At 74.0% G+C, this 57,671-nt stretch carries 47 protein-coding genes (1 of these 47 running past the window's edge); 9 read left to right on the top strand and 38 right to left on the bottom strand.

Annotated elements, in window-relative coordinates; genetic code table 11:
* On the bottom strand, positions 1–162 hold the start of the coding sequence (locus tag ACFY3L_RS37180; protein WP_389335258.1) for an LGFP repeat-containing protein. Its footprint begins 549 nt before the window's first position; the window shows 162 of its 711 coding nt (coding positions 1–162); the start codon lies at positions 160–162; its stop codon lies off the left edge, out of view.
* Between the two features lie 191 nt (positions 163–353).
* On the opposite strand from ACFY3L_RS37180, the gene ACFY3L_RS37175 reads away from it, so the two are divergent.
* Positions 354–635, top strand: a complete 282-nt coding sequence (locus tag ACFY3L_RS37175) for a LysR family transcriptional regulator (RefSeq protein WP_389335255.1) — start codon at positions 354–356, stop codon at positions 633–635.
* Positions 636–665: 30 nt separating this feature from the next.
* Here the strand turns inward: ACFY3L_RS37175 and ACFY3L_RS37170 are convergent, their stop codons facing one another.
* The 4 genes from ACFY3L_RS37170 to ACFY3L_RS37155 form a co-directional block, all read right to left on the bottom strand.
* The gene (locus tag ACFY3L_RS37170; RefSeq protein ID WP_389335253.1) at positions 666–1,784 is read right to left on the bottom strand and encodes an XdhC family protein; all 1,119 of its coding nucleotides are present in this window, start codon (positions 1,782–1,784) and stop codon (positions 666–668) included.
* Positions 1,777–2,841: a VWA domain-containing protein gene (locus ACFY3L_RS37165; protein ID WP_389335250.1), complete on the bottom strand. Its 1,065-nt coding sequence runs from the start codon at positions 2,839–2,841 to the stop codon at positions 1,777–1,779. Before ACFY3L_RS37165 ends, ACFY3L_RS37170 begins: the two co-directional genes overlap by 8 nt.
* Positions 2,831–3,700 carry an AAA family ATPase gene (locus tag ACFY3L_RS37160; protein ID WP_389335248.1) on the bottom strand — a complete coding sequence of 290 codons (870 nt, stop codon included), beginning with the start codon at positions 3,698–3,700 and terminating at the stop codon, positions 2,831–2,833. Before ACFY3L_RS37160 ends, ACFY3L_RS37165 begins: the two co-directional genes overlap by 11 nt.
* Before the next feature lie 259 nt (positions 3,701–3,959).
* Complete coding sequence (locus tag ACFY3L_RS37155) at positions 3,960–4,532, bottom strand: NTP transferase domain-containing protein (protein WP_389335474.1); 573 nt, start codon at positions 4,530–4,532, stop codon at positions 3,960–3,962.
* A gap of 95 nt (positions 4,533–4,627) precedes the next feature.
* Between ACFY3L_RS37155 and ACFY3L_RS37150 the strand changes: the two genes are divergently transcribed.
* Positions 4,628–5,131: an NUDIX domain-containing protein gene (locus tag ACFY3L_RS37150; protein WP_389335246.1), complete on the top strand. Its 504-nt coding sequence runs from the start codon at positions 4,628–4,630 to the stop codon at positions 5,129–5,131.
* An 88-nt stretch (positions 5,132–5,219) separates the two neighbouring features.
* Here the strand turns inward: ACFY3L_RS37150 and ACFY3L_RS37145 are convergent, their stop codons facing one another.
* The 6 genes from ACFY3L_RS37145 to ACFY3L_RS37120 form a co-directional block, all read right to left on the bottom strand.
* Positions 5,220–6,875: a bifunctional 3'-5' exonuclease/DNA polymerase gene (locus tag ACFY3L_RS37145; protein ID WP_389335471.1), complete on the bottom strand. Its 1,656-nt coding sequence runs from the start codon at positions 6,873–6,875 to the stop codon at positions 5,220–5,222.
* An 84-nt stretch (positions 6,876–6,959) separates the two neighbouring features.
* Positions 6,960–7,877, bottom strand: a complete 918-nt coding sequence (locus tag ACFY3L_RS37140) for a carbohydrate ABC transporter permease (protein ID WP_389335244.1) — start codon at positions 7,875–7,877, stop codon at positions 6,960–6,962.
* 11 nt (positions 7,878–7,888) lie between these two features.
* On the bottom strand, positions 7,889–8,797 hold the full coding sequence (locus ACFY3L_RS37135; protein ID WP_389335242.1) for a carbohydrate ABC transporter permease: 909 nt from the start codon (positions 8,795–8,797) through the stop codon (positions 7,889–7,891).
* 13 nt (positions 8,798–8,810) lie between these two features.
* A complete protein-coding gene (ngcE, locus tag ACFY3L_RS37130) occupies positions 8,811–10,259 on the bottom strand; it encodes an N-acetylglucosamine/diacetylchitobiose ABC transporter substrate-binding protein (RefSeq protein WP_389335240.1) in 1,449 nt (482 codons plus the stop codon).
* A 21-nt stretch (positions 10,260–10,280) separates the two neighbouring features.
* Entirely contained in the window at positions 10,281–11,033 is a 753-nt protein-coding gene (locus ACFY3L_RS37125) for a sugar isomerase domain-containing protein (protein WP_389335237.1), read from the bottom strand.
* A complete protein-coding gene (locus ACFY3L_RS37120; protein ID WP_389335234.1) occupies positions 11,030–12,049 on the bottom strand; it encodes a MurR/RpiR family transcriptional regulator in 1,020 nt (339 codons plus the stop codon). Before ACFY3L_RS37120 ends, ACFY3L_RS37125 begins: the two co-directional genes overlap by 4 nt.
* A 674-nt stretch (positions 12,050–12,723) precedes the next feature.
* Here ACFY3L_RS37120 and ACFY3L_RS37115 point away from each other — a divergent pair.
* On the top strand, positions 12,724–13,728 hold the full coding sequence (locus tag ACFY3L_RS37115; protein ID WP_389335231.1) for a coiled-coil domain-containing protein: 1,005 nt from the start codon (positions 12,724–12,726) through the stop codon (positions 13,726–13,728).
* An 11-nt stretch (positions 13,729–13,739) separates the two neighbouring features.
* Here ACFY3L_RS37115 and ACFY3L_RS37110 read toward each other — a convergent pair whose 3' ends face one another.
* From ACFY3L_RS37110 to ACFY3L_RS37070, 9 genes are all read right to left on the bottom strand, one after another.
* Entirely contained in the window at positions 13,740–15,305 is a 1,566-nt protein-coding gene (locus ACFY3L_RS37110; RefSeq protein ID WP_389335228.1) for a PucR family transcriptional regulator, read from the bottom strand.
* Positions 15,306–15,722: 417 nt separating this feature from the next.
* Positions 15,723–17,675, bottom strand: coding sequence for a N,N-dimethylformamidase beta subunit family domain-containing protein (locus ACFY3L_RS37105; protein ID WP_389335225.1), 1,953 nt, complete (start codon positions 17,673–17,675; stop codon positions 15,723–15,725).
* Complete coding sequence (locus ACFY3L_RS37100; RefSeq protein ID WP_389335222.1) at positions 17,672–19,033, bottom strand: condensation domain-containing protein; 1,362 nt, start codon at positions 19,031–19,033, stop codon at positions 17,672–17,674. Before ACFY3L_RS37100 ends, ACFY3L_RS37105 begins: the two co-directional genes overlap by 4 nt.
* The gene (locus ACFY3L_RS37095) at positions 19,026–19,415 is read right to left on the bottom strand and encodes a hypothetical protein (RefSeq protein WP_389335219.1); all 390 of its coding nucleotides are present in this window, start codon (positions 19,413–19,415) and stop codon (positions 19,026–19,028) included. The genes ACFY3L_RS37100 and ACFY3L_RS37095 overlap by 8 nt, the downstream gene beginning before the upstream one ends.
* Positions 19,412–19,603: an MbtH family NRPS accessory protein gene (locus tag ACFY3L_RS37090; protein ID WP_344502904.1), complete on the bottom strand. Its 192-nt coding sequence runs from the start codon at positions 19,601–19,603 to the stop codon at positions 19,412–19,414. The genes ACFY3L_RS37095 and ACFY3L_RS37090 overlap by 4 nt, the downstream gene beginning before the upstream one ends.
* Positions 19,600–22,545, bottom strand: coding sequence for an amino acid adenylation domain-containing protein (locus tag ACFY3L_RS37085; RefSeq protein WP_389335216.1), 2,946 nt, complete (start codon positions 22,543–22,545; stop codon positions 19,600–19,602). Before ACFY3L_RS37085 ends, ACFY3L_RS37090 begins: the two co-directional genes overlap by 4 nt.
* On the bottom strand, positions 22,542–24,083 hold the full coding sequence (locus ACFY3L_RS37080) for a class I adenylate-forming enzyme family protein (RefSeq protein WP_389335213.1): 1,542 nt from the start codon (positions 24,081–24,083) through the stop codon (positions 22,542–22,544). Before ACFY3L_RS37080 ends, ACFY3L_RS37085 begins: the two co-directional genes overlap by 4 nt.
* Entirely contained in the window at positions 24,080–29,593 is a 5,514-nt protein-coding gene (locus tag ACFY3L_RS37075; RefSeq protein ID WP_389335210.1) for an amino acid adenylation domain-containing protein, read from the bottom strand. The genes ACFY3L_RS37080 and ACFY3L_RS37075 overlap by 4 nt, the downstream gene beginning before the upstream one ends.
* Positions 29,594–29,678: 85 nt before the next feature.
* Entirely contained in the window at positions 29,679–32,723 is a 3,045-nt protein-coding gene (locus ACFY3L_RS37070) for an amino acid adenylation domain-containing protein (RefSeq protein ID WP_389335207.1), read from the bottom strand.
* 270 nt (positions 32,724–32,993) lie between these two features.
* On the opposite strand from ACFY3L_RS37070, the gene ACFY3L_RS37065 reads away from it, so the two are divergent.
* The 4 genes from ACFY3L_RS37065 to ACFY3L_RS37050 all read left to right on the top strand — a co-directional run bounded on the left by ACFY3L_RS37065 (position 32,994) and on the right by ACFY3L_RS37050 (position 36,539).
* A complete protein-coding gene (locus tag ACFY3L_RS37065; protein WP_389335204.1) occupies positions 32,994–33,338 on the top strand; it encodes a hypothetical protein in 345 nt (114 codons plus the stop codon).
* Positions 33,339–33,468: 130 nt separating this feature from the next.
* Positions 33,469–33,669: a hypothetical protein gene (locus ACFY3L_RS37060; protein ID WP_389335201.1), complete on the top strand. Its 201-nt coding sequence runs from the start codon at positions 33,469–33,471 to the stop codon at positions 33,667–33,669.
* A 5-nt stretch (positions 33,670–33,674) separates the two neighbouring features.
* Positions 33,675–34,553 carry a chemotaxis protein CheB gene (locus tag ACFY3L_RS37055; RefSeq protein ID WP_389335198.1) on the top strand — a complete coding sequence of 293 codons (879 nt, stop codon included), beginning with the start codon at positions 33,675–33,677 and terminating at the stop codon, positions 34,551–34,553.
* A gap of 84 nt (positions 34,554–34,637) precedes the next feature.
* The gene (locus ACFY3L_RS37050; protein WP_389335195.1) at positions 34,638–36,539 is read left to right on the top strand and encodes a CheR family methyltransferase; all 1,902 of its coding nucleotides are present in this window, start codon (positions 34,638–34,640) and stop codon (positions 36,537–36,539) included.
* Here the strand turns inward: ACFY3L_RS37050 and ACFY3L_RS37045 are convergent.
* From ACFY3L_RS37045 to ACFY3L_RS37000, 10 genes are all read right to left on the bottom strand, one after another.
* The gene (locus ACFY3L_RS37045) at positions 36,508–36,699 is read right to left on the bottom strand and encodes a hypothetical protein (protein WP_389335192.1); all 192 of its coding nucleotides are present in this window, start codon (positions 36,697–36,699) and stop codon (positions 36,508–36,510) included. The genes ACFY3L_RS37050 and ACFY3L_RS37045 overlap by 32 nt on opposite strands.
* Positions 36,700–36,768: 69 nt before the next feature.
* Positions 36,769–37,749, bottom strand: a complete 981-nt coding sequence (locus ACFY3L_RS37040) for a glycosyltransferase family 9 protein (protein WP_389335189.1) — start codon at positions 37,747–37,749, stop codon at positions 36,769–36,771.
* Entirely contained in the window at positions 37,746–38,435 is a 690-nt protein-coding gene (locus ACFY3L_RS37035; RefSeq protein ID WP_389335187.1) for an SDR family oxidoreductase, read from the bottom strand. Before ACFY3L_RS37035 ends, ACFY3L_RS37040 begins: the two co-directional genes overlap by 4 nt.
* Complete coding sequence (locus ACFY3L_RS37030) at positions 38,432–39,919, bottom strand: PfkB family carbohydrate kinase (RefSeq protein ID WP_389335184.1); 1,488 nt, start codon at positions 39,917–39,919, stop codon at positions 38,432–38,434. Before ACFY3L_RS37030 ends, ACFY3L_RS37035 begins: the two co-directional genes overlap by 4 nt.
* Positions 39,912–40,592 (bottom strand): SIS domain-containing protein, encoded by a 681-nt coding sequence (locus ACFY3L_RS37025; protein ID WP_389335181.1) that lies wholly within the window; start codon positions 40,590–40,592, stop codon positions 39,912–39,914. Before ACFY3L_RS37025 ends, ACFY3L_RS37030 begins: the two co-directional genes overlap by 8 nt.
* Entirely contained in the window at positions 40,589–41,803 is a 1,215-nt protein-coding gene (locus ACFY3L_RS37020; RefSeq protein ID WP_389335179.1) for a glycosyltransferase, read from the bottom strand. Before ACFY3L_RS37020 ends, ACFY3L_RS37025 begins: the two co-directional genes overlap by 4 nt.
* Positions 41,788–42,762, bottom strand: a complete 975-nt coding sequence (locus ACFY3L_RS37015) for a glycosyltransferase (protein ID WP_389335176.1) — start codon at positions 42,760–42,762, stop codon at positions 41,788–41,790. Before ACFY3L_RS37015 ends, ACFY3L_RS37020 begins: the two co-directional genes overlap by 16 nt.
* Positions 42,759–44,369: an HAD-IIIA family hydrolase gene (locus ACFY3L_RS37010; RefSeq protein WP_389335173.1), complete on the bottom strand. Its 1,611-nt coding sequence runs from the start codon at positions 44,367–44,369 to the stop codon at positions 42,759–42,761. The genes ACFY3L_RS37015 and ACFY3L_RS37010 overlap by 4 nt, the downstream gene beginning before the upstream one ends.
* A complete protein-coding gene (locus tag ACFY3L_RS37005) occupies positions 44,366–45,784 on the bottom strand; it encodes a glycosyltransferase family 2 protein (protein WP_389335170.1) in 1,419 nt (472 codons plus the stop codon). The genes ACFY3L_RS37010 and ACFY3L_RS37005 overlap by 4 nt, the downstream gene beginning before the upstream one ends.
* A complete protein-coding gene (locus ACFY3L_RS37000) occupies positions 45,781–47,601 on the bottom strand; it encodes a carbamoyltransferase (RefSeq protein ID WP_389335167.1) in 1,821 nt (606 codons plus the stop codon). The genes ACFY3L_RS37005 and ACFY3L_RS37000 overlap by 4 nt, the downstream gene beginning before the upstream one ends.
* Positions 47,602–47,651: 50 nt before the next feature.
* On the opposite strand from ACFY3L_RS37000, the gene ACFY3L_RS36995 reads away from it, so the two are divergent.
* Complete coding sequence (locus ACFY3L_RS36995; protein WP_389335468.1) at positions 47,652–49,052, top strand: aldehyde dehydrogenase family protein; 1,401 nt, start codon at positions 47,652–47,654, stop codon at positions 49,050–49,052.
* Here ACFY3L_RS36995 and ACFY3L_RS36990 read toward each other — a convergent pair.
* From ACFY3L_RS36990 to ngcE (ACFY3L_RS36980), 3 genes are all read right to left on the bottom strand, one after another.
* Positions 49,003–49,515, bottom strand: a complete 513-nt coding sequence (locus tag ACFY3L_RS36990; protein ID WP_389335164.1) for a hypothetical protein — start codon at positions 49,513–49,515, stop codon at positions 49,003–49,005. The genes ACFY3L_RS36995 and ACFY3L_RS36990 overlap by 50 nt on opposite strands.
* A 208-nt stretch (positions 49,516–49,723) precedes the next feature.
* On the bottom strand, positions 49,724–51,325 hold the full coding sequence (locus ACFY3L_RS36985) for a methyl-accepting chemotaxis protein (RefSeq protein WP_389335161.1): 1,602 nt from the start codon (positions 51,323–51,325) through the stop codon (positions 49,724–49,726).
* A complete protein-coding gene (gene ngcE / locus ACFY3L_RS36980; RefSeq protein ID WP_389335158.1) occupies positions 51,325–52,692 on the bottom strand; it encodes an N-acetylglucosamine/diacetylchitobiose ABC transporter substrate-binding protein in 1,368 nt (455 codons plus the stop codon). Before ngcE (ACFY3L_RS36980) ends, ACFY3L_RS36985 begins: the two co-directional genes overlap by 1 nt.
* Positions 52,693–52,801: 109 nt before the next feature.
* Between ngcE (ACFY3L_RS36980) and ACFY3L_RS36975 the strand changes: the two genes are divergently transcribed.
* A complete protein-coding gene (locus ACFY3L_RS36975; RefSeq protein ID WP_389335155.1) occupies positions 52,802–53,704 on the top strand; it encodes a TrmH family RNA methyltransferase in 903 nt (300 codons plus the stop codon).
* 37 nt (positions 53,705–53,741) lie between these two features.
* On the opposite strand, the gene ACFY3L_RS36970 is transcribed toward ACFY3L_RS36975, so the two are convergent.
* The 5 genes from ACFY3L_RS36970 to ACFY3L_RS36950 form a co-directional block, all read right to left on the bottom strand.
* The gene (locus tag ACFY3L_RS36970) at positions 53,742–54,464 is read right to left on the bottom strand and encodes a hypothetical protein (protein WP_389335152.1); all 723 of its coding nucleotides are present in this window, start codon (positions 54,462–54,464) and stop codon (positions 53,742–53,744) included.
* An 8-nt stretch (positions 54,465–54,472) separates the two neighbouring features.
* Entirely contained in the window at positions 54,473–55,057 is a 585-nt protein-coding gene (locus ACFY3L_RS36965) for a signal peptidase I (protein WP_389335149.1), read from the bottom strand.
* Positions 55,058–55,100: 43 nt separating this feature from the next.
* Positions 55,101–55,955: a carbohydrate binding domain-containing protein gene (locus ACFY3L_RS36960; protein ID WP_389335147.1), complete on the bottom strand. Its 855-nt coding sequence runs from the start codon at positions 55,953–55,955 to the stop codon at positions 55,101–55,103.
* 90 nt (positions 55,956–56,045) lie between these two features.
* On the bottom strand, positions 56,046–57,143 hold the full coding sequence (locus ACFY3L_RS36955) for an SPFH domain-containing protein (RefSeq protein ID WP_389335144.1): 1,098 nt from the start codon (positions 57,141–57,143) through the stop codon (positions 56,046–56,048).
* 5 nt (positions 57,144–57,148) lie between these two features.
* Positions 57,149–57,577 (bottom strand): NfeD family protein, encoded by a 429-nt coding sequence (locus ACFY3L_RS36950; RefSeq protein ID WP_360566224.1) that lies wholly within the window; start codon positions 57,575–57,577, stop codon positions 57,149–57,151.
* Positions 57,578–57,671: the final 94 nt, after the last annotated feature.

Below are 57,671 nucleotides of genomic sequence, written 5' to 3'. Positions count from 1 at the left end.
CAGCGGCGGACGGCCGGACACCTCGACGACCAGGCCACCCTCGAAGGGTTGCGCCGTCCCGGCGGTCCCCCACCGCGACGGCCCCACCGGCCGCGCCCTTCCCGAAGGCGCGCCGAGGATGTCGACGCCGAACGGCCCACGGTGCGCGTCGTCGCCGGCCACCGCCCGAGTATCCCGGAGAAGAAGATCCGGTGGAGCGGCAATCGCGGTACCCGGGTCCGGTCGCGGCGCGCTCTCACCCGCGGTCCGCCACCGCGCTGACCCGCGGGCCGCCGCCGCGCTGACCCGCGGGCCGCCGCCGGCGGCGAAGTGTCGGCTTCCTGACTCGCGCTCGAGTGTCGATCGACGGTGATATGGGTGAGGATCGACGGATCGACCACCACGGTGCGGCGCGGCACGAGCTGGAGGCGTTCCTCACTCTTGCGGAGGAGCTGCACTTCGGCCGCACCGCCATGCGCCTGCACGTGTCGACGGCGCGGATCAGCCAGACGATCAGGTCGCTCGAGCTGCGGGTCGGCACGCGGCTGTTCGCGCGGACGAGCCGCCGGGTGTCGCTGTCACCGGACGGGCAGCAGCTGCTCAACAACCTGCGCCGCGGCCGCGACCAGCCCGGCTGCCAGCCCCCTGACTGCTAGCCCTGACTGCTGGCCCCTGGCTGCTGGCGCCTACGACACCTCGTGGTGGATGCGGCCGGCGGTCGTCGTGAGCCGCGCGCCGCCACCGCCCCAGCGCCCCGCGATGATCTCCGCGGCGATGCTGACGGCGGTCTCTTCCGGGGTCCGCGCGCCGAGGTCGAGGCCGATCGGCGAGGACAGCCGGTCCAGCTCCTCATCCGTCATCCCCGCCTCCTTCAGCCGGGCGAGGCGGTCGTCGTGCGTGCGCCGGGATCCCATCGCACCGACGTAGGCGAGGTCCTCGCGCAGCGCCACCTGCAGCACGGGCACGTCGAACTTCGGGTCGTGGGTCAGCACGCACACCACGGTGCGCGCGTCGACGCGGCCGGCGTCCAGCTCCGCCCGCAGGTACCGGTGCGGCCAGTCGACGACGACCTCGTCGGCGCCGGGGAACCGCTTCGACGTGGCGAACACGGGGCGCGCGTCGCAGACCGTGACGTGGTAGCCGAGGAAGTCACCGATGCGGGCCACCGACGCGGCGAAGTCGATCGCGCCGAAGACGATCATCCGGGCGGGCGGCGCGTAGGAGGCGACGAACAGCGTCAGCCCCTCGCCGCGCCGCTCGCCGTCCAGGCCGTAGTGCAGCGTGTCGGTCCGCCCTGCGGCCAGCAGCCCCCTGGCGTCGTCGGCGGCGGCCGCGTCGAGCCGTTCGGAGCCCAACGAACCGGACGTGGACGCGGGCCAGACGACCAGCCGCCGGCCGATCTTGTCAGCAGGGCCCTCCACCACCGACACGACGGCGACCGGCTCGCGGGCGGTGATCGCCGCGGCGACCCGGTCCAGCTCCGGGAACGTGTCCCGCGACACCGGCTCGACCAGCAGCTCGATGATCCCGCCGCAGGTCAGGCCCACGGCGAACGCGTCGTCGTCGCTCACACCGTACCGCTGGACGACCGGCGAACCGGAGTCGACGACCTCGCGGGACAGCTCGTAGACGGCGCCTTCCACGCAGCCGCCGGAGACGCTGCCGACCGCGTCGCCGTCGGGGCCGACGAGCATCGTGGCGCCGGCGGGGCGCGGTGAGCTGCGCCAGGTGCGCACGACGGTGGCCATGCCGACGGTACGGCCGGACTGCCACCAGCCGAGCAGCTCGTCGAGAACCTCACGCACGGCGGACCTCCTCAAGGACGGCGTGTAGCGCCGCCACCGTATGCCCTGCCACGAGCGCGTCAACATGCGGGAGCACCGCGGCGAGGCCACCGGCGGTCGGGGCGAAGCCGGGGCGCCCGGCGTGCGGGCTCACCCAGACGGTCCGGGCGGCGAGTCGGTGCAGGTGGGCGACGGTGGCGCCGAGCCGGGCCGGCTCCGCGGACTCCCACCCGTCGCTGAAGACGACGACCGCGGCGCGGCGGGCGGCACCGCGGTGGCCGTCGCCCCGGACGAACGCGGCGATCCCGTCGGCGAGCCGGGTCCCGCCGCGCCAGTCGGGAATGAGCCGCCCGGCCTCCCGCAGCGCCGTCTCCGGAGCCCGGATCCGCAGCGCCGGGGTGAGCCGGGTGAGGCGGGTGCCGAGCGTGTACGTCTCCGTCCATCGTGGACGGTGCCGGGTGAAGGCGTGCGCGAGGCGCAGGAGGGCGTCCGCGTACGGCGACATCGACCCCGACACGTCGATCAGCAGCACGATCCGGCGGGGTCGCGGCGCGCGGCGCCGGTGCAGCAGGGGCCTTGGCTCGCCGCCGGCCCGCAGCATCGCCCGGACGCTGCGGCGGCGGTCGACCTCGCCGTGGCCCGCCGGCCGGTGCCGCCGGCCGGGCCGGGTGATGTCGGCGGCGGCGACCTGGGCGAGCAGCGCCAACGCCTCGGCGCGTTCGGCGGGCGACAGGGTGGCGAGGTCGCGGTGGCGCAGCACCTCGGTGTCGGCGGCCCGCACGGACAGCGCCGGGTCCTGCTCGCCGGCGTCCGCCGACGGCGGCATCGTGGCCCGGAACAGCGACCGCTCCGGCAGCCGCCGCACCTGCCACGACGGCCCGCGCGCCTTCGACGCCTCCCGCAGGAAGGCCGCGTCGTAGCGGGCGATGTCCTCCGGCGAGCCGCACAGGGTGAGCCGGCCGACCCAGTACGCGTGGGCGACCCCGGCGGCGTCGAGGGCCTCGCCGTAGGCGGCGAGGCGGTCGAGCGTCACCGGCAGCCCGGCCGCCCGCAGCTTCCCGGCCACCTCAACGAGCATCGACGGTCCCCGCTGCCAGCTCGATGTCCTCGCGGACCTTCAGGACCACGCCGAGGGTGGCGCGAGCGAGCTCGGCGGTCAGCGTGTCCGCGGCCAGGGCGCGCAGCGCGGCGGCCCAGTCGATCGCCTCGGCGACGCCCGGCGGCTTGACCAGGTCGAGGGTCCGCAGGTGGGCGGTGGCCTCGGCGACCTGCGCGGCGAGCCGCTCGCCGAGGCCCGGCAGGCGCCGCCGCAGGATCGCGGTCTCCCGCTCCTGTGTGGGGTGGCCGACCCAGTGGTACAGGCAGCGGCGCTTCAACGCGTCGTGCACCTCGCGGGTCCTGTTGCTGGTCACGACCACGACCGGCGGCACCTCGGCGGTGATCCTGCCGAGCTCCGGCACGGTCACGGCGGCGTCGGCGAGCACCTCGAGGAGGTACGCCTCGAACTCGTCGTCGGCCCGGTCGACCTCGTCGACGAGCAGCACGCACGGCGCCCGCTCGACCGCCTGCAGCAGCGGCCGGGCGAGCAGGAACCGGCGGTCGTACAGGTCCGCCTCGAGCTCCTGCGCCGTCAGGGTGCCGTGCGCCGCCGTCTCCACCGCTCGCAGGTGCAGCACCTGGCGGGCGAAGTCCCAGTCGTACAGCGCGTGCGAGGCGTCCAGGCCCTCGTAGCACTGCAGGCGGATCAGCTCGACGCCCGCGGTCTCGGCGAGCGCCGCCGCGAACGCGGTCTTGCCGACGCCGGCGTCGCCCTCCAGGAAGATCGGCCGGTGCAGGCGCAGCGCGAGGAAGCCCGCCATCGCGAGCCCCTCGTCGGCGAGGTATCCCGCGTCGGCCAGGCCGGCCGCCAGCGCGGCCGGAGACTCGAAGTCCGGCACCGCTCCACTATGCGCGTGGATTTCTCCGGCGGCTACTGCCGCACCGGGTCGCTCCGGTTCCGGTTTCGGCGGATGTACGGGCAGCGCCTGCCGCTCCGTCCGCCCGGCTCCGCCGTTGTTCGTGGCTTCCTGCCCGCTCGGGCGGACCGGTCGGCACCGGTGTTCGCGGCTGCCTGCCGCCCCGGCGGACCGGTCGGCGCCGATGTTCGTGGCTGCCCGCCGCCCCGGGCGGACCGGTCGGCGCCGGCGCTCGTGGTCCCTACTGCTCGGGCGGGACGTCGAGGTCGGTGTCGTCGGCGATGTCCTCGCACGGCACGGCTTGGACCTGGTCGGCGTGGGCGACCAGGTAGGCGCGCGCGCCGACGTCAGCGGTCGCGAGGGTGCTCACACCGGCCCAGTGGTCGCGGCCGAGGATCACCGGATGGCCGCGTTTCCCTTGGTACGACGCGGTCACCAGCGCCTTCGACCCGCTGTCGGCGGCGGCGAGCAGCCTGGCCACGGCGTCGGGTCCGATGCCGGGCGTGTCGACCAGCAGCACCGCGACCGCGACCGCGTCGGCCTCCGTCTCGGCCTCGGCGACCGCCGCCAGCCCGACCCGCAGCGACGAGCCCATGCCGCTCTTCCAGGCCGGGTTGTCCACCAGCCGCGCGTCACCGAGCTGCGCCTCGTCGCGGACCCGCGCCGACTCGGCGCCGAGGACCACCACGATCCGCGTGCAGCCGCCCTCGCGAAGGGTCGCCACGGCGCGCTCGACCAGCAAACGGCCGTCGTCGTGGCGTACGAGAGCCTTGGGCCCGCCATACCGGCGGCCGCCACCTGCGGCGAGAACCAGTCCGACGATCGTGCTCAGCGGGGACTCCTCGGTGCTCCTGGGTACTCCTGGGTGCTCCTCGGTGCAGCCTAATACCGCCGGTACGCTCGTTGCTCATGGCCCTGCACGATCACTGCTCGTATTGCGGCGTCGCCTATGCGTCGAACGCGCCGTGGCCCCGCGTCTGCGCCTCCTGCGGCGAGACGACCTGGCGAAACCCGCTGCCCGTCGCCGTCACACTCCTGCCGGTCGAGACCGACGAGGGCCGCGGCCTGGTCCTCGTCCGCCGCGACATCGAGCCGAAGCGCGGCGAGCTGGCCCTGCCGGGCGGCTTCATCGAGTTCGGCGAGACCTGGCAGGAGGGCATGGTCCGCGAGCTGCGCGAGGAGACCACGCTGCTGGCCGACCCCGCCGACGTCCGCCTCTTCGACGTCCAGAGCACCCCCGGCGGCAACCTCGTCGTCTTCGGCGTGCTCCCCCCGCGCCCCCTGTCCGCGATCCCCGCCTCCGTGGCGACAGAGGAGTCCCTCGGCTTCGAGATCGGCGTCGGCCCCCAGCAGCTGTGCTTCCCCACCCACACCGACGCCATGGCCCGCTACCTCGCCTCCGCCGACTGGTGACCGCACCCTCCGTGATCCGGAAGCCTGCGATCCGGAAGCCTGCTGGTCGCCAGAGCGACGACGACGCTTCCGGATCACGAGGGAGGGGCTACTTGGCGTCGGAGTAGCGCTCGACGACGGCGACGTCGAGCGGGAAGCGGACCGGCGTGTCGCCGAAGAGCAGCCGGCGGGCCTCGTCGCCGGCGGTGTGCACGGCCGTGACCACCGCCTGTGCCTCCGGCGCGGGGCAGTGCACCATGAACTCGTCGTGCTGGAAGAAGACCAGCTCGGCGGCCAGGCCGGCGAGGTGCGCGCGGAGCCTGGCGAGCACCACCAGCGCCCACTCCGCCGCGGTGCCCTGGATGACGAAGTTGCGCGTGAACCTGCCGCGCGCCCGCCCCCTCGCCCCGCCGCGGGCGTCGACCTCCATCCCCGGCTCGTCGAAGCCCTCCCGCCAGCCGACCGACGACGGCGGGCAGGTGCGGCCGAGCCAGGTGCGGACCAGCCCGCCGGCCTCGCCGGTGCGGGCGGCTTCCTCCACGAGGTCCCAGGCGGCCGGGTAGAAGCGGCGCAGGGCGGCGAGGGCTGGTGCGGCCATGCCGCCGGTCTGCCCGTACATGGCGCCGAGGAGCGCGACCTTGGCCTTCGCGCGGTCGCCCTCGAAGGCCTCGGCGGCGAGCGCGGCGTAGAGGTCGCCGGCGGCACCGGCCCGGGCGAGCCGGTGGTCGGCGGAGACGGCGGCGAGGATGCGCGGCTCGAGCTGGCCGGCGTCGGCGACGACGAAGGTCCAGCCGGGGTCGGCGACGACGGCCTTGCGCACGACCTTCGGGATCTGCAGGGCGCCGCCGCCGCGGGTGGCCCAGCGGCCCGAGACGACGCCGCCGGGGATGTACTCGGCGCGGAAGCGGCCGCCGCTGACCCACTGGTCGAGCCAGGACCAGCCGTGCGCGACCCACAGCCGGTACAGCTCCTTGTACTCCAGCAGGATCGGCACGGCGGGGTGGTCGACGTGCTGGAGCTCCCAGCGGCGCGTGTTGCGCAGCGTGATGCCCTGGCGGGCGAAGGCCCGCAGGACCTCGGCGGGCGAGTCGGGGTGGACCCGGGCGCCGAAGGCGTCGTTGAGCCGGGCGTTGAGCTCGACGAGGCGGGCCGGTGGCGCCCCCTCGATCGGTGAGGGCGGGCCGAGCAGCTCGCGGAGCAGGGCGTCGTGCACGTCGGCGCGCCACGGCAGGCCGGCGGCGCCCATCTCGGCGGCGACGAGCGCGGCGGCGGACTCGGCGGCGACGAGGGTGCGCATGGCGCCACCACCGGGGGCCATGGACGGCGCCGCCGCCGCGCGGGTGCGCTGAGCGGAGAAGACACCGAGAACCGCATCGAGCGGCAGCTCGGAGTCCGCCGCGATGTCGAACAGCGAGTCCTGCGCCTCACCGGGCGGCAGAGCCGCGCGGGACGGCGGGTCGGGCGGCACGGGGGCGCCGGTGAGCCGGGCGTGGGCGGCGGCGAGGGCGCGGGGCTGGCCCCAGTGGCCCTCGGCGCCGAGCAGGAGGGCCTCGGCGAGCTCCAGGTCGTGGCAGCGCTCGACACGGACGCCGGCGGCGAGGAGGCGCGGATAGAGCTCGGCGGTCGACGGCCAGAGCCAGCGGGGGCGGTCGCGGGCCTCGATCGTGGCGACCGCGGTGGCGAGGTCGTCGACGCGGCGCTCGGGGCCGCTCGGGGTGCCGTCGTCGGCCAGCGGCCTGAGCAGACCACCGGCACCTGAGGGCATCACCGCGACGAGCACGACCGCATTACATCGCACACCCCCGACAGTTTCCGAGAAACCGCCGGGGGTGCGCGTGCCTTTGGTGGGTTACTTCACTGCGCCGGCGGTGAGACCGGCCTGGATCTGCCGCTGGAAGATCATGTACATCACGATCATGGGCAGGATCGAGATGGTCAGGGCGGCGAACAGGCCCGACCAGTCGGCCTCATACCCGGCGGACGTGGAGATCTCCTGGATGCCCTGGGTGAGGACCCACTTGTCCTTCGCGCCGGCCATCAGCACCAGCGGCAGCAGGAACTGTCCCCACTGGCCGATCAGGTTGAAGATCGTGAGGCTGATCAGGCCGGGCTTGGCCATGGGCAGCATCACCGAGAAGAACAGCCTGGTGTGCGAGGCGCCGTCGATCGTCGCGGCCTCCGCCACCGAGTTCGGCAGCGACCGGAAGAACGAGGTCAGGAAGAAGATCGTGAACGGCAGCGAGTACGCGATGTACACGATGATCAGGCCGGTGTACGTGTTGAGCAGGCCGAGCTGCTTGACCTGGAAGAACAGCGGCACGACGGCGAGGAACGGCGGGAACGCGATGCCGGCCACGAACAGGTAGTAGATGATCCGGTTGCCGAAGAACCTGTACCGCGCCAGTACATAGGCGGCCATCGAGCTCAGCAGCATCGTGCCGAACGTCGCGAGCGTGACGACCAGGACGCTGTTGAGCACGTACTGGCCGACGTGGGCCTTGTTCCAGGCCCGGCTCCAGTTCTCCCAGCGCAGGTGGTCCGGCATGGACCACGGCGTGCTGAAGATCTCGGTCGTGTTCTTGAACGACGCCAGGAACACCCACACCAGCGGGACGATGATCATCAACGCCCAGATGGCGAGGAACACGTGGCCGAGGCCGCCGGCCAGGTTGAGCGGACGGCGCGGGCGCTCGCCCTTCGGCAACACGCGGGCACCCTGCGGTCCGCTGCGCTGGCCCGGCGCGTCGCGGCCGATGATTGCGGTCATGTCTCGGCCTCTCAGTACTCGTAGGACTCACGACGGGTGAGCCGCAGCGTGAACGCGGCGAACACCAGCGACAACACGCACAGCGCGACACCGTAGGTGGCAGCGTCGCCGTAGCGGTTCTGCTGCATGTTGTTGTAGATCTCCAGGCCGAGCACGGTCGTCGCGCCGTCGGGTCCGCCGTTGTCCTGGGCGAGCACCGACACGATGGCGAACGCGTCGAAGGCCAGGATTCCGAGGTACACCCAAGCGGTCTGGATCGTGTCCCAGAGCAGGGGAAGCGTGACGCGGAAGAACAGCGACACCTTGGACGCGCCGTCGAGCTCGGCGGCCTCGTAGATCTCTGCCGGGATGTTGGCCATACCGGCGGAGAAGAGCACCACGTAGAAGCCGACCGCCTGCCACACGAGCACCGCGATGAGCGCCGGCAGCGCGAGGTTCTTCTCGATCAGGAAGCCGATCGGCTTCTCGAGGCCGGCCTTCAACAACACACCGTTGATCAGGCCGGACTCGTTGGGCCGGTACACCGTCGCGAAGAGCACACCGATGACCGGCACGGCGAGGACCTGGGGGAGGAAGAACACCACCCGGTAGAAGCTCGACCCCCAGACCCCCGCCGTCTTGCCACCCCTGCCTTTGCCTCCCACGTTGAGGAGGAAGGCAAAGAACAGGGCGAATGCGATCGTGGCCAGCGGCAGGAAGACGAGGATGACTGCGTGGTGCTCCAGCGCCTGCCAGAAACGGTCGGCGTGCAGCATCCGATCGTAGTTCTCCAGCCCGACCCATCGCTTCTTGGTGAAGCCGCGCCACTGGTAGAACGACAGATTGATCGTCTGCACGTACGGCCACAGGACGAAGTACGTGTAGAGCGTTACCGGCGCAACCAGGAACCCCAGGATGAAGGGGACTCTTCCATGCCGCATGATCAGGCTCCGATCAGCGCTTGAACTTGGTGATCGACGAGTCCTTCTTGATCTCGTCGGCCTTCTTCTGGATACGCTCGACGAACTGGTCGGCCTTGATGCGACCGAACATCAGCTCGTTGGTGGCGGTACGGGCCTCCTTGTCGAGGTCCTTGTACCAGCCGTCGAAGAACAGGTTGAAGACCTCCTGGCCGGCCGCCTTCAGCGCGTCCTGCGACGACTGGGTGCCCGGGGTGAAGGTCAGGCCGTCGGTGCTGCCGAGAACCACCGTAGGCGCCTTGACGACCTCGGTGAAGCCCTTGCCGCCCGCCTTCGACAGCATCTGGCGCATGTACTCCATGCCACCCTTGGGGTTCTTGCTCTTCGCCAGGACCATGTAGCCCTCACCGGCGGTCGCGCGCAGCGCCGTCGACTTGAGCTTGTCCGAGCCGGTGATGCTCGGGGTGGTCATCATCTGGTACTTGAAGCCCTCGGGTGTGTCCTTCTTCTGCTCGTTCTCCAGCCAGTCACCCGACGGGTACATCGCCAGCTGGTACTGGTTCTGCTTGAGCTGGACGTCGGTGTGCTTGAGACCCTCGGCACCCTGCAGGTTGTACTTGGCACCGATCTCGGCCCACGCCTCCGCGGCCTGCTTGACCGCGTCGACCTTCCAGGCACCATCCTCAAGGTTGTCGATGTTCTTGAGGATGTCCGCGCCACCGATCTTCGCGGCGCTGGTGAGGATGACGTTCCACTGGTAGTACGCGGCGTTGGCACCGGCGTAGGCGTAGGGGGCGATGCCCTTGGCCTTGATCTTGTCGCACAGCGCGGTGAACTCGGCCCACGTCTTCGGCGCGGTCCAGCCGTTGTCGGCGAAGAGCTTGCCGGAGTACCAGATGCCGAACACGGTCGAGACGTAGTACAGGACGTACGGCTTGCCGTTGAACGAGCCCGTGTCCACGGTGCCGGGGACCAGGGTGTCGCGGACCTTCTTGGTCGGGTCGTCGACCGACGGCGCGTCGAACAGCGCGGTCAGGTCCTGCAGCTGACCGTCGGCGACGAGCGCGCCGAAGTCCAGCGACTTCTCACCGGAGTTGTTCACGAACTCCGGCGCGTTGCCGCCGGCGATGAGGGGCTGCACCAGGGTGGAGATCGCCTGGCTGGACTGGTGCTTGACCTCGGACTTCGGGTGAGCCTTCTTGTACATCGGCTCGTGCACGTCGGTCGCGTACTTGTCGCCGTAGCCACCGTTGAAGATGACGACGTTGATCGGCTGGTCCTCCGGGGCACCCAGCGGGTTGGTCGCGCTGACGGCACCCGTGTTGGTGGTGCCGCCCGGCTCTTCGTCGCTGCCGCTGTCGGCGCACGCGGCGAGGAAGCCCGCCGCGGGCGTGGCGACGAGGCCGGCAACGGCGGCGCGCTGCAGGACGGTCCGCCGCGAGAGCGCGTTTGGCTGCGACGGGGACTCGGGGGTAACGGACATGATCTGTCTCCTCGGTTCGGGTCAGGCGGTGCGCCGGACACGTCCGGCGTACCGCGACTCGAGGGTGTGGTTGTGCTCGTCCCCGCCGGGGACGTTTGCGGACAGGTAGACGGGAGCCACCTCGCCCGCAGCCTCGATGCGTCGCACGACCTCGGCGACCACCAGCTGCGCCATGAGCGCGTTGGTGACCGAAGAGACCGGGCAGACCGCGCCGCCGCTTTCCAGCGACAGCAGTGCGTCTCCGTACGGCGCGCCGTTGTCCAGCACGACGTCGGCGATATCGGCGAGTCGCTTGCCCGAGGGGTGCCTGGGGGACACCCGCTCGGTGTGCTCGACCGACGTGATTGCGATCAACCTGTGTCCACGCTGCTTGATCAGCAGCGCCATCTCGACGATCCCCCCGTTGATCCCGGACTGTGAGGCCATCACGAACACGTCCTCGGGACGCGGCGCGGCGATCTCGTACAGCTGGGCGGCGATCCGGGGATCGCGCTCCAGCTTCTCGTCCTCGAGGATCTGCGGGTCCTGGCCGCCATAGACGACGAGGTCCCGCAGGAGGATCTTGTTCGTCGGCACGAGCCCGCCGGCGCGGCCGGCGAAGTCCACCGCCACCGCCTCGGAGTGCCCGGTGCCGAACGCCTGGAGGAGGCCACCGGCGCGCAGCGCGGTGACGATGTGGTCGGCCGCCTGGCTGACGTTGCCGACCTGGGTGGTGGCGATCCGGTCGATGACCGTCTGGATCGCGGAGACGTAGCCGTGCGCGGTGACTGTCATGCTGACGACGCCTCTTTTCCACTCGCCGCCGACTTGTGACCGGCGACCGCCTGCGCGGTGACGCTGAAGGCCGCGTGCGCGCGTTCGTGCGTGCGCTGCGCCACCGCGATGTACAGCAGGTCCAGCACCACCAGCTGGGGGTGCCGAGCGGAAAGGGCATCGGGCCGGAACGTCGTCGCCTGCGTCGCGGTGAGCATGACGATGTCGGCGACCTCGGCCAGGGCCGAGCGGGGGAAGCTGGTCAGTGCGATCGTGGTCGCACCCCGGCTGCTCGCCTCGGCGATCATCTCGATGGTCTCGCGGGTCTGGCCACTGTGCGAGACGCCCAGCGCCACATCGCCCGGCTTCAGCAGCGATGCGCTGGCCAGACCGTTGTGCGTGTCGTTCCACGCCCATGCCGCGACGCCGATGCGGTGCAGGCAGAACTGCATCTCGCCGCCGACGAGGGCGCTGCCGCTGGCGCCGTAGATGTCGACGCGGTCGGCGCGGGCGATGGCCTCGGCGGCGCGCTCGACCTCGGAGAGGTCCAGCAGCGAGGCGGTGTCGTGCATCGCCTGCGTGTCGGCCGCCATGATCTGGCCGAGGACACGCTCGAGGGGGTCGGTCGGCTGGATCTCGCGGCCGATGTCCATCGTCCATCCGCCGGTACGCGACGCGCGGCCGGTCTCACCGGCGATGGCGAGGCGCAGCTCGGCGTACCCGACGAAGCCCAGCGCCCGGCAGAAGCGGGTCACGGTCGCCGGTGAGGTGCCGCTGCGCTCGGCGAGCTCGACGATCGTCGAGCGGGCCGCGGCGGCGGGGTCGGCGAGGATCAGCTCGGCGACCCGCTGCAGGGCACCGGTGAGCTCGGGCAGCTGCGCCCGGACCTTCGCCAGGACGCTGTCACCGGTGACGATGGCCGGGAAGCCGTCGGCGCCGGAGAACTGGCCCGCCGGCGCGCCCGCCGGGATCGACGACACCGGCGAGGCACTGACAGCGGTGTGCACCGCCGTCGTGAGCTCCTCGCGAGATGCCATGTCGTTCCCTTTCAGCAAAGTTCCTTAACTGTTAGTGGTAAAAGTTCTTACTGAGGGGCCCTTCTTGTCAAGGAGTTGGGTGAAGTTTTCAAACTGTTACCTAAGAAGTGGATCTTAAAGGTAGCTAAAAGCGCAGCTCAGAGCCGTTCGACCCCCGACGGCACCGTGCCCGTCGAGCATTGGCCGACTGACCAAGAAGACCAGACGCGACCGGGTGAACGTCAGGGCGAGCCGCAGATATAGCCCGTTTTGTTACAAGCGGGGATGCCGCGGTGATCGGCCGTTTTCATGGAGAAGGGCCGAACAGACCCTTTCGGTCCGTTCGGCCCTTTAGTACCGCTTGTGAACGCACTCGGCCGGAAGCGCTCCCATGCGCCTTCAGTGGTTTGGTCAAAATTTCCAGCCCTTCGCGGGTTTCCTCCTCAACTCCAGGCCCGGAGAAGCCCGCCGGCGCCTTCGATCGGCTCGGCGATCAGACATGAACCAGCTCATGAACCAGCTCCGGCCGTCACTGTCAGTGACCCCTGCGCCCTTGCCGGTGACGGGCTCGATCGGCTCGGCCGCGTGGATCGGCAGCCCCGGGGGCGTGGCGCCCCGGCGCCGGCGGAGCGGGCCGTCCGTGCCGCACATTCCCGCTCTGGCGTTTTCACGCTGCTTCGATATGCTGTCCGGCGATGTTGACGGCGCCGCGACGGATCCTCACGTTCCTGGTCACCACATGCATGCTGGTGATCGCGTTCGCCGACCCCGCCGCCGCCGAGCCCGGCGAGGACGGTGGCAGCAACCTCACTGTCCGTCAGGCCCTCGACAAGGCGATGGGCGAGTACAACGACGCCAAGGGTCGCCTGGACAAGTCGACCGCCGACCAGGCGGCGATCGAGGCCGACCTGGGGAAGACCCAGGCACGCCTCGCCGAGCTGGAGGTGTCCGCCGGGTCGGTCGCCAGCGCCGCGTACCGTGGCCGCCGCGTCAGCCTGTTCAACGTCATGGCCGGCAGTGACGACCCGGACCAGCTGCTGCACGACATGTCCACGATCGAATACATGGTCTCCCGCGACGACAAGGCCCTGCACGACCTGGTCGAGACCCGCAAGAAGCTGGAGCAGCAGAAGGCGGACATCGCCGCGGCCATCGCCAACCAGCAGGCCCAGCTGAAGATCATGGAGGCGAACAAGAAGGCCGCCGAGGACGCGCTGAAGAAGGCGGGCGGCGGCGGCGCGACCACCGGCGCGCCCACGGGCGGCACGGTCACCACCAAGCCGGTCGCGCGCAACTCCGACGGTTCGTATCCGAAGGAGACCTGCAGCCTCAAGGACCCGACGACCGGCAACTGCATCTCCCCGCGGATGCTCAACGCCTACAACGAGGCTCGGCTGGCCGGGTTCACGCACTACACGTCGTGCTACCGCAGCGGCGGCGGCGGCGACCACCCGCTCGGCAAGGCGTGCGACTTCTCCGCCAACAAGAGCACGTTCGTCAATGCCCGCGCGACCGGCGACGACCTCGCCTACGGCAACCGGCTCGCCGCGTGGTGCGTGGCCAACGCGAAGAACCTCGGCGTCAAGTACGTCATCTGGTACAAGCGGATCTGGCAGCCCAGCAGCGGCTGGAAGTCGTACGGTGGCGACGGCACCCCCGCCGGCGACCACTACAACCACGTACACCTGTCGATGCAATAGCGCCCCGTTGTTCAGTCCCTGAGCGCGTCCAGGGCCAGCAGCGCGACGTGCAGCGACAGGCAGACCTGCACGTCGTCGAGGTCCGCGCCGATGATCCTGCGGATGCGGGCCAGCCGCTCGTAGAACGCGGGTCGCGACAGGTGGCTGTGCTCCGCCGCCGCCGACTTGTTGCGCCCGCACTCCAGGTACACCCGCAGCACGCCCAGCAGCTGCTCGCGCGGGTTCCCGGCGTCGTGCGCGAGCAGCGGTCCGAGCTCCTGCTCCACGAACGTCTGCAGCCGCGGCTCGTCGCGCAGCATGTGCAGCAGCCCCGGCAGGCCCACGTCGGCGAGCCGGACGACGTCCCCGGGGCCGGACGCCGGGCGCCGGACCGACACCGCGACCTGGCTCGCCTCCAGCAGCGACCGGCGCGCCTCCCGGGGCGTCGCCACGCCCTCCCCCGCCGCGACCACCACCGCGCCGCCGGCGAGCTCGCGCACCCGCACCGCGAGCCGCCGCAGCGCGTCCGGCTCGTCCTCGGCGGCCCGCAGCGCCAGCAGGACCCCGACGAGATCGCCGTCGACCGCCCCGGCGAGCCCCGCCAGCGACGTGTCCCGCAACGCCCGCGCCGCCGCACCGGCCGGGCACCCGCGCAGCACCACCCCGACGAGGTGCCGTCGCTCCAGGTGTACGCCCAGCGCCTTGGCCCGCACGATCACGTCCGCCACCGGGGCGGTGTGGCCCAGGAGCGCCGCGAGCAGGGCCGACTGCGCCTGCCGCTCCAGCGCGTCCCGGTGATCGTCATCCTTCTTGGTGAGCCGCGCCAGCGCCAGCGTCGCCGCGGCCCGCTCGATCAGCGTCACGTCGCGGTCCCGGACCACCGGCAGCCGGATCAGCAGCCGCCCCCAGTCCTGCCCGCGCGCCCCGACGACCGTCACGAGCCAGCCCTTGCCGGCGTCGTGCCCGGTGCGCCCCGCCGGCTGCACCGCCCGCGAGTGCGCCTCCCAGTTCGCCAGGAGCAGCTCCGCGGACCCGCCCGCCGCGTCGTAGGCGAGGACCTGCCGCGACAGGTTCTCCAGCACGACCGGAGCCCCCGCGAGCGCCGCCGTCTGCGCCACCACCTCCGCCGGCGCCGCCCCCTCCACCGACAGGTCCGTGAACCGCTGGTGGATCTCGGCGGTCGCCCGCAGCTCGGCCAGCTGCGCATCCACGATCATCCCGTGCACCGCCTGCGTGATCAGCACGAACGGCGTGCCCCGGTGCAGCTCGACCAGCGGCAACCCGAGCTCCTCGGCGGTCCGTACCATCACCGCCGGCAGCCGCTGCGAGAACCGCCGCCCCATCTCCACCGCCAGCCCACACGCCCCGACGTCGGCGATGTCGGCGACGAACCGCCGCAACCCCGCGTCGTCAGGCGGCAGCCCGATCCCGGTGATGAGGATCAGCTCCCCGCCCCGCAGCAGCGTCGCGATGTCGGGCACCTCGGAGCTGTGCACCCACCGCACCGCCTGGTCGAGCCCACGCTCCCCCGCCACGACCCGGGGCGCACCGTTACGGACCGGGTCGAGCTCGAGCACCTCACGCACCGACGGGAACATCAGCGCGGATGCTACAACTTCGCGCCCCACCCCGACCGAACCCGCCGCACCCACTGCGAACCCGCCGCACCCACTGCGAACCCGCCGCACCCACTGCGAACCCGCCGCACCCACTGCGAACCCGCCGAACCCCGGGTGCGAGCCGAAACCGGTACTCGTCGTAGATGCGCTTCCCCGAAGTGTCGGACCTCGCCCGCGGGGACGCGCGCGAGCCGGACCCGGTGCTCGTCGGGGACGCGCGCGGGGGCGGGCGGCGGAGCGGGCACGGCGACGGCTGGGCAGCGGGCAGTGGGCGTTCAGGGGACGGCTGGTGTCGGACACGGAGGCGGATCGGTGCACGGCGTTCCGCTCTTTCAGACCGTAACACTGCCGAGCAAATCGTCATCACACAGTGTTCCGATCTGGCCACTCCGCGCGTTACGTGCTGGTCAGGCCTGGTGGAGGGAGGCGGTGGCGGAGGGGGGTGCCGGGGCCGGCGGTGAGGAGGCGGCCGGCGTGGGCGGCCAGGGTACGGCCGGCGCCGGCGTCGCACACGTCGGTGAAGGCGTGCGGGCGGGGTACCGGCGGGCGGGCGGCGATCCGGTCGTCGCCGGTGATGGCGTACAGACGGCCGCCCAGGGTGGTCAGGGCGACGCTGCCCCCCGCGGTGCCGATCTGGCGCCAGGCGCCGGCCTCCAGTTCCAGGGCCGGCAGGTACCAGAGGGTGTCGCCGCGGGCGGCGGCGAAGAGGCCGGCGTCGCACAGGGCGAGGCCGCGGGCGCCCGGTGGGGCGTCGGTTACGTCTGTCCACGCCACGGCGTCGAGGGCAGGGTCCCGGTAGATCAGGCGGCCGGTGGTGGTGAGGGCCCACAGGCCCTGGCGCATCCCGCCGGCGGCCTCGCGAGGGGAGGACAGGCACAGGACGTCAGGGGCGTCGCCGATGCGTTGCCAGGGCAGGTTCTGGCCGCAGGCCTCGCGGGCGAGGAGGGCGCCGTCGGCGTTGACGGCGTAGAGGACGCCGCCGCAGGCGGTGAGGGCGTGCAGCTCGGCGGGCGGGCCGATGACGGTCCAGCCGGCGGGGGCCGGAGCGCTGAAGCGGTCCAGGACATTGCGGGTGATGCGGTCGACGACGGGGTCGGTGAGGCCCTTGCCCCAGTTGACGGTGGCGGCCGTGAAGACTGTGCCGGCGCCGAGCTCGAAGACGCCCATGGTGGCGGCGCCGCCCTGGCCGTACCGGCGCCAGTGCCGCAGGTCGGCGGTGGCGAGCACGACGAACGACGGCGGGGTCCCGTCGCGGCCGGTGGCGCGTGGCACGCCGCAAACCTCGGTGAAGTCGGCGGCGTCGGTCTCGTAGCCGAGGGTGCCCTGGCCGAACTTGTCACCGTCGCTGAGGCCGGTGCCGTCGAAGACCCAGTGGTCGGCGAAGCTGGCCGTGAACGCCTCCAGGCCGATGACCGCCATGCCGTCGCCCCAGGCGCCGGCGCCGCGGCGGAAGCTGACGCCGGTCATCGCGTTCTCGGGGCGGTTGACCGGGGCGCTGGACCACTCGACGGTCACCCTGCCGGGGTCCACTGTGGACATGGGATCGGTCATGGCGTCGCGGTGGCAGACCATGGTGCGGCCCTCGTCCTCCAGGCGCATCTGCCACCAGGCGGTGTTGGCGCCGAAGACGGCGAGGTTGCCGCCACGGCGGACGAAGCCTTCGACGGCGTCGCGCTGCTCCCAGGTCCAGTACTCGTCGTGGGCGCAGACGACGAGGGTGCGGTGGCCGTCCAGGACGGTGGGGTCGAGGTGCAGGTCCAGATTGGAACAGAACTCGACCTCGTACCGCGCGGCCCGCAGCCAGCGCAGCAGCGGCTCCTCCCAGCGCTCCGGCGGTGGTCCGCCGCCCGGCCGGTCGAAGCTGACGGCGGGGGCGCGGGTGGGCTCCTCCGCGTAGTAGAGACCTTCGCCCGGCACGCCCGCGCGGTTGTACGCCTGCCACGTCGAGAACGGCACCGACACCAGAATCGGCGCCTTGGCAACAGCCGAAGAAGCAACCGGAGAAGCAACCGAAGAAGAAGCCGGAGAAGCGGCCGGAGAAACAGCGGGAGAGGCAGCCGACCGGACCACGAACCAGGCCTCGTCGTCGCCGGCGGCGTTGATCCGTGGCAGGGCGCCCGGAGCGGCGAAGGTCGCGCGGTACAGCGACGACGGCCACGACGAGGGAACCCGCAGCGTCCACGCCGGACCGTCCACCGTGTCCCGGCACATGACGAGCCCGGTGACGGCGTCGGTGACGACGACGGTCGCGGCGCCGGTCGTCACGAAGGGCAGCGCACCCCCGGCAGCGACCGAGGTGGCCCGGGCGTAAGCCTGGACGGTCGCCGCAGGCCCGTCGGCGACGGTCACAGCAGGTCCGTCAGCGTGGACATCGGCACGTCCGAGCCGGCGGCGCGGACCAGCAGCTCCTCGATCGCCCGCAGGTGCGCCTCGATCGCGGCCGGCGGCAGGTACGCGGTGTCGGCCGTGAGCGTGACGACGAGCGCCTGACCGTCGAGCGTGACGTGCAGGCAGTAGCGGCACGCGACGCGTTCCTGGGTGGCGGGGAAGTCGAAGCGGGTGTCGCGCTGCAGGGCCCTCAGGTCGGTCGCCGGCTTCAGGGGGCGGCCGTCGATGAGCCGCATGTCGTTGAAGCAGCAGTACGGGTGGACCGGCTCACCTCGGGCGGCAGCGGCGCCGGCGAGCATCGCGTCCCACCCGGCGGGGTCGTAGGCCGCGGCGCGGTACCCGCGCAGGGCGGCCTGCCAGCCGGGGCGCAGCAGCGCGCCGAACGTGGGCCGGTCGACGTCGAGGACGAACAGGCCGTCCTGCGAAAGGGTGCTGACGAGGTCGCGGTGCGCGGTGGTGAACCGGTTGCCGACGATCGGCATGACGGCGGTCGTGGGATGGTCGCCGGCGACCGCGGCGAGCGCCCCGGCGGCGGTCAGCAGGACGGTGGAGCCGCTGACGCCGTGCTGCGCGGCGACGGCGTCGACGGCGCCGTTCAGCGCGGTGGAGACGATCCGGCCGGTCCAGTAGCGCGGATCCTGCGGCGGTGCCACCGGCGTCGGGAACATGGTCGCGGGGATGCGGGCGAACTGTTCGGCCCAGTACGACAGGGCGGCGGCGCCGCGGCGGTGCCCCTCCGGCGACTGCTGCTCCTCGGCCAGGTCGAGCGGGTTGGTCTCGGGGGCGCGCAGGCCGCGGTCGCCGCGGAGCGCGAGCAGCCGCAGTTCGCGGGCGAGGACCTCGGCGCCGTGCCCGTCGGTGGCGAGGTGGCACAGCACCAGCACCAGGTGGCTGACGGCGCCGTCGCGGGCGACGAGCGCGGCCCGCACCGGCCACTCGGCGTGGTAGTCGAAGGCGGTGCCGGCGAGCGTGTCCCGGACGCGGGCCGCGGCGGCGGCCGGGTCGTCGCCACCATCCACCATGGACACGTCGAGGACGCCGGCCGACGCGAGCACCTGGTCCGGCGTGCCGTCCGTGGAGCCGAGCCGGGTGCGCAGCGCCTCGTGGCGGGCGACGAGCGCGGCCAGGGCGGCGAGGGCGGCGTCGACCGGCACGGTCCGCCGGCCGAGGTCGACGATCCGGTCCAGGTTGAAGTAGTGGTCGTTGGGCACCGTACGACCGATCGCGTTCCAGATGGCCCGCTGCCCCCACGTCAGCGGGCCGGTGCCCGATCGTCCGCCCGCGAACGGCAGCCGGTGAAGAGTGAGCGGCTCAGTCATCGCGGACCGCCCGCTCCTGCACGGTCCGCCCGAGGTCGTCGCCGACCGCCCCCTCCTGGACGGTGCGCACGAGGTCATCGCGGACCGCCCGCTCCTGCACGGTCCGCCCGAGGTCGTCGCCGACGGCCCGCTCCTGCACGGTGCGCACGAGGTCGTCGAAGTCGTCCAGGTGCGTGCCGGGCGAGTCCAGGTCCAGCTGGACGCCGAGCTCGTCGTCGAGGGCGTCGACGAGCCGCAGCACGGCGAGGGAGCCGACGCCGAGCGCGGCGAGGGAGCCGCCGCCGGTGAGGATCTCCTCGGTGGTGACCTCGCCGTCGGTGGCGGTGCTGACCATCGTCGCGACCCGGTCGCGGAGCGCCGCGTCGACCGAAGGCTCGCTCATCGGGCGGCCAGCCGCTGCCGCAGGCTCAGCGGGCGGATGTCGGTCCACACCTCGTCGATGTGGGCGACGCACTCGTCCCTGGTGCCGGTGAACCCGGTGCGCCGCCACCCGGCCGGCGGCTCCTCGGCGGCGTTCCACAGCGAGTGCTGCTCCTCGTCGTTGACGACGACGGCGAAGGTGTCGGTCATCTGGCCTCCCGCAGGTCGGCGATCGCGGCGACGACGCCGTCGATCGTTGGGGTGTCGAAGAAGACGTCGAGCGGCACGTCGACGCCGAGACGCTTGCGGATGCGGACCGCGATCTGGGTGATGGTGAGGGAGTGCCCGCCGAGGTCGAACAGGTCCTCGTCGGGGCCGATGTCGTCGATGCGCAGCACCTCCTGCCAGATGGCGGTGACCGTCGCGGTGGTGTCGTCGCCGGTACCGGCGAAAGCCGCGGGAGCGACGGCGGGGGCGGCCGCAGGAGGTTCCGCGGGCGTGGGCAGGGCGGCCCGGTCGAGCTTGCCGTTCGGCGTCAGCGGGAACCGCTCCAGCGTGACGACGGCGGCCGGCACCATGTAGCCGGGCAGGGTCCGCGCCACGTGCTCGCGCAGCGCCGCCACGTCCAAGGGTTCGCCCGTGGGCACGACGTAGGCGACGAGGCGGGCCCGCGGGCCGTGCGGGTCGGCGAGGACCACGGCGGCCTGCGCGACCGCGGGGTGGGTGGCGAGCCGGGCCTCGATCTCGCCGGGCTCGATCCGGTGGCCACGCAGCTTCACCTGGTTGTCGACCCGGCCGAGGAATTCCAGGCCTGAAGGGCCGCGCCGGACCCGGTCGCCGGTGCCGTAGATGCGGGCGCCGGGCGCGCCGAACGGGTCGGGTCGGAAGCGGTCCGCGGTCAGCCCGCCCCGGCCGCGGTACCCGTGGGCGACGCCGACCCCACCGATCCACAGCTCCCCGGCGATGCCGTCGGGGACGGGCCGCAGCGCGTCGTCGAGCACGTGGAGGGTGGTGTTGGCGACGGGCCCGCCGATGGTGACAGGGGCGTCGGGCGCGATGTCCGCGAGGGCCGACCACACGGTGGTCTCGGTCGGCCCGTAGGCGTTGACGAGCCGCCGCACGAGCGGGGCGAGCCGCGCCGCGAGGTCCGCCGGCAGGGCCTCGCCGCCGGTGACGGCGACCAGGTCGCCGCGGGACAGCCCGGCCTCGAGCAGCAGCCGCCAGCCGGACGGGGTGGCCTGCACGTGGGTGACGCCGTGGCCGTCGATGAGCCGCAGCTGGGTGGCGGCGTCGCGGTGCCGGTCCGGCGGCACGAGGACGATCCGGGCGCCGACGGTCAGGGGCAGCAGCAGCTCGACGGTGGAGATGTCGAACGACAGCGACGTGAGGCCGAGCCAGGTGTCGCCGGCGGCGGCGCCGAGGTGGTCGCGCATCGCGTCGACGAGGTTGGTGAGCGCGCCGTGCGGGACGGCGACGCCCTTGGGCTTCCCGGTCGACCCCGAGGTGTAGATGACGTAGGCGACGTCGTCCGCGGCCGGCAGGACCGCCGCGGTGTCACCGCCGCCGGACAGCGAGAGCGGCACGTCGGCCGGGGTCAGGACGAGCGCGGCGCCGGCGTCGTCACGGATGAACGCGATCCGCTCCGCCGGATAGGAAGGGTCCAGCGGCAGGTACGCGGCGCCGGTCTCCAGGACGCCGAGGACCGCGACGAGGAGCTCCGCGGTGCGCGGCAGGGCGATCCCGACGAGGGACCCGGGCCCGATCCCCTGCCGGCGCAGGCGGTCCGCGAGGCCGGCGGCGGCGGCTCCGAGCCGCCCGTAGCTGATCCGCCGGTCCCCGCACACGACGGCCTCGGCGGCGGGGTCGGCGGCGACCCGGGCGAGGAACCTGTCGACCACGGTGTCGCGCGGTGCTGGGCCGACCGCCGGGACGTCCGCTGTGGACGGCAGGGCCAGGTCGGCGACGGCGGTCCCGGGGGCGGCGACGGCGGCCGCGAGGAGCGCCTGGAACTCCGCCGCGACCTGTTCGGCGGCGAACGATCCCGCGACGAGGTGCAGGCTGCCCTCCACGACCGAGGGCCCCTCGACGAGCTGCAGGTTCGCGGTGCCGCGCACGGCGCCCGGGAACACCAGCCAGTCGACGGCGGTGTCGACGCCGTCGAAGGCGGGCGGCTCGGCCCGCCGCCGGTAGCTGACCGTCAGCGGGGCGAGCGCCGCGCGCGGCGTGAGCCGGACGGCGTGGCTGAGCGGGACGGCGCGGTGCGGGTACATCTCCCGCAGCTGGGCCCGCACCGCCCGGGCGAACGCGGCGAACGGCTGCGCGGGGTCCGGCGTGGTGCTGACGGGCAGTTCGTTGACGTGCAGGCCGATCCGTGGCGCCGCCCGGTCCGCGGTGGACAGTTCGACGGCGGTGGTGACGGTGCCGTTGCCGTACCGGCGCAGCAGCGCGTGCCAGGCGGCGATGAGCAGCTCGAAGTGGGTGACACCGAGGGTGGCGGCCGTCTCGGCGAGGGCGGCGGTGCCGATGGTGAACGGCACCGCGACCGCCGCTCCCCCGACGGCGTGCCGCAGGCCCGGCAGCTGCGCGGGCGCCGGCTCCTGCCACCGCGTGGCCCAGAACCCGGCCGCGGCGGCGGTGTCCACGATGGACTCCGCGGCCGGCGCGTCCGCCGTGGGCAGGGTGCCGCCGTTGTACGCCGTGGCGAGGTCGGCGACGAGCACCTGCTTGGACGTGCCGTCGAAGACGAGGTGGTGCGCGACCACGCACAGCAGGTGCTCGCCGGGCGCGGTCCGCAGCAGCGTGAACCGGGCGAGAGGTCCGCGCCGCAGGTCGAACGGCGCCGCGACGAGGTCCGCCACGTCCGCCTCGCCACCGGAGCCGCCGGAGCCGCCGGAGCCGCCGGGCCGGACGACGAGCGTGACCTCGGCGCCGGCCGGCACCAGCGCGACCGCGTCCTCGTCGACGGCGCCGGCGAGCACCGGGTGGCGGGCGACGACCGCGGCGACGGCGGCGGCGAGCCGGTCGACGTCGAGCGCGCCGGTGAACCGGATCGTCACCGCGAGGTGGTAGGCGGGCCCTGCGGGCAGGGTCTGCTCGGTGATCCAGACGCCGTGCTGGGCAGGGGTCAGCGGGGCTGCGGTCACGGTGGTCATGGGCGTTGCCTGTCGTGGTCGGGGAGCTCGAGGAGCTCGCGGAGCGAGCGCTTGAGGATCTTGCCGTTGTCGTTGCGGGGCAGCTGGTCCAGGAACAGCACGCGGCCGGGGATCTCGTGCCCGGCGAGCCGTTCGAGCAGGAACGTGCGCAGCTGCGGTGCGGTGAGCGGGCCGTCGGTGACGACGGCGGCGGCGACGGCGGCGCCGAGGACCGGGTGCGGCACGCCGAACGCGGCGGCCTCCCGGACGAGGGGGTGCTCGTGCAGGGCGTGCTCGACCTGCAGCGTCGACACCTTGTGCGCGCCCGACTTGATGACGTCGCGGTCGCGGTCGACGAGGTACAGGTAGCCGTCGGCGTCGAGCCGGCCGACGTCGCCCATGCGGACCCACCGGCCGTGGAAGACCTCCGCCGTGGCCTCGCCGTCGCCGTAGTACGAGCGGGGGGCGACCGGCGAGCGCAGCCACACGTCGCCGACCTCACCCACCGGCAGCGGCCGCCGGTCCGGGCCGGCGATCATCAGGTCGGCGGCGACGGTGGGGCGGCCGAGCGCGGCGGGTCGTTCGGGGTCGAACACCATCGACGTCTGCGCCGGGGCGGCCTCGGTCGAGGTGTAGTAGTTCACGATCGTCGCGCCCGGGAACGCGGCGGTGAGCTCCAGTGCGACGGCCGGTGGCAGGGCGGCGGCGGTGGACCCGATGAGCCGCACCCGGGACAGGTCGTGCGACCGGTGCACGCCGGCGTGCAGCAGCTCGATCGCCATGGCTGGGACGAGGAACACGGTGCCGACGGCGTGGCGCTCGATGAGCTTCGCGAAGCGGCCGGGGGTGAAGGTGCCGGCGGTGAGGGCGGCCGCGCGGGCGTTGAGCGCGTTGACGAGCATCGTCTGGCCGGCGTTGCTGCCGACCGGGAACGCGTGCAGGAAGTGCGCGGAGTGCGCGAGGGGCCGGCGGCGCGGGTCGAGGGTGCAGCCGTGGGCGAGGTTGGCGTGGGTGGCGCCGACGCCCTTGGGGATGCCCGTGGTGCCCGACGTGTAGAGGATCTGCGCCAGGTCCCGCGGCGACGGCGGATCCGGGACCGTGCCGCCGGATGACGCGACCTCCGCGAGGGTCGCGGACCAGACGCCGCCGGGCGCGGGACGGCCGGCGGCGTGCAGGACCGCGCTCGCGCCGCTGTGGGTGAGCACGTGGCGGACCTCGGCCGGGGCGAGCCGGTCCGACATCGGCACGGCGACGAGCCCGGCGCGCAGGACGCCGGTGAACGCGACGGCGTACTCGTGCCAGCCGCCGGTGCCGTAGTGCAGCGCGACCCGGTCGCCGGGCGCGAGGCCGCGGTCGCGGAGCCCGGCGGCGACCGCCTCGGCGCGGGCGTGCCACTCGCCGGACGTGACCTGCTCGTCGCCGGCGACGAGCGCGACCCGGTCCGGCTCGGTCGCGGCCCGGTGCGCGAGCAGGTCGACCAGGGTGGCCGGCACTGCCGGCGCCCGCCCACCCGCCCGCTGAGCGGGGATGGCCGCGGAGGTGCCGGTCCTGGTGGTCATCGGGCCGGCTCCAGCGGCCGGGCGTCCTCAGGAGCGGACTGGGTGCGGCGGCGCAGCTCCTGGAGGCCGACGAGGTCGTCGGGCAGGGCGTCCGGCACGTCGGCGTCGAAGCGGCGCAGCACCGGGATCCGCAGCCCGGCGGCGACCATCGCGGCCATCGCGAGCCCGAACACGACGTACATGAGGGCGATGCCCCGGCCCGGCCCGGTGCCGATGACCGCGCCGACGGTCCCGGCGAGCGCGCCGCCGGGGGCGAGGAGCGGCTCGAAGAGCTTCGTGCCGAGGGGCGCGACGATGCCGTGGCCGATCGGCAGCGTCGACCAGGCGACCATGGTGTTCAGGGCGAAGACCCGGCCGTGGTACCGCTGCGGCACCTTCACCTGCACGATCGTGGTGTACACGCCGTTGACGAGCGACAGCGCCGCCGAGAGGCCGAACGCGCAGGCGCCGACGACCCAGACGCTCGCGTGGGTGCCACCGAGGACGGCGGCGGCGGCGAGGAGGGCGGCGAGGCCGAGCATGCCGCGCAGCCGCTGCCGGCGGGGGCCGCCCCAGAAGCCCATGGCGATGCCGCCGACGATGACGCCGGCGCCGCCGCACATGGCGACCCGCGCGGCGGTGCCGAGGTCCGCGAAGGACAGCACCAGCGGGGTCATGAGCAGGAACAGCGGGGCGAGGAAGATGTTCAGCCCGGCGAACCACAGCAGCATGGCGCGGAAGCCGCGGTGGTGCCACGAGTACGCGAAGCCGTGCCTGATCTCCGCGAGAAGCGTCTCGCGGCGCCGCCACGGCAGGGTCCGCGGGAACTTCACGACGGCGAGGACGGTGATCGCGACGGTGTAGCTGAGCACGTCGATGATGAGGATGCCGCGCAGGCCGATGCCGGCCATGAGCCCGACCGCGATCAGCGGCACGACGAAGGCGCTGACGCCGCCCGCGAGCTGGACGATGCCGTTGGCGTGGCCGAGGTACTGCTTCGGCACGAGCTGCGGGACCGCGGAGGCGTACGCGAGCCGCTGGAACGTCAGGGCGATCGACAGGGCGGCGAGCAGCGGGTAGATGTGCCACGGGACGAGCACGCCGCCGACGAGCAGGGCGAGCAGCGCGGCCTGGGTGGCGCCGGCGGCGATGTCACCGGCGAGCATCACCTTGCGCCGGTCGAACCGGTCGACGATCGCGCCGGCGACTGGCCCGGCGAGGATGCCGGGGAGCATGCCGATGACGGCGTAGAGGGCGTACCGGGCGACGGAGCCGGTCTCCAGGTAGATCCAGATCGGCAGGGCGAACTCGGTGAGCGCGGAGCCGGTGATGGAGACGAGCTGGCTGAGCGCGACGACGAGGAACCGCGCCATCCCGGGCTGCGCGACGGGTTTCGCCTCGGCCGGGTCGGCGGGTGCGGGTGCCGCGGCGCCGGTGCCGTGCAGCCACCACGACGTCTCCCCCGCCCTCGCCGGCAGCACGTCCGCGGGTGCGGGGCCGCCGGGGGCGAGCGTCGGGTGGGTGCGGCTGACGATGTCGGCGAGCTCCTTCGCCCGGTACTTGAGGAAGAAGTGCCCGGCCTCTTCGAGCAGCACGAGCGCGACCCGGTCGGAGACGAGCAGCCACTCCTTGAACCGCTCCTGGTAGAAGTCGGCGGCCGGGTCGCGGGTGCCCATGACGGACACGATCGGCGCGCGGAGGCGGGCGTCCCCGCCGTCGAGGGTGGCGGTGAAGTACTCCTCGGCGGCGACGGAGTCGCGGCGCATGTTGCCGATGATGAACTGCTTCTGGGTGTCGTCGAGGTCGGCGACGTCGGCACCCATCGACGTGAGCCAGTTCTCGTAGACCCGGTTGCCGAGCAGCGGTTCGAGGGCCGCGAACCGGCTCAGGGCGCTCAGCACGCGGCTGCGCGGGCGGGCGAACGGGAACTGGGCGCCGATGTAGACCGCTTCGAGGTCCCGGCCGGCGTTCTCGAGGCGGCGGGCGACGGCGACGATGAGGGCGCTGCCGACGCCGCAGTGGCCGTACAGGGCGATCGGGCCGCTGACCCGCTCCTGGATCTCGGCGGCGACGCGGTCGGCGAGCTCCTCGAACGGCAGGCGCTCCTCGGTGAGGCCGACGTCGTGCCCGGGGATCGCGACAGACCACAGGGCGTGCCCGGCGGGCAGCGCGTCGGCGAGCGGCTGGTAGACGACGGCGCTGCCGCCGCCGTACGGGACGCAGACCAGCGACAGGTCCGGCGTGGAGGTGGCCTTGGTGAGCTTGTGCAGCAGCCGCCGCGGCCCGCGGTCCTCCTCGGACATCGACGCGAACGCGGCCAGCTCGCGGATCGTCTTGAGGGTGAACACGTCCATGACGCTCACCGGCTGCCCGACGCCGTCCAGCTGCTTGCGGGCGCGGGCGACGACCTGGGTGGCGAGCAGCGAGTGCCCGCCGAGGTCGAAGAAGTCGTCGTCGATGCCGACGGACGGCAGCCCCAGGACGTCGGCCCAGATCGCGGCGAAGACCAGCTCCGCCGGGGTGGTCGGCGGCGCCGACTCGAAGCCGCTGGCGGCCGCGGCGGGTGCCGGGAGGGCGCGGCGGTCCAGCTTGCCGCTGGGGCCGAGCGGGAGCTTGTCGAGGCCCACGTACGCGCTGGGCACCATGTAGTCGGGCAGGGCGGTCTTCAGCGCCGACTTCAGCGCCTGCGCGTCCGGCTCCGCGACCCCGGTGAGGTAGGCGACGAGCCGCTTGTCGCCGGGCCGGTCCTCGCGGACGGTGACGGCGGCCTCGGTGACGCCCGGCTGGGCGCGCAGCGCGGCCTCGATCTCGCCGAGCTCGATCCGCAGCCCGCGGAGCTTCACCTGGTGGTCGATGCGGCCGAGGAACTCGATGGTGCCGTCGGTGCGCCAGCGGGTGAGGTCGCCGGTGCGGTACAGCCGGCCGCCGGGTGGCCCGAACGGGTCCGGGACGAAGCGGGTGGCGGTGAGCCCGGGCCGGTCGTGGTAGCCGAGGGCCAGGCCGACGCCGCCGATGTGCAGCTCGCCGGGGACGCCGGGCGGCACCGGCTGGCCGGCGGGGTCGAGGACGTAGAGGCGGATGTTCTGGATCGGCGCGCCGATCGGCACCGTGTCGAGGTCGCCGGAGCACGCGAACGCGGACACGTCGACGGCGGCCTCGGTCGGGCCGTACAGGTTCCACAGCGGAGTGTCCGGCAGCGCCGCGTGGAACGCGCGGACGGCGTCGAGCGGGAGCTCCTCGCCGCTGCAGACGACCCGGCGGAGGCTCGTGCAGGCGGCGACGCCGTCCTCGGCGAGGAACATGGCGAGCATCGACGGCACGAAGTGGGTGGTGGTGACGCCCTCGCGCACGATGAGGTCGCGCAGGTAGGCGGCGTCCTTGTGCCCGCCCGGCTTGGCGAGCACCAGACGGGCGCCGGTGATGAGCGGCCAGAAGAACTCCCACACCGACACGTCGAAGCTCGCCGGGGTCTTCTGGAGCACGACGTCGGTGCCGTCGAGCCGGTAGGTGCGCTGCATCCAGTCGAGACGGTTGACGATGCCGCGGTGCGTGTTCGGCACGCCCTTCGGCTTCCCCGTCGACCCGGAGGTGTAGATCATGTACGCGACGTCGCCGGCCTGCGGCTCGTCCGGGACGGGCGGGAGCTTCCGGGCGAACGCCGACGGGTCGTCGAGGAAGATGACGGTCGCGGTCGTGTCCGGCACGGGCAGCCGGGACTGGGTCAGCAGCACCGGCGCGTCGGCGTCGGCGAGCATGAACGCGAGCCGGTCCGCCGGGTAGTCGGGGTCGAGCGGCACGTAGGCGGCGCCGGCCTTGAGCACGCCCAGGAGGCCGACGACGAGGTCGGTGGAGCGTTCGGCGCTGACCGCGACGAGCCCGCCGGGGCCGGCGCCCTCGACGCGCAGCCGCCGGGCGACCCGGTCGGCGGCGGCCTCGAGCTCGCGGTAGGTGAGGCGCCGGTCCTGGAACTGCACGGCGACGGCGTCGGGCGTGCGGGCGGCCTGCGCGGCGATGAGCCCGGGCAGGGTCGCGTCGGCCGGGAAGTCGGCGGCGGTGTCGTTCCAGCGGTGCAGCACCTGGTCGCGCTCGTCCGCCTCCAGGAGGTCCACCGTGGACACCGGCACGCCGGGCCGGGCGACGATGGCGCGCAGCAGCTTGTCGAGGTGCCGGCCGAGGCGGGCGATGGTGGCCTCGTCGAACAGGTCGACGTTGTAGTTGAACGCCCCGCGCAGCCCGCTCGGGTCCTCCATGACGAACAGTTCGAGGTCGAAGCGGGTGCCGGTGGCGCGCAGGCCGAACGGTGTGACGTCGAGCGGGCCCGTGCCCCCGGTGAGGTCGGACGCGGCGGCGTAGTTCTGCACCGCGAGGACGGCCTGGAACACCGGTGACCGGCTCACGTCGCGGGGCACGTTGAGCTCGGACACCAGCTGCGCGAAGGGCAGCTCCTGGTGCGCGTACGCGGACAGGCACGTCTCGCGGGTGCGCTCGATCAGCTCGTCGAACGTGGGGTCGCCGTCGAGGCGGGCCCGCATCGCGAGGACGTTGACGAACATGCCGATGAGCCGTTCGAGCTCAGGCTCGGGGCGCCCGGCGATGGGTGAGCCGACGGCGAAGTCCCGCTGGCCGCTGTGCCGGGACAGCACGACCTGGAAGGCGGCGAGCAGCACCATGTAGACGGTGGCGCCGTGGGCCTTGGCGAGGCGGGTGAGCCGGTCGAGCAGGTCCCGGTCGATGTCGAAGCCGTACCCGGCGCCCTCGAACGTCTGCTGCTTCGGGCGCGGCCGGTCGGTGGGCAGCGCGAGGGGTTCGACGCCGGCGAGCTCGGTGCGCCAGTAGTCGACCTCGCGGGCGAGCGCGTCGCCGGTGAGCCGGCCGCGCTGCCAGGCGGCGAAGTCGCCGTACTGGACGGGCAGCGGCGGCACGGGTGACGGGACGCCGGCGGCGTGGGCGTCGTAGCCGGCGAGGACCTCACCGACGAGCACCTCGCTGGACCAGCCGTCGCTGATGCTGTGGTGGGTGACGAGCAGCAGCACGTGGTCGTCGGCGGCGTTGTCCGGGGCGATGCGGACCAGCAGCGCGTGCAGCAGCGGGCCGTGGACGAGGTCGAAGAGCCGGCCGACGGCCTCGTCGACGATCCTGGCGGCGGCGTCCTCGTCGGCGGCGTCGACGACCGTCAACGCGGGCCGCGCGTCAGGGCTGCCCGGCGCGGCGATCTCCAGGACGGGCCGGCCGTCGTCGGTGACCGGGTAGCGGGTGCGCAGCGACTCGTGCCGGGCGACGACGTCGTCGAGCGAGCGGGCGAGCGCGGCCTCGTCGAGGACGCCGCGCAGGCGGCGGGCGACCGGGATGTGGTACGCGGCGGTCCCGGGCGCGAACTGCTCCATGAACCAGAGTCGTTCCTGGGCGAACGACAGGGGTGGGACGGTGCCTTCGGGCCGGGCCGGGATGGTGGGCCCGGCCTCGGCCGGGCGTCTGCGCAGTCGTGCGGTGAGCAGTGCCCGCTTGGTGGCGGACAGGTCTTCCACGGTCATGCCGCCGCCTCCGCCGCGCTCCGGCGCCGGCCTGACCTGACGGCTGTGCCCATGAAGCCCATCCCTTCGCTCCGCTCCGGGCTGGTCATAACTGGTCCCCCGTGAGCATGTGCTGTGCAGTCTCTTCGTCCATCGCCTCGATCTCGGCGATGAGCAGCGCCTCGACGGCCTGGGCGAACCCGGCGACGGTGCGGTGGGTGAACAACGTGCGGATCGGGACGGTCAGGTCGACGGCGGCGCGGACCCGGGCAACCATGCGGGTGGCGAGCAGCGAGTGGCCGCCGAGGTCGAAGAAGTCGTCGTGCGCGCCGACCTTCTCCACGCCGAGCACCTCGGCCCAGACCCCGGCGACGAGGTCCTCGGCGTCGGTGCGGGGCGCGACGTAGCCGGCCGCCGAGCGGACCTCAGGATCCGGGAGGGCGGCCTTGTCGAGCTTGCCGTTGACGGTGAGCGGCAGGGCTTCCAGTGCCACGATCGCCGTCGGCACGAGATGCGCCGGCAGCGTCTCGGCAAGCGCTTGCCGCACCGCCGGCGGCTCCAGCGACGCCGGTGTCACGTAGCCGATGAGGGCGTCGGTGCGGGCGACGACGGCGGCCTGGCCGACGCCCGGCAGCGCCAGGAGCGCGGCGGTGACCTCACCGGGTTCGATGCGGTAGCCGCGGACCTTGACCTGCTCGTCGAGCCGGCCGAGGAACTCCAGCTGCCCGTCGGGGCGCCACCGGACGCGGTCGCCGCTGCGGTACCGGCGGGCGCCGGGCGGCCCGCCGGGGTCGGGTTCGAACGCCTCGGCGGTGCGCCCGGGCCGGCCGAGGTAGCCGTGGGCGAGGCCGGCGCCGCCGATGCGCAGCTCCCCCGGGACGCCGGGCGGCACGGGCCGGCCGTGCCGGTCGGTGACGGCGAGGGTGGTGTTCCACAGTGGACGGCCGATCGGTGGCCGTTCGCCGGACCGGTCGCCGGTGAGGTCGGCGGCGGTGGCGATGATGGTCGTCTCGGTGGGGCCGTAGGAGTTGACGAGGCGGACCCGGTCGCCGAAGGCCGCGGTCCACTGGGCGACGGCGGCCGCCTCGACCTGGTCGGCGCCGAGGATGACCAGGCGCAGCCCGGCCGGCCAGCGGACGCCGCCGAGGTCGTCGACCAGGCGGTGCCAGTACGGCGTCGGCAGGTCCAGGACGGTGACTGCCGCCCCGGCCGGGGACGCGAGGAAGTCGGGCAGGTCGGCGTCGGCGAAGACGACGGTGCCGCCGGCGGTCAGGGCCGGCCACAGCTCTTCGGCGTGCGTGTCGAAGCTCAGCGCCGCGAACTGCGCGACGGTGTCGGCCGCGGTGATGCCGTAGCCGTCGCGCATCCAGGCGGCGCGGGCGGCCAGGGCCCGGTGCGGCACCAGGACGCCCTTCGGGGTGCCGGTGGACCCGGAGGTGTAGATGACGTAGGCGGCGTCCTCGGGGTCCGGGGCCACGGGCGCGGCGGCGCCGGTCGCCGTCACCGGGATCGTCCGCACGCCGTCGAAGGTGTGCCGGCCGTCGGTCACGACGACGCCCGCGCCGCTGTCGGCGACCATGAAGGCGAGGCGGGCCGGCGGGTACGACGGGTCGAGCGGCAGGTAGGCGGCGCCGGCCCGCCAGGCGGCGAGCATCGCGACGACGGCCTGCGGGCCGCGGGGCAGGCAGACGCCGACGATCCCCGGCCCGCCCGCGTCCCGCAGGGCACCCGCCAGGCGGCCCGAGGCCTCCCAGAGCTCCGCGTAGGTCATGCCGTCGAGGGCGGCCCTGTCCGGGTGTCCGGCCGCCCGGGACGCGACGCCGTCCAGGACGGTGCCGGTCGGCGCGGCTCCGGCTGTACCGGCGAAGACCGCGGAACTCAGGAACACCTCGTCCGCCTCGGTGAGGACCGGCAGGTCACGGACCGGGGTGTCGGGGGCGGCGAGCGCGGCGCGCAGCAGCATCTCGAAGCGCTCGGCGAGGGCGGCGATCGTCCCGGGGCGGAACAGGTCGCTGCGGTAGCCGAAGACGCAGACGAGCTCGTCGCCGGAGCGCCAGACGTCGAGCATCACGTCGACCTTCGTCTGCGCGTGACCGCCGTCGATCTCCACCGCGGTCAGCGGGCCGAACGCGTGCGGCACGCCGTGCCGGTCGCCGTCCTGACTGTGCACGGTGAGCAGGGTCTGGAACAGCGGGTTGCGCGACAGGTCCCGCTCGACGCGCAGCTCGTCGAGGAGCCGCTCGAACGGCATGTCCTGGTGCGAGAACGCGCCGAGGGCGGTCCGGCGGGTGGACTTCAGCAGGTCCCGGAACGTGCCGCCGCCGCTGAGGTCGGCGCGCATGACGAGGGTGTTGGAGAAGTAGCCGACGAGCGGCTCCAGGTCGGGGTCGTTGCGGCCGGCGACCGGCACGCCGACGCTGATGTCGTCCTGGCCGGTGTGCCGCTGCAGCAGCAGCTGGTACGCGGCGAGCAGCACCATGAACGGGCTGACGCGCTGCTCGCGGGCGAAGCCGTCGAGGGCCGCCGCGATGCCGATGCGGTGGGTGTGGAACGCGCCCTCGGAGGTCTTCGACGCGGGCCGCCGCAGGTCCGGCTGGAGTTCGAGGGGGGTGGCGCCGGTCAGCCGTTCGCGCCAGAACGTGGTGTCCTGCTCGGCGCCCGCGTCGCGCTGGGCCCGCGCGTAGGCGGCGTACGTGGTGGGCAGCGGCGGCTCGTCGAAGGTGCCGGCGTAGCGGCGGGCGAGCTCGTCGCGCAGCACGTTGAGCGACCAGCCGTCGGCGACGATGTGGTGCACGACGAGACTGAGCACGTGCTCGTCACCGAGCGTAATCAGAGTGGCACGCAACAGCGGGCCCTCGGCGAGGTCGAACGGGGCGTTGCTGCGCTCGGCGAGCAGCGCGGCGAGCCCTTCCTCGGCGCAGGCGACCTCGTCCAGGACGGGTGCCGGGCCGGGCGTCGCGAACGGGCGGCCGTCGACCGCCGGGAACCTGGTGCGCAGCGTCTCGTGCCGCTGGACCAGGCCGTTCAGCGCGGCGCGCAGCCTGGCCGGGTCGAGCTCACCGGTGAGCCGCAGGACCAGCGGGATGTTGTAGGAGGCGTCACCTGGGTCGAGCTGGTCGAGGAACCAGAGCCGTTCCTGCCCAAAAGACAAAGCTCCCGACACGAGTCCCCCTCTCGTCGGCGTGACCATCGGTAAGGTACGAGTCGATACGTAAACTGTCAACAATCCTTACGATTAGGCTCGCGGATCGACGGCAATGACGCCGCCGGCACCGGTACACGCCGGGCCCGGCGGAACGGGCCGGCACGGTCCCGCGGCGGTACGATGAGGGCCGGTTCGGACATGAGCCGCGGGCGCGACAGCGCCCACTCCCGTGCACGGGCCGAGTGGGTCGGCTTTGAGCTCCGAGGATTGCGCTTCATGTCCCCGTACCGATCTGTCGATCGACCAGACATCATCTCCGCCGCGGCGGCACCGCGGACCCGGCCGCACGCGCAGCGGCCGCGGCTGAACGGGGCGGCGGCCCGGGCGAGCGCGCGGGAGGCGGCGGAGGCGAGCCGGGCGGCCGCGCGGCGGGCGGAGCAGGCCGCGCAGATGCTGCGGGAGCGGCGGCATCAGGTGGCGGCGGCCCGGGCCCGGATGCTGGAGCTGTTCGAGCGGGTGGCGCCCCGCCTCGCCCGCACACCCGGCACCCCCTCGGCGGGATGGGTCACCCGCGACACCTCGCCACCGGCCGGACACGATCGACGACCGTCGCCTGGTTGATCGACTGGCGATGATTACTGCGATTCGGCGGCCATCCGCCGGTATCACCCCCTGAAGCGTCCGGACGAGAGGAGACTTGGGAGGAGAGGCGCGGCGCGGACCGCCTCCGTGTGCCGCCACAGGGAGCCGGATGGACCTGACGATCACGGTGTCGTCCCAGCGCGACGAGGACCTCGTGGAGGTGGCCGGCTCGGTCGACCACGCGACCGTGCCGTACGTGCGGCAGGTCCTGTTCGAGCTGTTCGACGCCGGGCGGTGCCAGGTCGTCATCGATGTCTCGCGGCTGCTGCAGCAGACGCTCGACCTGCTGCGCCGCCGGCTGACGGAGTGAGCACGGTGGCCGCACCGCGGGCCGTCGTCGTGGTCGGCGCGTCCGCGGGCGGCGTCGAGGCGCTGCGGACGCTGATCGCCGGCCTGCCCGCCGACCTGCCGGCCGCGGTCTGCGTGACCCTGCACATCCCGCCGACCGTGGCCAGTGCCCTGCCACGGATCCTGTCGAGGGCCGGCATCCTGCCCGCCAGTCATCCGCCCGACGGCGCGCCGCTGCTGGCCGGTCACGTGTACGTGGCACCCGCCGACCGGCACCTGCTGGTCGACGGTGACCACGTCCGGCTGTCGGCGGGCCCGCCGGAACGCGGGCACCGGCCGGCGATCGACCCGCTGTTCCGGTCGGCGGCGCTGCACTGGGGTCCGCTGGTCGCCGGGGCGGTGCTGTCGGGCAGCGGCGACGACGGCACCGGCGGGCTGGCGGTGGTCGCGGCCCGTGGCGGCGCGGCGTTCGCGCAGGCACCGCAGGAGGCACCATTCCCGCGGATGCCCCGCAGCGCGGCCGAGCACGTCCCCGGCTGTCACGTCCTGCCGGTGGCGCGCCTCGCCCCCGCGCTGGCGGCCTTCGCCGCGGCGGCCGACCCCGGCGCCCCGCGCCCGGACCCGGCACAGACCGAGTCACACACCGAGTCACACACCGAGTCGCCGCAACCGCCGCAGCCGGTGCCCGGGTTCCCGCACCTGCCGGCAGAGGTGGCGGACGCGCTCCGGGTGGCGGTGCGCAGTCTCGAGGAGAAGGCCGGGCTGAGCGAGCGCATGTCGGCGACGGCGCTGCGGCGGGGCAGCGCCGCGACCGCCGAGCTCTACCGGCAGAAAGGCGCCGAGGCGGCCCGCGCCAGTGCGCTGATCCGCGAGTTGATCATCCGGATCGGCGGCACCGGGCCGTAGCGCGACGCACTCCCGTGGCGACCGGGCCGGAGGCGGTCCCTGGCGGTACCGTTCGTCGGTGACGGGTGCTGTGGAAGGGTGACGATGACCGGGCCGGACTACGCCTTCGAGGCGCTGCTGACGTACCTCAAGGAGGCACGCGGCTTCGACTTCACGGGATACAAGCGCTCCAGCCTGATGCGCCGGGTCAACCGGCGGATCGCGCAGCTCGGCATGCACGGCTACAGCGAGTACCTCGACCAGCTCCAGGTGCACCCGGACGAGTTCACGACGCTGTTCAACACGATCCTCATCAACGTCACGAGCTTCTTCCGCGACTCGGAGCCGTGGGACTACCTGCGCACCGAGCTGATCCCCCGGATGCTGGCCGAGTCGAAGCCGGACGCACCGCTGCGGATCTGGAGCGCCGGGTGCGCGTCCGGGGAGGAGGCGTACAGCCTGGCGATGCTGCTCTGTGAGGTGCTCGGCCCGGACGAGTTCCGGCGCCGGGTCAAGATCTACGCGACGGACGTCGACGAGGAGGGCCTGACCCAGGCCCGGCAGGCCGTCTACAACGAGCGCGACGTGCAGGCCCTGCCCGACGGGATGCTGGAGCGCTACTTCGACGTCGTCGGCAACCGGTACAGCTTCCGCAAGGACCTCCGCCGGTCGGTCATCTTCGGCCGCAACGACCTCGTCCAGGACGCGCCGATCTCGCGCATCGACCTGCTCGTCTGCCGCAACACCCTGATGTACTTCAACGCCGAGACGCAGGCGCGGATCCTCACCAGGTTCCACTTCGCGCTGGCACCGGCCGGGCTGCTGTTCCTCGGCAAGGCGGAGATGCTGCTGAGCCACGCCACCCTGTTCGCGCCGGTCGACCTGAAGCGGCGGGTGTTCCGCCGGGCCGCCCGGCCGCCGTTCCTCGGCGACCCGGTCCTGGCCGTCCCGGCACCGCCGCTCGACGCCTCGCGGCTCACCGGCCTGGAGCGGCTGCGGCACGAGGCGTTCACGGCCGGCCCGGTCGCGCAGCTCGTGATCACCGACACGGGGCTGGTCGCGCTCGTCAACCATCAGGCGGAGACGCTGTTCGGGCTGTCGTCCTCGGACTGCGGCCGGCCGTTCCGTGACCTGGACCTCTCCTACCGGCCGGTGGAGCTGCGCGGGCACATCGAGAAGGCCAAGACCGAGCGCCGGGTCGTCCGGGTCGCCGACGTGCAGCACACCACCGGCCAAGGCGAGAAGTTCCACCTCGACGTGCAGATCCACCCGCTCACCGACGGCTCCGGCGAGCTGCTCGGCACGGCGATCGTCTTCCAGGACATCACCACGGCGCGGCGCCTGCAGCAGGAGCTGGAGCACACGAATCAGCAGTTGGAGGCGGCGTACGAGGAGCTGCAGTCCACCAACGAGGAGCTGGAGACCACCAACGAGGAGCTGCAGTCCACGGTCGAGGAGCTGGAGACCACCAACGAGGAGCTGCAGTCCACGAACGAGGAGCTGGAGACGATGAACGAGGAGCTCCAGTCCACGAACGACGAGCTGCAGGCCATCAACGAGGAGCTGCAGGACCGCACCGGCGAGGTGCACGAGTCGAACGTCTTCCTCCAGGCGATCCTCAGCAGCCTGCGCTCCGGGGTCGTCGTGCTGGACCCGGAGCTGCGGGTCATGGTCTGGAACCGGCGCATGGACGACCTGTGGGGCATCCGCGCCGAGGAGGCCGTCGGCCAGCACTTCCTCAACCTCGACATCGGCCTGCCCACCGACCAGCTCCGGCCGCTGATCCGCTCGGTCCTCGGCCCCGGCCCGGCCCAGGACCACCTGACGCTGAGCGCCATCAACCGCCGCGGCCGCCCGACCTCACTGCGCATCGCCGCGAACCTGCTGGTCGACGGCAACGACACCGCAGCAGGCGCCATCCTGGTCATGGACCCGGTGCCCGTCACCGAAGACCCCGCCCAGCCGGACCCGCCCGTCACCCCCGACGGGCCTGAGACCCTGCCCTGACCGTCCGCCGCCGGGTTCCGCCGTCCGGGCTGGCCACCGTGCGCAGTGACCGGCGGCCAGGCCGGCGGGGCACGAGCCGGCCGCGGGCGGCGTCGCGCAGCGTCTCGGTCTCCTGGACGCACGTGACGTCCGGGGTCATGATCTCTCTAACGGTGGTCATGGGTACTCCTTCCGCGCTCGGTTCGATGCGACCCCGGCCCCTGCCCGCGCCGCCCCCCGCCGAAGCACATCACCGGCGCGCATCCACCGTCCCGATCGACGTCGCGCGATCCGCGGTGAGGACCTGAGCGGCGCTGGTCAGGACCTCGCCGGGGGTGATGCGCAGCAGCGCCGGGTGGGGGTCGCCGGACGGGGCGTCGCCGGGCTCGGACCGGGTGCCGTGCCAGATCGCGTGATGCCGGGGGCGGCCGGCGGGCGGGCCCCAGCGGGCCGGGGACATCGGGCCGAACAGGATCACCGACGGGGTGCCGAAGGCGGTGGCCAGGTGGGCCGCGCCCGTGTCGCCGCTGATCAGGAGGCGGGCGTGGGCGATCAGGGCGGCGAGGCCGGCCGGCCCGGTCCGGCCCGCGAGGACCGCGGCGGGCGGGAGGCCGGCCGCGCCGGCGACGGTGGACGCGACCCGTTCCTCGCCCGGGCCACCGGTCACCACGACCCGGTGGCCGTCCGCGGCGAGCCGCCGGGCCACCGTGGCGAACCGGTCGGTGGGCCAGCGGCGCAGGCCCGACTTCGCGCCCACGTGGAGCACCGTCGCCCCACCCGCGAACAGCGTGGGCGGCGCCGGCAGGTCCAGGTCCGACGGGTCCGACGGGACACCGTGCCAGGCCAGGAGGCGGCACCAGCGGGTCACCTCGTGCTCGTCGTCCTCCCAGCGCGGGCCGTCGCCGTGGCCGGCCTCCGGGCAGGCGAAGGCGAGCAGGCGGCCCGGGGCCGCGGCCCGCAGCAGGAGATGGGACTGCGGGCCGCGGCCGTGCAGGTTGACGGCCACCTCGGGTGGTGGGGCTACCCAGGGCTTCGGGGTGAGATCCTCGACCGGCAGGTGGGCGTCGACGGCGCCGACCAGGCGCACCAGCGGGGCCAGCCAGGCCGGTGCGGCCAGCGTGAGCCGGTGCCGCGGGTACGCCGCCCGCAGCCCGCGCAGCGCCGGCACCGACGTGACCAGGTCGCCGATGCCGAGGGCGCGCAGGACGAGCAGGGCCGGGGGGCGGGTCACGGGTAGGACGTCTCCGTCTCCGCGCAGACCACCATCTCCCGGACCGCACAGCCGGCGGGCTGGGCGAGCGCGAACATGACGGCCGCGGCGACGTTCGCGGGGTCGTTGAGGATCGCGTCGGGGCCGGGCTTGTACCGGTCGTCGCGGTCGTCGAAGAACTTCGTGCGCATGCCGCCCGGGACGACGAGGGTCACGCCGACGTCGCCGGCGAGCTCGGCGGCGAGGGCACGGGTGAAGCCGACGACGCCGAACTTCGCGGCGCAGTAGGCCGTGGCGTCGCTGACCGCCTTCACGCCCAGGGTCGAGGCGATGGTGACGACGGTGCCGTGCGTCTCGCGGAGCGCGGGGAGCGCCGCCCGTACGACTGCCGCCGTCGCCAACAGGTCCACGGCCACGATCCGCTCCCAGACCTCCCCGGGGACGTCCTCGAGGCGGCCGGGGACGTCCATCCCGGCCGCGGTGACGACGCCGTGCAGGCCGCCTGCCCGCTCGACGGTCTCGCGGGTCGCGGCCTCCGCCGCGCGGGTGTCGGCGAGGTCGCACCCGACCCAGGGGACGCCGTCCGCGGGCGCCTGCCGGTCGATGACGAACGGCCGCCCGCCGGACTTTGTCACCGCCGTCACGACCGCCGCACCGAGGCCGCTGGAGCCTCCGGTGACAAGAACCGCGGGTCCTGCTTGGCTCATGCCTTCTCCTTCGATCGCTGGGTTTCTGGATGCTGTGCGGCGGTGATGAGGCGGGTGGTGGAGCGGCCGGCGAGGTAGGGGACGGTGATGGTCTGCCCGCCGTGCTGCGCCACGACCTCCGCCTCGGGCAGGTCAGGGCCGCCGGCGGCGTAGTCGCCGCCCTTGACCCAGATGTCCGGGCGCAGCCACGACAGCAGCGCCGCGGGGGTGGGCTCGTCGAAGACGGCCACGGCGTCGACGCAGCCGAGGGCGGCCAGCAGGCGGGCCCGGTCGGCCTGCGGGTTCAGCGGGCGGTCGGGGCCCTTGAGCGCCCGCACGCCCGCGTCGGAGTTGAGGCAGACGACGAGGCAGTCGCCGAGATTCCGGGCCGCCTCCAGGGTCGCGACGTGCCCGGCGTGCAGCAGGTCGAAGCAGCCGCCGGTGGCGACCACCGTGCCGCCGCGGGCCCGCACGTCCGCGACGATCCGGCCGGCCTCGTCCAGGCCGACCGGTGCCGGCGCTGCGGCGGGCGGCTCCGCGACGGCCGGCGACACAGCCGGTGACACAGCCGGTGGAGCGGCCGGGGACCAGGCCGATGACGCCCCACCGGCGGCGACGAACGCGGTGGCCCCGGCGACGGCCTCCTGCACCGCCTCCGACACCAGCGCACCGTGGGCCAGGGCGAGCGCGGCGGTGGCGGCGAACCGGTCCCCCGCGCCGCACGTGTCGCCGTCCGCGCCGGCGGGTGCCGGGACGACGAGCGGGGTGGGGCCGGCCTGGCACAGCACCGCGCCGCCGGCGCCCATCGTGACGGCGACCGCGGCGGCCTGCCAGCGGTCACGCAGGACGCCGGCGCCCCGCACGGCCGTGGAGAGCCGGCTGCCCTTGCCGGCGTCGCCGCTGAGCGCGCGCACCTCGGCGAGGTTGGGCGTGGCGAGCCGGACGCCGGGCACCGGCACCGCGCCGTGCGGGTGCGGGTCCCAGACGATCGGCGCGGTCGCCGCGCTCAGTGCGGCCCGGACGGCCGGGTGGCCGGTCAGGCCGCGGCCGTAGTCGCTGACGAGGATCGCCGAAGCGTCCCGCAGGACCGCGAGGGTCGCCTCGGACGGGTCGCGGGGCGGCTGCCGCGCCCCGCCGCGGTCCAGCCGCAGCAGCACCTGCCCGCCGGCCCGCAGCCGGATCTTCTCGGGCGTCGCGCCCGGCAGGTCGGCCGCGTACACGGCGACGCCGGCGGCGTTCAGCAGCTCGCAGAGCCGGGCCCCATTGGCGTCCCCGGCGAGCGCCGTGACCAGCGCGACCCGATGGCCCTGACGCGCGGCGCGCAGCGCTTCCCGGATCCCGCCCTGGGCGGCGAGCAGTGCGGCCAGGCCGGCGCCGCCGGGGCGGTCGGTCGTGGCCTCCTCGTCGAGCACGGGGGCGGGCGCGTCGGGGCAGACCCGGCGGACGGCGCCGTCGACGTCACGGTCCAGCAGCGTGTCGCCGACGACGACCAGGAGCTCAGGCATGACGTTCTCCGTTGGCGTGGGCGGCGGCGAGGATCAGGTCCGGCCGCGGTGTCAGGGGTCGGCGGGCACTCAGCTGGGCCGGCCGGCCGTCGAGGACCGACGGCAGCACCCGGTCGACGTGCTCGCACAGCACGTGCACGGCGGCCAGGTGCAGCTCCTGCACGACCTGGCTGTCCGGCGACGGGCAGGCGACGACCTCGTCGCAGAGCTCCGCGAGGGGGTTGGGCGCGGGCCCGGTCAGCGCCCAGGTGTGCATGCCGCAGTCGCGGGCGGCGCGGGCCGCCGCGAGCAGGTTGGGGCTGCGGCCGCTGGTCGACAGCACGACGAGGATGTCGCCGTCGCGGCCGTGGCCACGGACCTGACGGGCGAAGAGCTCCTCGAAGCCGTAGTCGTTGCCGATCGCGGTGACCGCCGACGAGTCCGCGCACAGCGCGATGGCCGACAGCGGCCTGCGGTCGTCGCGCAGCTTCCCGACGAGCTCGGCGGCCAGGTGCTGCGCCTCGGCGGCGCTGCCGCCGTTGCCCGCGGCGAGGAGCCGCCCGCCGTGCCCGAGGGTGTGCGCGAGCCGGCCGCCCCAGCGCCCCAGCTGGGCGGCCGCGGCACGGAACGGGTCCAGCGAGGCGGCCAGCCGGTCCAGATGGCTGTCGAGCAGCGACTGCTGCGTCCCGTTCATCCGGCGAGCACCTCGCTGGCGGCGGGCTGGACCTCGCGGTAGAGCGCCTCGAGCCGCTCCGCGCCGCGGGGCCAGGTGTAGCAGCGGCGGGCCCGGTCCAGGGCGGCGGCGCTGTACGCGAGGCGGCGCATCCCGTCGTCGAGCAGCCCCCGGATCGCGGCGCCGAGGCGGCGCGGGTCGCGGGCCGGGACCAGGTCGCCGGTGCAGCCGTCGACGACGGTGTCGGTGAGGCCGCCGACCGCCGACGCGACGACGGGCACGCCGCACGCCATCGCCTCGAGCGGGGTGAGGCCGAACGGCTCGTACCAGGGCGCGGCGACGACCACGTCCGCGGAGCGGTACCAGGCCGGCATGTCCGCCGCCTGCACGGCACCGACGAGCCGGACCCGGTCGGCGACGCCGAGGGCGGCGGCGAGGTCCAGCAGGTGCCGCGCGTAGGGCTCGCTCGCAAGGTCGTCGGCGGGTGGCCCGCCGACGATGACGCACTCCGCGCCCGGCACGAGCCGCATCGCCCGGACGACCTCCTCGAAGCCCTTGCGGGGCACCAGGCGGCCGACGGTGAGGACGCGGCGCAGCCCGCGGGTCCGCGGGACGGCCGGCCCGCCGGGCCCGAACGTGCACTGGTTGACGCCGGACGGCACGACGGTGATCCGGGAGCGCGGCGCGCCCAGCCGGATCAGCTCGGCGACCTCGTCGGAGCACTGCGCCACGATCCGGTCGACGGTGCGGCACAGGGCGCGTTCGGCGCCGACGCGGCAGGCCGGGCTGGTGTCCTGGGCGCCCTGGTGGCGGCGCTTGACGCTGCCGAGCGCGTGGAAGGTCTGCACGACCGGCGCGTCGACGTGCCGCGCGGCCTCCAGGGCGGCGATGCCGCTCATCCAGAAGTGCGCGTGGACGACGTCGGGCGACCAGCCGCCGTCCAGCCACTGCCGCGCGGACCAGCGCGCGAACGCGCCCATGTGCGGCAGCAGCTCGTCCTTGGCGAGCGCCTCGGCCGGCCCGGCCGGCACGTGCACGACCGTGACGCCGCTGGCGGCCCTCACCTCGGCGGGCAGGGCGGCGCTGTCGCGGCGGGTGTGGACCCGCACGTCGTGCCCGAGCGCCGCCAGGGCGGCGGAGAGCTCGGCCACGTGCGTGTTCTGGCCGCCCGCGTCCTCGCCACCGAGCGCGGCGAGCGGGCTGGCGTGTTCCGAGATCATCGCGATGCGCACAGCGCCTCCTCCAGCAGGTGGTCCCAGTCGGCCAGGAACCGGTCCAGCCCGTGCCGGGCCAGGGCCGCCGACCGGGCGCGCCGCCCCATCCGCCGCGCCTCGTCCGGGTCCTCGATGAGCCAGTGCGCCGCGTCGACCAGGTCGTCGACGCGGGTGGACAGCACGCCGGCGTCCGGGGGCACGGCCCGCACCGCCTCCGTCGTCGCGAGCGCGAGGACCGGCATGCCGATCGTCATCGCCTCGATCAGGCTCAGCCCGAGCGACGTCCAGCGGCAGAGGTGGAGGTACGCCCGGCGCCGCGCGAGCTCCTCGTGCATCGCCGCCTGCGGCGGGTCGTCGTGCACCCGCAGCCACCCCGCGCCGAGCCCGAGGGCGTCCGGCAGGCCCGCGGTGCCCATGCCGAACACGTCCAGCGGCGCCACGGCGGCGAAGCGCGGCATGAGGTCGGTCCCGGTGACCCGGCGGCGGCGCACCGGCTCGTTGGTGGCGATCGCGAGTCGCGGGAGTTCGCCGCCGTACCGGGCGCGCGGCTCGACGATGCCGTGCTCGACGACGGCGGTCCGGGTGGAGCCGCAGTCCCAGAACAGGTCGTTGAAGTGCGTCACGTGGGCGACCCGCAGATCGTCGCGGTCGGCCATCGGGTGCCTGGTGTCCGGCACGTCGCCCATGGGCGTGTTGTGCTCGACGTACACGGCCGGCAGGTCCCGCCCCGGGCGGCGGTGCAGCCAGCGCTCGGCGAGCTCCAGCTCCTCCGGCCGTTGCAGGACCACGACGTCGACGTCCGCGGCGGGCAGCCCGTCCGGGGTGACCTCCTCGACGGTGTCCGGCCACGGATACGTGCGGGCGCGTCCCCGCCCGAACGGGCCGCGGTCGTCCGTCACGGGCACCAGGTAGCGGTGCTTGCCGTGGACGAACGCCGTCGTCCACGCGCCGTGCACGTGCCAGAGCAGGATGTTCACGCGGCCTCCCGGATGAGGGTCCGGACGGCGTCGAGCACGGCCGCCGGCTCGACGGTGGACAGGCAAGGGTGGCCGGGCACCGGGCACACCGCGGCCCGGGTGTCGCGGCACGGCGCGCTCGCGTCACCGAGCCGCACGACCGGCACCCGGAACGGCGCCCACTGTCCGAAGGGGACGGTCGGGGCGTACAGGCTGACGACCGGCGTGCCGACGGCGGCGGCGATGTGGGCCGGGCCGGTGTTGCCGGCGACGAGGCAGCCGGCGCCGGCGACGATCTCCGCCAGCTCGGCCAGGGACGTGCCGCCGCCGAGGTCGACACCGCCGGCGCTCGCGACGGCCGCGGTCAGGTCGGTCTCGCCGGGGCCACCGGTGACGAGCACCCGGTGGCCTGCGGCGGTGAGGGCGGCGGTGAGCCGCGCGTACACGTGCGGCGGGCAGGCACGGGCGGGCACGGAGGCACCGGGGTGGACGACGACGTGCCGTCCGCGGCGGATCCGGGCCGGCACCGAGATCCGCAGGCGCAGGTCGTCGCCGGCCGGCGGGGCGAACCCGGCCGCCGCGGCGAGCGACAGCGCCCGCTCGGCCTCGGGGACGCCGGCCGGCACGCGGTGCCGGACGTCCAGCAGCGCACCCGGGTAGTCGTCGCTGACCGCGCTGATCCGGCCGACGCCGGCCATCCGCAGCAGCAGCGCGAGCGGCAGCGCCGACTGGTGGAACGACGTGAACACGACCGCCTCCTCGACGCCGGCCGCGGCGATCCGGTCGACCATCGCCTCGGTCGCGGCCCGGTCGACGGGCCCCGGCTCCGGGTCGATCCAGGGCAGCCGCCACTCGACGAGCTCGTCGACGCCCGGCAGCAGCTCGGCGGCCGCGCGCCCCCGCGGGCCGCACAGCATGACGACGCGGTCGGCGCCGGCGGCGACGGCCCGGACGGCGGGTCCCGTCACGAGGACGTCGCCGGCGGAGTCGGCGCGGGCGACGAGGACGCACCGCCGCCTGCGGCGCGGCTGCCGCTGTCCCGGCGGGAGGAGGAACCGCTGCCGGTGCAGGACCAGGTCGGCGGCCTCGCCGAGCGTGTTCACCACGGCGGGTGCCGACGCAACTTCGGATAGTAGCGTCTCGCGGGTCGGCACAAGAACGGCTGTCGCCCCGGCGGCCTCCGCGGCGGCGACGTCCCGGCCGATGTCGCCGACGACCACGCACCGGTCCGGGGTGGTGCCGAGCGCGGCGGCGGCGGCGATGACCATGCCGGGGGCGGGCTTGCGGCAGCGGCAGCCGGCGTCCTCGGCGTGCGGGCAGACCTGCCAGGTCTCGAACGGGCCGAGCAGCTCCTCGACGCGGGCGTTGACGGCGGCGAGCCCGGCGGGGCCGAACCTGCCGCGGGCGACGCCGGACTGGTTGGTGACGACGCCGAGGCGCAGGCCCGCGGCGCGGAGGCGGTCGAGGGCCTCCCTCGCGCCGTCGACGGGGCGCACGAGCGCCGGGTCGCCGTTGTACGGCACGTCGTGGATGAGGGTGCCGTCGCGGTCGAAGAGCACCGCGTCGAAGAGGCGGGCACCCCGCGACGCCGGAGCGGCCTCGGCGGGGCGCGGCGCCACGGCCGTCACCGGGCCACCCCGCCCCGCGCCGGGCCGGCGGCGAACGCCGCGGCGCTCGCGTCGGACGGCCGCCCGTCCGCGCCATGGCCCGCCGGTGCGGCCGGACCGCCGGGGCGGGCTCCGGCGCCTGGTCCGGCGTCCACCCGGGACGCCCGCCCGGCCGACCCGGCGTCCACTTCGGACCTGCCGGCGTCCGCGCGTGTGTCCACTTCGGACGGTCCATGCTCCGCGGTGATCCCCGCTCCGGACCGTCCGGATCCTGTGACGGTGTCCACTCCGGACCACCCGGGTCTCGAGGCGGTGCCTGCTCCAGGCCGTCCGGATTCCGCGACGGTGTCCAATTCGGACCGCCCGGGTTCGGAGGCGGTGTCTGCTCCGGGCCGTCCGGGCTCCGCGATGGTGTCCGCCTCGTGCCGCCCGGGCTCCGCGGTGGATCCCTGGGACCGCCGGGTGATCGTGGCGGGGTCCGCGATCGAGGGTCGTGGCGTCACGGGCAGCGGGAGTGCGCCGCGGCCGCGGAGCCATCCGCGGCACCACGCGGCAACCGCGACCGGCGGGATCGCGACGCTCGTCACGGTCATCGTCGCCACCTCCCGCAGGGTCCGGGGGCCGGGCAGGATGCGGGCGGCCGCGAACCGGGCCGTCCCCGCGGCCCAGACGAGCCCGGCGGCGAGCGCGCCGGCGCGTGCGCCGCGGCCACCGGTCGCCGCGGCCACGCCCGACAGGCCGATCGCGGCGAGCCCGGCGGCCGTCACCGCCGCGTGCCGGCGCCGCCGGCCGGGTGGGACGCCCAGGAGGCTGCGCCAGCGCCGGCCGTACAGGTGCCGCAGCAGCGCGTCGTCGGCGTTGCCCCGCTGGGTGCGGACGCTGACCCACGGGCCTTCGGGGCGGACGGGGTGCGTGACGGCCCGCCCGCCACGCAGCAGCCGCCATCCGGCGGCGTGGACCCGCAACGCCAGCTCGGCGTCCTCGCGGAACGCCCGCGGGAACCGCTCGTCGAAGCCGCCGGCGCCGACGAGGGCTTCCCGCCGGTACGCCATGTCGGCGGTGATCCAGGCACCGCCGGCCAGACCGGCGGTCACCCGCTCCCAGTCCGTCGGGCGGCGGCCGGCCGGCAGCGGGACCATGACCCGGCCCTGCACGCCGCCGACCGTGCCGTCGACGGTGAGGTCGTCGACCAGGCGCAGCAGCCAGTCCGGCCCGGCGACGACGTCGTCGTCGAGGAACGCGACCCACTCGTGGCGGGCGGCGCGCCACCCGGCGTTGCGGGCGGCGGCCGGGCCGCGACCCCGGCCGTCGACGGTGAGCAGCTCGACCGGGACCGGCGCGGCGGTGAGGTCGCCGAGCGACGCGATGAGCGTGCCGAGGCTCGGCCGGCCGATCGTGGGCACGACGATGCTGACGCCGTTGGGCAGGCGGCTCATCGGCCGCTCCCCGAAGCACTTCCGGGGACGCCGCCGAAGGCGCTCCCCCGGTGCACCGCGAACGGCCCGATGGCGAGGAGGTCGACCGGGGCCGACCCGAACAGCTCCATGGCCTCGCGCGGCGTGTCGACCATGGGGCGGCCGGCCGTGTTGAGCGAGGTGTTGACCACGACCGGCAGGCCGGTGCGGCGCTCGAACTCGGCGAGCATCGCCGCGACGACCGGCTCGCGCTCACGGTGCACGGTCTGGACCCGCGCCGTGCCGTCGACGTGGACGACGGCGGGGATCCGGTCCGTCCACTCGGGACGGACGCGGTGCACGAACAGCATGTACGGGCTCGGGTAGACGCCCTCGAACACGTCGGCGAAGCGTTCGGCGCGGACCATCGGCGCGATCGGGCGGAACTGCTCGCGGCCCTTCACGTCGTTCATCCGGGCCGTGGTGTCGCGGTCGCCGGGGTGCGCGAGGAGGGAGCGGTGGCCGAGCGCGCGGGGGCCGTACTCGCTGCGCCCCTGGAACCAGGCGACGATCCCGTTGCGGGCAAGGACCTCGGCGGCCTCGGCGGCGATCGACGCGGGCCTGGTGTAGGGCAGGGCCGCCCGGCGCAGCTCGGCCTCGAGCTCGTCGTCGGACCAGCCCCGCCCGAGGTCGGCCCCCGTCATCGGCGCCACGACCGGCGCCACGCCCGCGGCCGCGCCGGACGCCGCACTGAACGCCGCGCCAGACGCCGCGCCAGGCGCCGTGTCGTGGGCGGCGTCGCCGCCCGGGCAGTGCGCCGCTTCGTTGGCGACGTGCAGGGCGGCGCCGAGGGCGGTGCCGGCGTCGCCGGCGGCGGGCTGCACCCAGACGCGGGAGAACGGCCCCTCGGCGGCGATCCGGGCGTTGGCGACGCAGTTGAGCGCGACCCCGCCGGCCATCGTGAGCGTCGCGGGGCCGCCGGCGGCGTCGTAGGTCCACCGCACCAGGTCCAGCAGCACCTCTTCGAGCCTGGCCTGCACGCTCGACGCGAGGTCGGCGTGGTCGTCGGTCATCTCGGCGGCCGCCGCCCGCGGCTTCGTCAGCGCCGTCCAGTCGATCCGCTCGACCCGGAACCCTCCGTCGCCGGTGGCCCGTACGAGCTCCCGCAGCTGCGGCAGGAAGCGGGGGTTGCCGTAGGAGGCCAGGGCCATCACCTTGTACTCGTCGCTGGAGTGCAGGAAGCCCAGGTGGCGGGTCAGGTCCTCGTACAGCAGGCCCAGGGAGTGCGGCAGGCGCTGCGACGCGAGCGTCGACAGGACGCCGTCGCGATAGACGCCGGCGAGGTGGCTGGTCGCCTCGCCGCGGCCGTCCAGCACCAGGACCGCGGTGTCCCCGCCGTCCGGTGGCACGGCGAGCGCCGCCGAGGCGGCGTGCGCGACGTGATGCGGGACGAAGACCACCTGCGCCGGGTCCAGGCCCGGCAGCGCCTCGGCCAGGAACTGCGGCGCGCGGACCGCGTAGTCGACCCGCAGCGGGTCCCACGGGTCGCGCAGCCCGGTCCCGGCCAGGTCGCCGCAGCGGGCGGGGTCGAACGAGTAGGCGACCGCGTCCAGGTCACCGGGGTCGAGCCCGGCGTACTCCAGACACCACGCGGCCGACAGCTCCGGCAGCTCCCACGCCGAGAACGGCACGGGGCGCTTGCCGTGCTTCCGGCGGCTGAACCGCTCCTCCTCAGCGGCCGCGAGCACCTGCCCGTCCACGATCAGTGCCGCGGCGGGGTCATGGAAGATCGCGTTGACTCCGAGCACCTTCACGACCAGGGGCGCTACCCAGGAGAACCGCTTCGAACCAAGCAGCATCGGCGATGACGAAACGTTTGACCCGCACCGGCCGGGGAAGGGCGGCCCGGGTGGAGCAGATCGAGCAGTACATCGCCGGCGGGTGGACGCCGGGCAGCGGCAGCACGACATTCACGGTGCTGAGTCCCGTGGACGGCGCGGAGGTGAGCCGGGCACCGCAGGCGACCGCCGGCGACGTCGATGCCGCCGTGAAGGGCGCCCGTGCCGCGCTGCCCCGCTGGGCCCGCACCGCGCCGGCCGCCCGGTCGGCCGCGCTGCGGCGCGCCGCCGACGCCGTGGCGGCCGCCGCCGACCGGCTGGCCGCGCTCATGCGCGCCGAGATGGGCAAGCCCGTCGCCGACGCCCGCGAGTCGGTCGAGGCCGGCGTGGGGACCCTGCGGCAGTACGCGGAGCTCGGCCAGCTGCACGGCGGCCGCACGCTCGCCGGTGACCCCGGCGCGATCGACCTGATGGTGCGCGAGCCGCGCGGGGTCGTCGCCGCGATCACGCCGTGGAACGACCCGGTCGCCGTGTCCTGCGGCCTGCTCGGCGCCGCGCTCGTCACCGGCAACACCGTCGTGTACAAGCCGAGCGAGCGGACCCCGGCGACCGGCTGGGAGCTGACCCGGGTCCTCGCCGCGGCGCTGCCCGAGGGAGTGCTGTCGCTCGTCACCGGCGACGGGCGGGCCGGGGCCGCGCTGGCCGCGTCCCCGGACGTGGCCGTGGTCGCGCACGTGGGCTCGACCGCCGCGGGTCGCGCGATCGCCGCCGGTACCGCCGCGAAAGTGCTGCTGGAGAACGGCGGCAGCGACGCGCTCATCGTCGATGCCGGTGTCGACCCGGGATGGGCCGCGGGCCAGGCGGCGCTGGGCGCGTTCGCGAACTCCGGGCAGATCTGCGTCGCGGTCGAGCGGATCTACGTGCACCGCGACATCGCCGGGCCGTTCGTGGACGCGCTCGTCGCCGAGGCGGGCGCGTGGGCGGGACGACTCGGGCCGCTCGTCGACGCCCGGCACCGCGAGCAGGTCCACGCCCAGGTCACGGCGGCCGTCGCGGCCGGGGCGGAGATCCGGTGCGGCGGCGAGATCCCGCCGGGCGCGGGCGCCCACTACCCGCCGACCGTGCTGACCGGCTGCACGGACGAGATGGCCGTCGTCGCCGAGGAGACGTTCGGCCCGGTCGCGCCCGTGGTGGTGGTCGACGGGTTCGAGGCGGCCCTGGATCGCGCGTCCCGTTCGGCGTACGGGCTGGCGGCGACCGTTCTGACCGGCTCGATGCACCACGCGCAGACGGCCTGGCGCACCCTGGACGTCGGCACCGTCAAGGTCAACGCGGTCTTCGGCGGTGCCCCGGGCGGCGCGGCCCATCCTCGGCGCGGCAGCGGCCAGGGGTTCGGCTACGGCCCGGAGCTGCTCGACGAGTTCACCGCGGTGAAGGTCGTCCACCTGGAGCAGCCCCCGACCGGCTGGTGACGCGGGACGCACCGCGGCGACGACCTCCGAACGGCTGGCGGGCGCGGCCACGGAGCTGAACCGCGCCGCGCCCGTGCAGGTGAGGACGCCGACGGCGCCGGCGAGGAGGAGCGCGCCGCCCGGCGAGCAGCGCCCCGGCGACGGTGCCGGCGGCGAAGACGGTGGACAGGGCGCCGTAGCCGGCGGGGCCGGCGGCGAGCGGCCCGTCGCTCATCGCCGGCATCGTCACCTGGTAGTTGCGGCCGAGGCTGCCGAGCACCAACGCGACGGCGAAGGTGACGAGCACGACCGGCTGGGTGGCGAGGTACCTGAACCCGTCCCGGACCGCGCCCCTCGCCCGGGTGCCGGCCGACGCGCCCGGACGGGGCTCAGTGTCCGCGGAGACGAGCGGGTGCAGCTCGGTCGCGCGGATGGCGGAGCCGGTACATAGGACCTGGCTCCGCCACAGTTGGGTCGATCGCACGGTTCTCCGCCCTGGAACGCGCTGATCGCCGATCCGGAGCGGTTGGTCGCGTCCACGCTGGTGGCGCGGGAGATGGTAAGCGCTGATCCGAGCTCAACCGTGCCTGCGCGGGCGTCCCAGCCGCGATGCGGGTAGCCGTCGCGCCGGTTCGCTCGCGTTGCCGCCGCGCATGAGCTGCCTGGTGAGACGGCAGACGGGCCGGCGGGACTCAGGTCCGGAAGCGGCCGACCAGTTGGGTCAGGCGCGTCGAGACCTGGGTCAGCTCGCCGGCGGCGCCCGTCACCTGGCTGATGCCGTCCGCCGTCACCTGGGCGATGTCGGCGATGCTCCGCACGCTCCCCGCGATGCTGATGGCGCTGTCCGCCGCGCCCCCGATGTGCGTGCCGATGCTCGACGTGCTCGCCGACTGCTGCTCGACGGCGCTGGCGATGCTGCTCTGGTAGGCGTTCACGGTGCCGATCACCTCGCCCGTCGCGCTGATCGCCTCGACGGCGCGGGCCACGTCACGCTGGATGGCGGCGATGCGGGACGTGATGTTCTCGGTGGCCTCGGCGGTCTGCTGCGCCAGGGCGCGCACCTCGTCGGCGACCACGCCGAAGCCTTTGCCTGCCACGCCGGCCCGCGCGGACTCGATGGTGGCGTTCAGCGCGAGCAGGTTGGTCTGCTTGGCGATCGCGCTGATCATGCCCAGGACCTCGTTGATCGCCGCCGAGGACTCGCCGAGGCGGGTGACGGTGGCCGTGGCCTCGTCGGCGCGGGCGACGGCGTCGGCCCCGGCGGTGCTCGCCGCGGCGGTGCTGCGGGCGATCTCGTTGATCGAGCTGCCCATCTCGTTCGCGCTGGCCGAGACGGTGTGGACGCTCTGCGAGACCTCCTCCGCCGCCCCGGCCGCGGCCTGGGCCTCGGCGTGGGTGCGCTCGGCGTTCATGGTCATGCCGGCGCTGATCACCGACAGCTCGTGCGCCGCCGCCGAGGCCGTGTCGGCGGTCTCGGCGATCTCACGGACCAGGCGGGCGATGTTGTCGGCGAACCGGTTGAAACGCTTCGCGAGGTCGCCGACCTCGTCGCGGCGGGTCTCGTCGACGCGGCGGGCCAGGTCGCCGTCGCCCTCGGCGATCTCGGCGATGCGCTCGGAGAGCAGGTTGATCGGGCGGACGATGCCGCGGGTCAGCCACAGCGAGACCATCAGCAGCAGCACCGCGGCGACGAGCGTCCCGCCGAGCACGGTGCGCTCGGTCGAGGCGACGACGGAGTCCGACCTGGCCTGCAGCGCGGCGATGCGCTGCCGCTGCGCGTCGAGGAGCTTGCCGGTGACGCTCTGCACGCCGGTCGTGAGCCGCTGGGCCCGGTCCGCGTCGGCGACCTCCCGGGCGGCGTCGAAGCCGCCGGTCTGGCGGGCCTGCACGACCCGGTCCATGAGCGCGAACCGCGCGTCGAGCAGCGGGCGCAGCTCGCGGATGCGGTCGCGCTGGGCCGGGTCGGTGCCGAAGCGCCGGGCGAGGTCGGCGAACTTCGCGGTGGCGGCGTCCTGCGCCTGCTGGTGCGCTTTCAGGTCGGCGTCGGCGCCGGAGACGAGGAACGCCTGCGTGCCGCCGGAGGATGCCTGCAGGGCGTTCCACAGCTCGTCGAACTCCGACATGAGCGTGTGCGCCGCCTCGACCTGACGCTGGTCGTCGGTGAGCCGCAGCGTGTTGCGGTACGCCACCGCGCCCACGGCGATGAGCAGGACCAGCGCCACCGCGAACCCGGCCAGCAGCCGCCGCCCGATCGTCCAGCGGATGTCGCGCAGTGCCCCGGTCAAGCCCCCCATCAGGCGTCCCTCCGGAACTTCGTGATGGAGCTGTCCCGGGCGACCCCGTCGGCGGCGGCCTGCATCCGGGCCGCGAAGTCCGCGGGGCGCTTCAGCGCGCCGGACATCACGTCGGCGATGGTGGCCTGCCAGGCCTTGTCCAGCGCGCCGTACCAGTCGTTGAACTTCCAGGTCATGAGGTTGTTCCCGGCGCCCTTGACGACCGCGTTGGCGGACGCGAGGCCGCTGGAGCCGGCGACCCCGTCGGCCGAGCCCTTCCGGCTGGCCAGGGAGTTCGTGAGCTCGCTGAAGCGGCCCGCGCCGGCCTTGGACAGCATGACGCGCAGGTACTCCAGCCCCCCGGCCTTGTTCTTCGCCATCGTCGGCACCGCGAACGCGCCCGAGGCGCCCGCCCGCGCCGATCCGTAGGGCATCTTGTCGCCCGCGCCGACGCTCCACACCGGCACGATCGTCAGCTTCACCGACGCCGGCAGCGTCGCCTTCATCTCGTTCTCCAGCCACGTGCCGCAGGGCAGCATCGCCGCCCGGCCGTCGATGAGCGCCTGCTGCGACTCGGTGTGCGACAGCTTGTCGCTGCCGGCCAGCACGAAGCCGCGGCCGACGAGTTCGATCGCCAGCTCCACCGAGGCGAGCACGGCCGGGTGCTGCCAGGCGCCGGGCTCGAGGTTGTCGATCGCGACCGCCGCCGCTGCCCCGCCGGCCTTGTGGATCCAGTCGGCGATGGTCCAGCCCATGTAGTACGGGTACTTCCCGGCATGCGCGAACGGTGCCACCCCGGCCGCCTTGATCTTCGGGGCCAGCTCCAGGAACTGCTCCCACGTCTGCGGCGGCGACCAGCCGGCCGCCTGCCAGCGGGCGGCGTCGTAGAACAGGCCGAAGACGGTGTACATGTAGTTGAGCCCGTACACCTTGCCGTTGAACGTCCCCGACTCCACGGTCCCGGGCAGCAGCGTGTCGCGCACCTTCACGCCGGCGTCGTCAAGGCTCGGGCTGTCCAGCAGCTCGGTCAGGTCCAGCAGGGCACCGTCGTTGACGAGCTCGCCGATCGTGAACTGGTCCGCGCCGTCGTTGTTCACCACGTCGGGCGGGTCGCCGGAGTCGAAGCGGCCCTGCAGGTCACCGGCGATCTTCTTCGTCGACGTGTGCTTGATCTGCGCCCGGGGGAAGCGTTTGCGGTACAACGCCTCGTGCGCCTTGGCATAGTCGTCACCGAAGCCGCCGTTGAAGATCACCACCTCGAGCGCGCGCTCCGGCGCGATCCCGAACGGGTCGAGGGCGGCCGTGGGCGAGTCGCTGTCGCCGCATCCTGCGAGCAGCCCCGCGGCCGGCAGGGCCGCCGCCGCGCCGAGCAGCGTGCGTCGTGTCAAGTGGTCCACGCACGTCTACTCGGCCGGGAACCCCGCCGCTTGAGCATTCGCGGCCCACGTCAGGACTTCGGAACGCCGCTGGTCGTATCGCCATTTAGCTGAACGACACATGTCGGGCCGTCCGTCCATGCCGGGCCACCCACCTCGCACCGTGGCGGCGGCTGCTCGCGGGGTCGTGGCGCAAGGCAGAATCGACCGGGTGCTGAGCGCGACAACGATCATTGACCAGGACGACGAGCGGATCGGTGACTACCGGGCGCTGACCGACGTCGAGCTGCGCACCCGGTGGGAGCCGCCCAACGGGCTGTTCATCGCCGAGGGTGAGCTGGTGCTGCGCCGGGCGCTGCGGGCCGGTTACCGGCTGCGGTCCGTGCTGATCGACAGCAAGCGCGTCAGCCAGCTCGACGACCTCCCGCTCGACGACGTCCCCGTCTACGCCGGCGACCAGGCGACGCTCGAGGCCATCACCGGGTTTCACGTGCACCGGGGGGTGCTGGCGAGCTTCCACCGCAAACCGGACCTCGCCGCGGCGGACATCCTCGCGAGCGCGCGGCGGGTCGCGATCCTCGAGGACGTCAACAACCACACGAATCTCGGTGCGCTGTTCAGAAGCGCGGCAGCGCTCGGCATGGACGCCGTCCTGCTGTCGCCGTCCTGTGCCGACCCTCTCTACCGGCGCAGTGTCCGGGTCAGCATGGGCGAGGTGTTCGCGGTCCCCTACGCCCGGCTGGAGCCGTGGCCGGGCGCGCTCACCGAGGTGCGGCAGGCCGGCTTCACCGTCCTCGCGCTGACCCCGGCCGCGGACGCGGTGGCCATCCACCACCTCACGCAGGCGCAACGAGCCCGTCCCGCGCTGCTGCTCGGGGCCGAAGGTCCCGGCCTGACGGCCGCGGCGCTCAACGCCAGCGACGCCCGCGTCGTCATCCCGATGCGCCGGGGCGTCGACTCGCTCAACGTCGCCAACGCCGCGGCCGTCGCCTTCTGGGAGCTGACGAGAAGCGACGACGAGTAGCCGCCGGCGACCGCGGTCGGTGCGGCGGCAGCGCCGGTCAGCTGCGCGCCTCCCACGTGATCTTCACGACCGCGACGGCGCCCATGGCCGAGCTCGGCGTGTCGGTGGCCATCCGGTAGTTGAACCGGAAGACCGTCGTGCTGGCGACGCCCGCCGCCGGGGTCCACCCGGAGGACACGCTCGTGGTGCCGGCCGCGCTGTACGTGCTCTTCGCGGTGAAGTCGGACAGCATGCGCCCGGCGGTGATCACCGTGTCGGCCGTGTTGCCGAAGATCGTCGTGCCGGACAGGCCGGTGCAGGACGCGCCGGAGCCGAAGATGCCGGAGCCGGCCGCCTTCTCGACGCTCCAGTTGATGTACGGTGTCGTGCCGCCGCCACCGCTGCCCGGCGTGTCGGTGGCGTCCCCGGCGGCGACGTAGAGCTGCACCGGCGCCGACGGGGTCACGGTGCCGGTCCACGACACGGTGATGCACGCGGAGCCGCTGGCCCCGGGGACCAGGCCGGGAACGTTGAACATCGCGGTGTCGCTGTCGTTGTCGGTCAGCGTCAGAGCGCCGACGGTGAACGAGTTGCCGGGGTTCGCCGTCGCGGTGATGAACGCGGCCGACGATGCCTGGTAGACGACGGCACCGGTCGCCGTCACCGCGGCGGCGACGGCCAGCGCTCCGGCCAGCGGGGACCGGCGCGGGCGGCGCCGGGCGCGGTGCGATGCGATGCGCCTGCCTCCGCTGCGCCGCCGCAGTCTCGAGTCCTTCTCCACGATGCCTCCTAGTCGTACAACGGCTCCGCATCGGCCGACGACCGCCGGGCATGAGGCTGTTCGCCGGACTCGGTGTGTCGCGCCCACCACAGCAGCGCGAGCGCGGTGGCCAGGGTCGCGACCCGGCCGTACTGCCCGTCGCGCCACCACAGCGCGGGCAGGCCGACCCACGGCACGCGGAGCCGGGCCACGCCGGTCACGTCGCCGGCAGGCACGACCGTGCTGTCCGCGGCCGGGTTGTCGTCGCCCTTGGTCACAAGGGTCCGGTCGGGGCGGACCTCGACGATGCGGTGCATCAGGTGGCGGCCGTCCCGGGCCGGGTCCCGGAAGCGCACGACGTGACCGGGTGTGAGGCGGCCGGGCTCGGCCGGTGCGCAGATGACGACGTCGCCCGGCGCGATCGCGGGCTGCATGGACCCGCTGAGCACCACCGACGAGGACCAGCCCAGCACCATCGGCACCAGGGTCACGGCGAGCATGCTGAACACGAAGCCCAGCACGCCCGCGGCGACCGGCTGGACCAGCACCCGCCAGTCCGGCCACCGGAGCCACGGCGCGGGGGCGGAGGCGGGCCGGGCATGCAGAGCGGTCATACCCTCGATCGTCGGCACGCGGGCGGCCGACCTGAGCCGCGGCTCAGGCGAGGCTGATGTCGTCGGCGTAGACGTCGTACGTGGCGCCGCCCGTGCCGATGGCCAGCGTGACCGTCGTCGCGGCGCCCGAGTTGAAGGTCACCGACACCTGGTGCCATGACCCCGCGGTGCCGCTGCCCTGGACGCTGCCCAACACGGTCGACCCGTACAGGCCGGCACCGCTGATCACCCGCAGCAGCGCGCTCGTCGAGCCGGTGCCCGGCGCGGTGTACGCCCAGGTCGAGAACGTGTAGGAGGTGTTCGCCGCGACCGTGACCGAGGTGTAGATCTGCATGCTGACCGGCACCCGGACGGCGGCCGCGCCCTGGTGCACCGGCGAGGAGACCGTCTGGGCGAAGGCGCCGTTGGTGTCCAGCCGCCACGGCGCGGCGTCGGAGCCGGACTCGAAGCCGGGGTTGGTGAGCAGGTTCGTGGCGCAGCTCACCGCGACCGTGCCGGTCGCCGCGGCGGACGTCCAGCCCGACAGGTACGAGAACACGCGGTAGGTGTACGTCTGCCCGCTCGCCATGCCGGTGTCGGTGGCGCTGGTCGCGGCGGTCTGCACGGTGTTCTGGGTCGCGCCGGACAGCTGCCGCTGCAGCCGGTACCCGGTCGGCGCCGACCCGCCGGAGCCGGCCGTCCAGGCGGCGTTGACGCTGGGCGTGCTGCCGGCGCAGGCCGCGCTGAGCGTCAGTGCCGTCGGCGCGGCGAGCGAGCCGACCGCCAGGCGGTTGCCGGGGTTGGCGGTCGCCCCGCTGAACGCCGCGTCCGCCACGCTCCACGTCGCCAGCGGCGCGGCGGCCAGGACGGCGGTGGCCGCGGCACAGCCCGCCGACCGCCGACGCCCTCCAGCCACCATGCACTGCACTTCGGCAGCCGCGAGCCCGGCATGAGGGGCCGGCCGCCGCTGGCATCTGCGACGTGGCGGCCGCCTTCTGGCGCTCTGCCGCTACCGCTCGAGCTCGTGGGACGCTTTCTGGAACTCGGCGGTGAGCTCGGCGGCGGTCACCTGCGTGCCGGACACCTGGGCGGCGGCCGCGGCGGCCTCCGCGTTGGCGGCAGCGGCCGCGTCCTCGGCGGAGCGGCGGGCCTCGATGACGTCCTCCGACTCCTTCTCCTCGCCGGCGTTGCGCGCGACCAGGTCGGTGCGGGCGGCGTCGGACAGCTGCGCCATGCCGCCCAGGGCGCCGCCGATGCCCTCCAGGGCCCTCGTCAGCTCGACCGGCAGGATCCACAGCTTGTTGGACTCGCCGGCGGCGATCTGCGGCAGCGACTGCAGGTACTGGTACGCCATGACCTTCGAGTCCGGGTTGGCCGCGTGGATCGAGTCCACCACGGTCCGGATCGCCTTCGCCTGCCCCTCGGCGGTGAGGATGCGGGACTGGCGCTCACCCTCGGCGCGCAGGACCGCGGCCTGCTTCTCGCCCTCGGCGGTGAGGATCTGGGACTGCTTGAGGCCCTCGGCGTGCAGGATCGCGGCGCGGCGGTCACGCTCGGCGCGCATCTGCTTCTCCATCGAGTCGCGGATGCTCGGCGGCGGCTCGATCGCCTTCAGCTCCACCCGGGTGACCTTGATGCCCCAGCGGCCGGTGGTCTCGTCGAGGACGCCGGACAGGTGGCGGTTGATCTCGTCGCGGCTGGTGAGTGCCTTCTCCAGGTCGAGGGAGCCGATCACGTTGCGCAGGGTCGTCACGGTGAGCTGCTCTATGCCCTGCAGGTAGCTGTAGATCTCGTAGGTGGCGCGGACCGAGTCGACGACCTTGAAGTACAGGACGGTGTCGATCGACACGACCAGATTGTCGGAGGTGATGACGGGCTGCGGCGGGAAGCTGACGACCACCTCGCGCTTGTCGACCTTGTTGCGCACCGAGTCGATGAACGGCACCAGGATGTTGAGGCCGGGCGTCAGCGTGCGGCTGTACTTGCCGAGCCGCTCCACCACGTACTCGACCTGCTGCGGCACGACCTTGACCATCTTGACGACCGTGACGATCGCCAGGAGGGCCGCGGCGATGACGATGACCGCCAGGAACACACTCGGATCCACGTGACTCAGTCCTTCCACACCATCGCGGTAGCACCCTTGATCTCGATCACCCGGACCCGATCCCCGATCGCGAACGTCTGCGTCGCGTCGTAGGGCCGGGCCCGCCACAACTCACCGTCGATCTTGATCTGGCCGCTGTCGTGGTCGACCGCCTCGATGACGAGTGCCGTCGAGCCTTCCAGGGCCTCGACGCCCATCTGCGTGTCGCGCACGTCGCGGCGCATGTAGCGCTTCAGCGTCGGCCGCACCGCCAGGAACGACAGGGCCGACCCGGCCGCGAACACCGCCGCCTGCACCGGCACCCCGGCGCCGAGGGCGGCGGCGCCCGCCGCGGCGAACGCACCGATCGCGAACATGAGCAGAATGAACGTGGTCGTGAAGATCTCCGCCGCGACGAGCGCGGCGCCGACGACGATCCAGACGATCAGCCACAGGTCCACGCTTCGATCGTGTCACGCCGATGCACGCAACGCTCGCGTCTGATCACTCGTCTTGCCGAATCCTTGTCGATACGCGGTGCGCGTCGGC

It is taken from the genome of Dactylosporangium sp. NPDC000521, assembly GCF_042898305.1.
Lineage (GTDB): Bacteria > Actinomycetota > Actinomycetes > Mycobacteriales > Micromonosporaceae > Dactylosporangium.
The sequence above is the reverse complement of the archived record's forward strand: the minus strand, read 5'-3'. Positions and strand labels throughout refer to the sequence as shown.

Excerpts from the sequence above, each read along its gene's own strand:
- ACFY3L_RS37165 (WP_389335250.1), bottom strand. The coding sequence starts at position 2,841 with ATGCTCGTTGAGGTGGCCGGGAAGCTGCGGGCGGCCGGGCTGCCGGTG.
- ACFY3L_RS37045 (WP_389335192.1), bottom strand. The coding sequence starts at position 36,699 with ATGACCACCGTTAGAGAGATCATGACCCCGGACGTCACGTGCGTCCAG.
- ACFY3L_RS37005 (WP_389335170.1), bottom strand. The coding sequence starts at position 45,784 with ATGAGCCGCCTGCCCAACGGCGTCAGCATCGTCGTGCCCACGATCGGC.
- ACFY3L_RS37150 (WP_389335246.1), top strand. The coding sequence starts at position 4,628 with ATGGCCCTGCACGATCACTGCTCGTATTGCGGCGTCGCCTATGCGTCG.
- ACFY3L_RS37125 (WP_389335237.1), bottom strand. The coding sequence starts at position 11,033 with ATGACAGTCACCGCGCACGGCTACGTCTCCGCGATCCAGACGGTCATC.
- ACFY3L_RS37120 (WP_389335234.1), bottom strand. The coding sequence starts at position 12,049 with ATGGCATCTCGCGAGGAGCTCACGACGGCGGTGCACACCGCTGTCAGT.
- ACFY3L_RS37095 (WP_389335219.1), bottom strand. The coding sequence starts at position 19,415 with ATGAGCGAGCCTTCGGTCGACGCGGCGCTCCGCGACCGGGTCGCGACG.
- ACFY3L_RS36975 (WP_389335155.1), top strand. The coding sequence starts at position 52,802 with ATGTCGGGCCGTCCGTCCATGCCGGGCCACCCACCTCGCACCGTGGCG.
- ACFY3L_RS37050 (WP_389335195.1), top strand. The coding sequence starts at position 34,638 with ATGACCGGGCCGGACTACGCCTTCGAGGCGCTGCTGACGTACCTCAAG.
- ACFY3L_RS37000 (WP_389335167.1), bottom strand. The coding sequence starts at position 47,601 with ATGCTGCTTGGTTCGAAGCGGTTCTCCTGGGTAGCGCCCCTGGTCGTG.
- ACFY3L_RS37110 (WP_389335228.1), bottom strand. The coding sequence starts at position 15,305 with ATGTTCCCGTCGGTGCGTGAGGTGCTCGAGCTCGACCCGGTCCGTAAC.
- ACFY3L_RS37085 (WP_389335216.1), bottom strand. The coding sequence starts at position 22,545 with ATGACCACCGTGACCGCAGCCCCGCTGACCCCTGCCCAGCACGGCGTC.
- ACFY3L_RS37115 (WP_389335231.1), top strand. The coding sequence starts at position 12,724 with ATGTTGACGGCGCCGCGACGGATCCTCACGTTCCTGGTCACCACATGC.
- ACFY3L_RS37100 (WP_389335222.1), bottom strand. The coding sequence starts at position 19,033 with ATGACTGAGCCGCTCACTCTTCACCGGCTGCCGTTCGCGGGCGGACGA.
- ACFY3L_RS36965 (WP_389335149.1), bottom strand. The coding sequence starts at position 55,057 with ATGACCGCTCTGCATGCCCGGCCCGCCTCCGCCCCCGCGCCGTGGCTC.
- ngcE (WP_389335240.1), bottom strand. The coding sequence starts at position 10,259 with ATGTCCGTTACCCCCGAGTCCCCGTCGCAGCCAAACGCGCTCTCGCGG.
- ACFY3L_RS36960 (WP_389335147.1), bottom strand. The coding sequence starts at position 55,955 with ATGGTGGCTGGAGGGCGTCGGCGGTCGGCGGGCTGTGCCGCGGCCACC.
- ACFY3L_RS37075 (WP_389335210.1), bottom strand. The coding sequence starts at position 29,593 with ATGACCGTGGAAGACCTGTCCGCCACCAAGCGGGCACTGCTCACCGCA.
- ACFY3L_RS37060 (WP_389335201.1), top strand. The coding sequence starts at position 33,469 with ATGGACCTGACGATCACGGTGTCGTCCCAGCGCGACGAGGACCTCGTG.
- ACFY3L_RS37175 (WP_389335255.1), top strand. The coding sequence starts at position 354 with ATGGGTGAGGATCGACGGATCGACCACCACGGTGCGGCGCGGCACGAG.
- ACFY3L_RS37065 (WP_389335204.1), top strand. The coding sequence starts at position 32,994 with ATGTCCCCGTACCGATCTGTCGATCGACCAGACATCATCTCCGCCGCG.
- ACFY3L_RS37145 (WP_389335471.1), bottom strand. The coding sequence starts at position 6,875 with ATGCCCTCAGGTGCCGGTGGTCTGCTCAGGCCGCTGGCCGACGACGGC.
- ACFY3L_RS37025 (WP_389335181.1), bottom strand. The coding sequence starts at position 40,592 with ATGAACGGGACGCAGCAGTCGCTGCTCGACAGCCATCTGGACCGGCTG.
- ACFY3L_RS37135 (WP_389335242.1), bottom strand. The coding sequence starts at position 8,797 with ATGCGGCATGGAAGAGTCCCCTTCATCCTGGGGTTCCTGGTTGCGCCG.
- ACFY3L_RS37030 (WP_389335184.1), bottom strand. The coding sequence starts at position 39,919 with ATGCCTGAGCTCCTGGTCGTCGTCGGCGACACGCTGCTGGACCGTGAC.
- ACFY3L_RS37140 (WP_389335244.1), bottom strand. The coding sequence starts at position 7,877 with ATGACCGCAATCATCGGCCGCGACGCGCCGGGCCAGCGCAGCGGACCG.
- ACFY3L_RS37090 (WP_344502904.1), bottom strand. The coding sequence starts at position 19,603 with ATGACCGACACCTTCGCCGTCGTCGTCAACGACGAGGAGCAGCACTCG.
- ACFY3L_RS37035 (WP_389335187.1), bottom strand. The coding sequence starts at position 38,435 with ATGAGCCAAGCAGGACCCGCGGTTCTTGTCACCGGAGGCTCCAGCGGC.
- ACFY3L_RS37080 (WP_389335213.1), bottom strand. The coding sequence starts at position 24,083 with ATGACCACCAGGACCGGCACCTCCGCGGCCATCCCCGCTCAGCGGGCG.
- ACFY3L_RS36985 (WP_389335161.1), bottom strand. The coding sequence starts at position 51,325 with ATGGGGGGCTTGACCGGGGCACTGCGCGACATCCGCTGGACGATCGGG.